Source organism: Isoptericola cucumis (assembly GCF_014635665.1).
In the GTDB taxonomy this organism is placed as follows: domain Bacteria; phylum Actinomycetota; class Actinomycetes; order Actinomycetales; family Cellulomonadaceae; genus Isoptericola; species Isoptericola cucumis.
The window spans coordinates 226555-284225 of the sequence record NZ_BMDG01000005.1 but is presented as its reverse complement, the minus strand read 5'-3'; the positions used below and the strand labels follow the sequence as shown (position 1 = coordinate 284225).

General features: G+C 74.7%; 51 protein-coding genes (2 of these 51 only partly in view). 9 read left to right on the top strand and 42 right to left on the bottom strand.

Annotated features, from left to right (window positions below; genetic code table 11):
- Positions 1 to 1636 carry the beginning of a DEAD/DEAH box helicase gene (locus IEW03_RS09490; RefSeq protein ID WP_188523414.1) on the bottom strand. It extends 1700 nt beyond the left edge of the window, so 1636 of the gene's 3336 nt are visible here — the first part of the coding sequence; its start codon is at positions 1634 to 1636; its stop codon lies beyond the left edge, outside the window.
- Positions 1637 to 1748: 112 nt separating this feature from the next.
- Positions 1749 to 3074: a histidinol dehydrogenase gene (gene hisD, locus IEW03_RS09485; protein WP_188523413.1), complete on the bottom strand. Its 1326-nt coding sequence runs from the start codon at positions 3072 to 3074 to the stop codon at positions 1749 to 1751.
- Positions 3075 to 3184: 110 nt separating this feature from the next.
- On the opposite strand from hisD, the gene IEW03_RS09480 reads away from it, so the two are divergent.
- Positions 3185 to 3412, top strand: coding sequence for an RNA-binding S4 domain-containing protein (locus IEW03_RS09480; protein ID WP_188523412.1), 228 nt, complete (start codon positions 3185 to 3187; stop codon positions 3410 to 3412).
- 101 nt (positions 3413 to 3513) lie between these two features.
- Here the strand turns inward: IEW03_RS09480 and IEW03_RS09475 are convergent, their stop codons facing one another.
- From IEW03_RS09475 to mraZ, 23 genes are all read right to left on the bottom strand, one after another.
- On the bottom strand, positions 3514 to 3918 hold the full coding sequence (locus tag IEW03_RS09475) for a pyridoxamine 5'-phosphate oxidase family protein (protein WP_188523411.1): 405 nt from the start codon (positions 3916 to 3918) through the stop codon (positions 3514 to 3516).
- Positions 3919 to 4013: 95 nt separating this feature from the next.
- Complete coding sequence (locus IEW03_RS09470) at positions 4014 to 4541, bottom strand: NUDIX hydrolase (RefSeq protein ID WP_188523410.1); 528 nt, start codon at positions 4539 to 4541, stop codon at positions 4014 to 4016.
- The gene (dnaE, locus tag IEW03_RS09465) at positions 4538 to 8086 is read right to left on the bottom strand and encodes a DNA polymerase III subunit alpha (RefSeq protein ID WP_188523409.1); all 3549 of its coding nucleotides are present in this window, start codon (positions 8084 to 8086) and stop codon (positions 4538 to 4540) included. Before dnaE ends, IEW03_RS09470 begins: the two co-directional genes overlap by 4 nt.
- 64 nt (positions 8087 to 8150) lie before the next feature.
- Positions 8151 to 9080 (bottom strand): RluA family pseudouridine synthase, encoded by a 930-nt coding sequence (locus tag IEW03_RS09460; protein ID WP_188523408.1) that lies wholly within the window; start codon positions 9078 to 9080, stop codon positions 8151 to 8153.
- Between the two features lies 1 nt (position 9081).
- A complete protein-coding gene (gene lspA, locus IEW03_RS09455; RefSeq protein WP_188523407.1) occupies positions 9082 to 9798 on the bottom strand; it encodes a signal peptidase II in 717 nt (238 codons plus the stop codon).
- Between the two features lie 70 nt (positions 9799 to 9868).
- Positions 9869 to 10330: a TraR/DksA family transcriptional regulator gene (locus IEW03_RS09450; protein ID WP_188523406.1), complete on the bottom strand. Its 462-nt coding sequence runs from the start codon at positions 10328 to 10330 to the stop codon at positions 9869 to 9871.
- A gap of 147 nt (positions 10331 to 10477) precedes the next feature.
- On the bottom strand, positions 10478 to 11110 hold the full coding sequence (locus IEW03_RS09445; protein ID WP_188523405.1) for a DivIVA domain-containing protein: 633 nt from the start codon (positions 11108 to 11110) through the stop codon (positions 10478 to 10480).
- Between the two features lie 197 nt (positions 11111 to 11307).
- The gene (locus tag IEW03_RS09440) at positions 11308 to 11598 is read right to left on the bottom strand and encodes a YggT family protein (RefSeq protein WP_188523404.1); all 291 of its coding nucleotides are present in this window, start codon (positions 11596 to 11598) and stop codon (positions 11308 to 11310) included.
- A gap of 93 nt (positions 11599 to 11691) precedes the next feature.
- Positions 11692 to 12165: a cell division protein SepF gene (locus IEW03_RS09435; protein WP_188523403.1), complete on the bottom strand. Its 474-nt coding sequence runs from the start codon at positions 12163 to 12165 to the stop codon at positions 11692 to 11694.
- A 117-nt stretch (positions 12166 to 12282) separates the two neighbouring features.
- Positions 12283 to 13056: a peptidoglycan editing factor PgeF gene (gene pgeF / locus IEW03_RS09430; RefSeq protein ID WP_229737868.1), complete on the bottom strand. Its 774-nt coding sequence runs from the start codon at positions 13054 to 13056 to the stop codon at positions 12283 to 12285.
- Between the two features lie 43 nt (positions 13057 to 13099).
- The gene (gene ftsZ, locus IEW03_RS09425; RefSeq protein WP_188523402.1) at positions 13100 to 14440 is read right to left on the bottom strand and encodes a cell division protein FtsZ; all 1341 of its coding nucleotides are present in this window, start codon (positions 14438 to 14440) and stop codon (positions 13100 to 13102) included.
- A gap of 226 nt (positions 14441 to 14666) precedes the next feature.
- The gene (locus IEW03_RS09420) at positions 14667 to 15746 is read right to left on the bottom strand and encodes a cell division protein FtsQ/DivIB (protein WP_188523401.1); all 1080 of its coding nucleotides are present in this window, start codon (positions 15744 to 15746) and stop codon (positions 14667 to 14669) included.
- Positions 15746 to 17335, bottom strand: coding sequence for a UDP-N-acetylmuramate--L-alanine ligase (gene murC, locus IEW03_RS09415; protein ID WP_188523400.1), 1590 nt, complete (start codon positions 17333 to 17335; stop codon positions 15746 to 15748). The genes IEW03_RS09420 and murC overlap by 1 nt, the downstream gene beginning before the upstream one ends.
- Complete coding sequence (murG, locus tag IEW03_RS09410) at positions 17332 to 18504, bottom strand: undecaprenyldiphospho-muramoylpentapeptide beta-N-acetylglucosaminyltransferase (protein WP_188523399.1); 1173 nt, start codon at positions 18502 to 18504, stop codon at positions 17332 to 17334. The genes murC and murG overlap by 4 nt, the downstream gene beginning before the upstream one ends.
- Positions 18505 to 18514: 10 nt before the next feature.
- On the bottom strand, positions 18515 to 19714 hold the full coding sequence (gene ftsW / locus IEW03_RS09405) for a putative lipid II flippase FtsW (protein WP_308808204.1): 1200 nt from the start codon (positions 19712 to 19714) through the stop codon (positions 18515 to 18517).
- 191 nt (positions 19715 to 19905) lie between these two features.
- On the bottom strand, positions 19906 to 21453 hold the full coding sequence (locus tag IEW03_RS09400) for a Mur ligase family protein (protein WP_229737867.1): 1548 nt from the start codon (positions 21451 to 21453) through the stop codon (positions 19906 to 19908).
- Positions 21450 to 22532 (bottom strand): phospho-N-acetylmuramoyl-pentapeptide-transferase, encoded by a 1083-nt coding sequence (gene mraY / locus IEW03_RS09395; protein WP_188523396.1) that lies wholly within the window; start codon positions 22530 to 22532, stop codon positions 21450 to 21452. Before mraY ends, IEW03_RS09400 begins: the two co-directional genes overlap by 4 nt.
- On the bottom strand, positions 22529 to 24019 hold the full coding sequence (locus IEW03_RS09390; protein WP_188523395.1) for a UDP-N-acetylmuramoyl-tripeptide--D-alanyl-D-alanine ligase: 1491 nt from the start codon (positions 24017 to 24019) through the stop codon (positions 22529 to 22531). The genes mraY and IEW03_RS09390 overlap by 4 nt, the downstream gene beginning before the upstream one ends.
- Entirely contained in the window at positions 24016 to 25704 is a 1689-nt protein-coding gene (locus tag IEW03_RS09385; RefSeq protein ID WP_188523394.1) for a UDP-N-acetylmuramoyl-L-alanyl-D-glutamate--2,6-diaminopimelate ligase, read from the bottom strand. The genes IEW03_RS09390 and IEW03_RS09385 overlap by 4 nt, the downstream gene beginning before the upstream one ends.
- A gap of 63 nt (positions 25705 to 25767) precedes the next feature.
- Positions 25768 to 27681: a peptidoglycan D,D-transpeptidase FtsI family protein gene (locus IEW03_RS09380; protein WP_229737866.1), complete on the bottom strand. Its 1914-nt coding sequence runs from the start codon at positions 27679 to 27681 to the stop codon at positions 25768 to 25770.
- A gap of 194 nt (positions 27682 to 27875) precedes the next feature.
- On the bottom strand, positions 27876 to 28325 hold the full coding sequence (gene ftsL, locus IEW03_RS09375; RefSeq protein WP_188523392.1) for a cell division protein FtsL: 450 nt from the start codon (positions 28323 to 28325) through the stop codon (positions 27876 to 27878).
- A complete protein-coding gene (rsmH, locus tag IEW03_RS09370; protein WP_188523391.1) occupies positions 28322 to 29386 on the bottom strand; it encodes a 16S rRNA (cytosine(1402)-N(4))-methyltransferase RsmH in 1065 nt (354 codons plus the stop codon). The genes ftsL and rsmH overlap by 4 nt, the downstream gene beginning before the upstream one ends.
- A gap of 196 nt (positions 29387 to 29582) precedes the next feature.
- The gene (gene mraZ / locus IEW03_RS09365; RefSeq protein WP_188523491.1) at positions 29583 to 30017 is read right to left on the bottom strand and encodes a division/cell wall cluster transcriptional repressor MraZ; all 435 of its coding nucleotides are present in this window, start codon (positions 30015 to 30017) and stop codon (positions 29583 to 29585) included.
- A gap of 451 nt (positions 30018 to 30468) precedes the next feature.
- On the opposite strand from mraZ, the gene IEW03_RS09360 reads away from it, so the two are divergent.
- From IEW03_RS09360 to IEW03_RS09350, 3 genes are read left to right on the top strand one after another with little or no spacing between them, the layout of a single operon-like run.
- Positions 30469 to 31563: an AAA family ATPase gene (locus IEW03_RS09360; RefSeq protein ID WP_188523390.1), complete on the top strand. Its 1095-nt coding sequence runs from the start codon at positions 30469 to 30471 to the stop codon at positions 31561 to 31563.
- 11 nt (positions 31564 to 31574) lie between these two features.
- Positions 31575 to 32939 (top strand): DUF58 domain-containing protein, encoded by a 1365-nt coding sequence (locus IEW03_RS09355; protein WP_229737865.1) that lies wholly within the window; start codon positions 31575 to 31577, stop codon positions 32937 to 32939.
- The gene (locus IEW03_RS09350) at positions 32936 to 35158 is read left to right on the top strand and encodes a transglutaminase TgpA family protein (protein WP_188523389.1); all 2223 of its coding nucleotides are present in this window, start codon (positions 32936 to 32938) and stop codon (positions 35156 to 35158) included. The genes IEW03_RS09355 and IEW03_RS09350 overlap by 4 nt, the downstream gene beginning before the upstream one ends.
- A 6-nt stretch (positions 35159 to 35164) precedes the next feature.
- Here IEW03_RS09350 and IEW03_RS09345 read toward each other — a convergent pair whose 3' ends face one another.
- The 3 genes from IEW03_RS09345 to IEW03_RS09335 are packed head-to-tail and all read right to left on the bottom strand — an operon-like array spanning position 35165 to position 37321.
- Complete coding sequence (locus IEW03_RS09345; protein ID WP_188523388.1) at positions 35165 to 35614, bottom strand: SCO2097 family morphological protein; 450 nt, start codon at positions 35612 to 35614, stop codon at positions 35165 to 35167.
- Positions 35615 to 35651: 37 nt separating this feature from the next.
- Complete coding sequence (dinB, locus tag IEW03_RS09340; RefSeq protein ID WP_188523387.1) at positions 35652 to 36929, bottom strand: DNA polymerase IV; 1278 nt, start codon at positions 36927 to 36929, stop codon at positions 35652 to 35654.
- Positions 36926 to 37321 carry an SAV_6107 family HEPN domain-containing protein gene (locus IEW03_RS09335; protein WP_229737864.1) on the bottom strand — a complete coding sequence of 132 codons (396 nt, stop codon included), beginning with the start codon at positions 37319 to 37321 and terminating at the stop codon, positions 36926 to 36928. The genes dinB and IEW03_RS09335 overlap by 4 nt, the downstream gene beginning before the upstream one ends.
- A gap of 223 nt (positions 37322 to 37544) precedes the next feature.
- Between IEW03_RS09335 and IEW03_RS09330 the strand changes: the two genes are divergently transcribed.
- A complete protein-coding gene (locus IEW03_RS09330; RefSeq protein ID WP_188523385.1) occupies positions 37545 to 38522 on the top strand; it encodes a spermidine synthase in 978 nt (325 codons plus the stop codon).
- Positions 38523 to 38627: 105 nt separating this feature from the next.
- Here IEW03_RS09330 and IEW03_RS09325 read toward each other — a convergent pair whose 3' ends face one another.
- The 5 genes from IEW03_RS09325 to IEW03_RS09305 all read right to left on the bottom strand — a co-directional run bounded on the left by IEW03_RS09325 (position 38628) and on the right by IEW03_RS09305 (position 43418).
- Positions 38628 to 38831, bottom strand: a complete 204-nt coding sequence (locus tag IEW03_RS09325; protein ID WP_188523384.1) for a cold-shock protein — start codon at positions 38829 to 38831, stop codon at positions 38628 to 38630.
- A gap of 231 nt (positions 38832 to 39062) precedes the next feature.
- Positions 39063 to 40007, bottom strand: a complete 945-nt coding sequence (locus IEW03_RS09320; protein WP_188523489.1) for a PAC2 family protein — start codon at positions 40005 to 40007, stop codon at positions 39063 to 39065.
- A 179-nt stretch (positions 40008 to 40186) separates the two neighbouring features.
- On the bottom strand, positions 40187 to 40627 hold the full coding sequence (locus tag IEW03_RS09315) for a response regulator (protein WP_188523383.1): 441 nt from the start codon (positions 40625 to 40627) through the stop codon (positions 40187 to 40189).
- 101 nt (positions 40628 to 40728) lie between these two features.
- Complete coding sequence (locus tag IEW03_RS09310) at positions 40729 to 42036, bottom strand: sensor histidine kinase (protein WP_188523382.1); 1308 nt, start codon at positions 42034 to 42036, stop codon at positions 40729 to 40731.
- Positions 42033 to 43418: a PP2C family protein-serine/threonine phosphatase gene (locus IEW03_RS09305; RefSeq protein ID WP_188523381.1), complete on the bottom strand. Its 1386-nt coding sequence runs from the start codon at positions 43416 to 43418 to the stop codon at positions 42033 to 42035. Before IEW03_RS09305 ends, IEW03_RS09310 begins: the two co-directional genes overlap by 4 nt.
- 170 nt (positions 43419 to 43588) lie before the next feature.
- On the opposite strand from IEW03_RS09305, the gene IEW03_RS09300 reads away from it, so the two are divergent.
- Positions 43589 to 45910 (top strand): HelD family protein, encoded by a 2322-nt coding sequence (locus IEW03_RS09300; RefSeq protein ID WP_229737863.1) that lies wholly within the window; start codon positions 43589 to 43591, stop codon positions 45908 to 45910.
- A 42-nt stretch (positions 45911 to 45952) separates the two neighbouring features.
- Positions 45953 to 47191 (top strand): phosphoglycerate dehydrogenase, encoded by a 1239-nt coding sequence (gene serA / locus IEW03_RS09295; protein WP_188523380.1) that lies wholly within the window; start codon positions 45953 to 45955, stop codon positions 47189 to 47191.
- Positions 47192 to 47305: 114 nt separating this feature from the next.
- Here the strand turns inward: serA and IEW03_RS09290 are convergent, their stop codons facing one another.
- The 4 genes from IEW03_RS09290 to IEW03_RS09275 form a co-directional block, all read right to left on the bottom strand.
- A complete protein-coding gene (locus IEW03_RS09290; protein WP_188523487.1) occupies positions 47306 to 48265 on the bottom strand; it encodes an IS481 family transposase in 960 nt (319 codons plus the stop codon).
- A gap of 100 nt (positions 48266 to 48365) precedes the next feature.
- Complete coding sequence (locus tag IEW03_RS09285; protein ID WP_188523379.1) at positions 48366 to 48572, bottom strand: DUF5302 domain-containing protein; 207 nt, start codon at positions 48570 to 48572, stop codon at positions 48366 to 48368.
- A 136-nt stretch (positions 48573 to 48708) separates the two neighbouring features.
- On the bottom strand, positions 48709 to 49338 hold the full coding sequence (gene nrdR / locus IEW03_RS09280; RefSeq protein WP_229737862.1) for a transcriptional regulator NrdR: 630 nt from the start codon (positions 49336 to 49338) through the stop codon (positions 48709 to 48711).
- Positions 49339 to 49437: 99 nt separating this feature from the next.
- Positions 49438 to 49767, bottom strand: a complete 330-nt coding sequence (locus IEW03_RS09275; protein WP_188523378.1) for a LysM peptidoglycan-binding domain-containing protein — start codon at positions 49765 to 49767, stop codon at positions 49438 to 49440.
- Between the two features lie 230 nt (positions 49768 to 49997).
- On the opposite strand from IEW03_RS09275, the gene lexA reads away from it, so the two are divergent.
- Positions 49998 to 50750, top strand: a complete 753-nt coding sequence (gene lexA / locus IEW03_RS09270) for a transcriptional repressor LexA (RefSeq protein ID WP_188523377.1) — start codon at positions 49998 to 50000, stop codon at positions 50748 to 50750.
- Between the two features lie 52 nt (positions 50751 to 50802).
- Here lexA and IEW03_RS09265 read toward each other — a convergent pair whose 3' ends face one another.
- The 3 genes from IEW03_RS09265 to hflX form a co-directional block, all read right to left on the bottom strand.
- Positions 50803 to 51804: an L-lactate dehydrogenase gene (locus IEW03_RS09265; RefSeq protein ID WP_229737861.1), complete on the bottom strand. Its 1002-nt coding sequence runs from the start codon at positions 51802 to 51804 to the stop codon at positions 50803 to 50805.
- Between the two features lie 9 nt (positions 51805 to 51813).
- A complete protein-coding gene (locus tag IEW03_RS09260; RefSeq protein ID WP_188523376.1) occupies positions 51814 to 53916 on the bottom strand; it encodes an ATP-dependent DNA helicase in 2103 nt (700 codons plus the stop codon).
- Between the two features lie 89 nt (positions 53917 to 54005).
- Positions 54006 to 55538 carry a GTPase HflX gene (hflX, locus tag IEW03_RS09255; RefSeq protein ID WP_188523375.1) on the bottom strand — a complete coding sequence of 511 codons (1533 nt, stop codon included), beginning with the start codon at positions 55536 to 55538 and terminating at the stop codon, positions 54006 to 54008.
- A 190-nt stretch (positions 55539 to 55728) separates the two neighbouring features.
- Between hflX and IEW03_RS09250 the strand changes: the two genes are divergently transcribed.
- Positions 55729 to 56334: a class I SAM-dependent methyltransferase gene (locus IEW03_RS09250; RefSeq protein ID WP_188523374.1), complete on the top strand. Its 606-nt coding sequence runs from the start codon at positions 55729 to 55731 to the stop codon at positions 56332 to 56334.
- A 24-nt stretch (positions 56335 to 56358) separates the two neighbouring features.
- On the opposite strand, the gene IEW03_RS09245 is transcribed toward IEW03_RS09250, so the two are convergent.
- Both IEW03_RS09245 and dapF read right to left on the bottom strand, forming a co-directional pair.
- Positions 56359 to 57261 carry a TIGR03619 family F420-dependent LLM class oxidoreductase gene (locus IEW03_RS09245; RefSeq protein ID WP_229737860.1) on the bottom strand — a complete coding sequence of 301 codons (903 nt, stop codon included), beginning with the start codon at positions 57259 to 57261 and terminating at the stop codon, positions 56359 to 56361.
- Between the two features lie 74 nt (positions 57262 to 57335).
- Positions 57336 to 57671: the 3' end of a diaminopimelate epimerase gene (gene dapF / locus IEW03_RS09240; protein ID WP_188523373.1), read on the bottom strand. The gene runs 588 nt beyond the window's last position; only the last 336 of its 924 coding nucleotides appear in the window; its start codon lies off the right edge, out of view; it ends in the stop codon at positions 57336 to 57338.

Sequence of the window (57671 nt, the reverse complement as noted above, 5' to 3'; positions counted from 1 at the left end):
GGTCGCCGCGGGCCAGGGCGGTGAACAGGCGGGTGAACGGCAGCTCCTTGCCCGCGACCGTCACGGTGATCCCGAGGTCGAGCCAGTCGGAGTCCCCCGACGGCGCGCCGGAGACCACGACGCGAGGCGCGGCGTCGAGGTGCAGGTAGTCGGGCACGTCGTCCGCGTCGACCCGGACGTCGCCGGTGGCGGCGAGCGCAGGCAGCACCGCGTGAGCCAGGTCGAGCGCGTCCAGCCCGGTGTACCGGCCGGACGCACCGAGCTCGAAGCGCTCGAACCCGGGCACCCCGCGCACGGCGGCCTGCGCCTTCGCGCGGATCTCGGCCTCGGCACGCTCGTCACGCAGCAGGTCGCTCGCCGCTCCCTCGATCGCGACGACTCGTGCCTCGCCGCCGCCGGGGCGCGGGTACTCGAACGACCAGGCCAGCGTGGCGTCGTCGGGGGCGGCGAAGCCGGCGGTCGCGACCAGGACCGGGCGCGGCACCTCGGGCAGCTCGACGGTGCCGTCGGACACGACCCGCGTCACGGCACGCAGCGCCGGCAGGTGCTCGACGAACAGCTCGCCGACGTCCGTCGCCGGCACGTCCACCGGGCCCAGGGCCACCAGGTCGCGGATCCCGTCGCCCAGCCGTCTCGGCGCCGGCCCCAGGTACAGCACCGTGCGCCGCTCCCCCGTCCGCACGGCGTACAGGCCGCTGTCGCCGACGGCGCCGACCCGGTCGGCCGGGGTGGTGTCGGTGGCGTCGTGGTCTGGCCCGCCGAACGTGACGACGGGAGTCAGCCGGACGCCGTCACCCGACGCACCCACGTCGAGCCGGGGCTCTGCAGAACGTGCCAGGAGCACCTCGTCCCGCGGACCGTGACCCACGAGCGGCACCCCCAGCTCGCCGGCCTCGGCCAGCAGCGACCACACGCCGCGACCGCCGGCGCCGAGGGCGCGCCACACCTGGCGGCCCCGGCCGTAGCCTCCGCCCGAGCCGGCCAGGGCCGCCCCGAGGTCCGCGAACCACCGGCGGACGTCGGGCGCGGGCGTGGCGCGCACGTCCGCGAACGCGTAGAGCCCGGTCGCGAGGGCCTCCCAGCTGGCCTCGGGCGCGACCTTCCAGCCCCCGTTCCTCGCCGGCACCACGGGGCGCACCGAGAGCCCGGGCGATTGGTCACCGAGCGCGCCGTCGAGCCGGAACCTCAGCGCGACGGGCAGGACGCCGCCCGAGCTCCCGCGGCTCCCGTCGGGCACTCCACGGGTCACGGGCGCGAGCCGGCCACGCCACCCCTCGGCCTCGGAGGGGCCGCCTCCCGGGTGCGAACGCGGACCGCCCTCAGCTCCCTCGTCGTCCTGCGAACCGACGTGCAGGAGCACCGCGGCAACGTGCTTGCAGTCGGCGCGGACCGGGCAGGTGCAGGTCGACGTGTCGAACTCGTACCGGCCCGCCTCACCGATCGTCAGCCAGATGCGGCACGAGTACGGCAGCCGGCCGGTCCCCGCGACCTGCGCGGACAGGACCAGGCCGTCAGGGTCCCACCGCCACGAGCGGACCATGCCGCCGAGGACGTAGCCCTGGGCACGCCGGAAGGCCGCGCTCCCGACGACGTCGCCCACCGCGAGCGGGTCGAGGCGCGGGGGCGAGGCGGGCATGGGCCCATGCTCGCACGGGCCACGGACAGCACCCGCCCGGACCTCTCGCCGCTTGGCACACTATTATCGTGCCGATGGCACTCGGCGAGACCCGTCGTCGAGACGGCCGCGCCTACCGGAACCGGCCGCGCACGGCCTCGCCGTGCGCCGGAAGGTCCTCGTCCTGAGCCACCGCGACGATCCGGTCGGCGACGACCTCGAGCGCGTCGCGGGTGTACTCCACCACCTGCACGGACCGCAGGAAGGCGTGCACGCCGAGCCCGCTCGAGAAGTGCGCGGACCCGCCGGTGGGCAGGACGTGGTTGGACCCCGCCATGTAGTCCCCCAGGGACACCGGCGCCCAGGGGCCCACGAAGATCGCGCCGGCCGACCGCACCCGCTCGGCGAGCTCGGCCGCGCCCCGCGCCTGGATCTCCAGGTGCTCCGCGCCGTACGCGTCGACCACCGCGAGGCCGTGGTCGAGGTCGTCCACGAGCACCACCGCGGACTGCGGGCCGCCGAGGGCCTGGCTGACACGCTCGGAGTGCTTGGTCGAGCCCACGAAGTCGCTGAGCCGGGCCTCGACGGCACCCGCCAGCTCCACCGACGGGGTCACCAGCACCGAGGCCGCCATCGGGTCGTGCTCCGCCTGGCTGATGAGGTCGAGGGCCACGTGACCGGGGTCGGCGGTGTCGTCGGCGAGCACGGCGATCTCGGTGGGCCCGGCCTCCGCGTCGATGCCGACGACGCCGTGCACCAGGCGCTTGGCGGCCGCCACGTAGACGTTCCCCGGACCCGTCACGACGTCGACCGGCTCGCAGAGCACCGCCCCGTCCTGCGGCTCGGAGCCCTGCGCGCCGTAGGCGAACATCGCCACGGCCTGGGCGCCGCCCACGCCGTACACCTCGTCCACGCCCAGCAGCGCGCAGGCCGCGAGGATCGTGGGGTGCGGCAGGCCGCCGGAGTCCTTCTGCGGGGGCGACGCCACGGCGAGGCCCGGCACGCCGGCCTCCTGGGCCGCCACGACGTTCATGATCACCGACGACGGGTAGACGGCCCTGCCGCCGGGCACGTACAGGCCCACCCGCTGCACCGGGATCCACCGCTGGCGCACCACCGCACCCTCGGCCAGCGTGGTCGAGTGCCCGGCCGGGGCCTGCGCCGCGTGCACGGTGCGGACGCGGCGGATCGCCTCCTCCAGGCCGGCGCGGACCGCGGGGTCGAGCCCGTCGAGCGCCTCGGTGAGCGCGGCCGCGGGGACGCGCAGATGCTCCGGGCGCACGCCGTCCAGGCGCTCCGCGAGGTCGCGCAGCGCGGCGGCACCCCGGGCGCGGACGTCGGCGAGGATCGGGGTGACGGTGCTCAGGGCCTGGTCCACCCCGACCTCGGGGCGCGGCAGCACCCCGAGCAGCTCGGCGCGGGACAGCTGGCGCCCGCGAAGGTCGATGCGTCGGATCACCCCGCCAGTCTAGGCCGCCGCGCCGCGGCGACGTCCGGGGCTCCGGCTGCCGGACGCGGGCTCCCCGACGGACGGGCGCGCACCGCCACCGGTCGGTGACAATGGTGCCCATGAGCTCCCCGACCGAGGTCCCCATCAGCGACGACATCATCCGCCTGGGGCAGTTCCTCAAGCTCGCCGGCCTGGCCGAGTCGGGCACCCACGCCCGGGACCTCGTCGCCGACGGCGAGGTCGCGGTGAACGGCGAGACCGAGACCCGGCGCGGCCGCCAGCTCGTGCGCGGCGACCACGTCACCGTGTCCCTGCCCGACGGCGACGAGGCGGCCGTCGTCGCCTGACGGGCGCTTCGCCGGTCGGCGACAGGCCCCGCCAGCGGGTCAGACGGCCGGTCAGACGGCCGGTCAGGCGGCCGGGCCACGCAGCCGGATCAGGCGGCGGGTCACGCCATGTACGCCGACGCCATGACCCGGTCGACCCGCAGGCGCAGCACCACCCGGTCGGGGTCGTGCTCGAGCTGCCGGTAGCGCTTCCCGTACCGCGCCACCGCGTCGTCGATCTCCTGCGGGTCCTCGCTGACCTCGATGGTGCCCTCGAGCGTCATCCACCGCCCGCCGTCGACCTGGCACACCGCCGCCCGGGGCGCCGAGCCGTCGGCGGCCGTGCGGCGCGCGTTCGCGACCTTGACCGACGTCCGCCGGGCGGTGGTCCGTGCCACGCCCTCGTCGACGTCCCAGGTGAACGCCACCGGCACGACGTGCGGGCTGCCGTCCGCACGCAGGGTGGTCAGGGTGGCCAGGTGCCGCTCGGTGACGAAGACCAGCTGCTCGGGGTTGAGTCGGATCACGGCCGCGAGCCTACGCCGTGCGAGCCCCGGCGAGGCCGTGCCGCGGGCGCCGACGGGGGCGCGAGGCGGTCCGGAGCCCGCTCAGGGCATGAGGGTCAGAACCCGAAGGTCATGACCGGCGGCACGCGGGTGCCATGCCGGCCCGCGTCGTGCAGGGCGCGCAGGACGGCGAGCTCGTGCGGCACCACCGGCTCGGGCAGCGCGACGAAGGAGAACCACCGCAGATCGGCTGACTTCTCGGGCTCGAGGATCTGCAGCTCGCCGGTCCAGCGGGTCGTGGTGAAGAAGAAGTCGACCCGCTGCTCGAGCGCCGGGCCGCCCGGCTGCCCGCGGTGCAGCGTCGTCACCGGCACGAGGTCGGCGGGGTCGACCTCGACGCCGAGCTCCTCCGCGACCTCGCGGACCGCGGCCCCCGTGACGGACTCCCCCGCCTCGACGTGACCGGCCGCCGCGGCGGCCCAGTACCCGTCCATGTATCCCGTGCGCTGGCGCAGCTGCAGCAGCACCTGGCCCTCCCGCCGCAGGTAGACGTACGCGGCAGGCACCACCCGGAAGCGGTGGTCGGCCGAGCCGTCGTCCCACGAGGCCCGGCCCTGCCCTGCCGGCGGGACGTCGGCGCTCACGAGAGGCAGCTCGGGCCGAGGAGCGCCTTGAGGTCGCCGAACAGGGCGGGCGACTTCTCGACGCGCAGCGTGTCCGCGGCCCGCACGACGGTCCGCTTGCCGGGCTCGGAGACGTTCACGTGCACCTCGGCCGAGCCCGGGTGCGAGGTGAGCACCTCGCGCAGCCGCACCATGACGGGCTCCACGCAGCGTGTGTGCGGGACCGTCACCTGCACCGGCGCGTCGGCCACGGCGGAGGTGTCCGGCAGCGAGACCTCCATCGCCTGCAGCTGCATCTGGTCGTCGCGGCGGCGCACCCGACCGCGCAGCGTGACCACCTGGTCCTCGGCGAGGATCGTCGAGTAGGCCAGGTACGTCTCGCCGAAGAACATGACCTCCACGGCACCCTCGAGGTCCTCGACGGTCACCGCCGCCCACGGGTTGCCGTTCTTGCTCATCTTGCGCTGGACGCTGGTCAGCAGGCCCGCGACCGTCACCTGCGAGCCGTCGGCGCGCCCCTCGTCGGCCATGAGGGTGGCGATCGAGGTGTCCGCCGCGCGCGCGAGGACGTGCTCGAGCCCCGACAGCGGATGGTCGGACACGTACAGCCCGAGCATCTCGCGCTCGAAGGCCAGCCGCTGCTTCTTGTCCCAGTCCGGCAGGTCGGGCACGTCGACGCTGAAGCTCATCTTCTCGTCCGTCGCCCCCAGGTCGGCGAAGAGGTCGAACTGGCCCTTCGCCTCCTCGCGCTTCACCGAGATGACCGAGTCGACGGCCTGCTCGTGCACCACCAGCAGGGCGCGGCGGGGGTGGCCGAGGGAGTCGAACGCCCCGGCCTTGATGAGCGACTCGATGGTGCGCTTGTTGCACACCACGGCCGGCACCTTGTCGAGGAAGTCGGTGAACGAGGTGAAGGCCCCCTTCTCCTCGCGCGCCGCGATGATCGCGTCGACGACGTTCGCGCCGACGTTGCGCACGGCGGTGAGGCCGAAGCGGATGTCGTGGCCGACCGCGGTGAACTTCGCCGCGGAGTCGTTGACGTCCGGCGGCAGCACGGTGATGTGCATGCGACGGCACTCGCCCAGGTAGAGCGCCATCTTGTCCTTGTCGTCCCGCACGCTCTGCAGGAGACCGGCCATGTACTCGGTCGGGTAGTTCGCCTTGAGGTACGCCGTCCAGTAGGAGACGACGCCGTACCCGGCGGAGTGCGCCTTGTTGAACGCGTACCCGGCGAACGGGACGAGGGTGTCCCACACGGCCTTGATGGCGGCGTCGGAGTAGCCGCGCTCCTTGCAGCCGGCCTCGAAGCTCACGAACTCCTTCGCGAGGACCTCCGGCTTCTTCTTGCCCATCGCGCGTCGCAGCAGGTCGGCCTGGCCGAGGGAGTAGCCCGCGAGGATCTGAGCGGCGCGCTGCACCTGCTCCTGGTAGACGATGAGGCCGTAGGTCTCGTCGAGGATCTCGCTCAGCGGCTCCGCGAGCTCGGGGTGGATCGGCTCGATCTTCTGCTGCCCGTTCTTGCGCAGCGCGTAGTTGATGTGCGAGTTCATGCCCATCGGGCCCGGCCGGTACAGGGCGATGACAGCGGAGACGTCCTCGAAGTTGTCGGGCCGCATCTGGCGCAGGAGCGAACGCATCGCGCCGCCGTCGAGCTGGAAGACGCCGAGCGTGTCGCCGCGGGCCAACAGCTCGTAGGTGGCCTTGTCGTCGAGCTCCACCGTCTCGATCGCGACGGGCTCCTTGCCGTTCATCACGATGTTCTCGAGCGCGTCGTCGAGGATCGTCAGGTTGCGCAGCCCGAGGAAGTCCATCTTGATGAGGCCGAGGCCCTCGGACGTCGGGTAGTCGAACTGCGTGATGACGGCACCGTCCTGCGGGCGGCGCATGATCGGGATGATGTCGATCAGCGGGTCGCTCGACATGATGACGCCGGCGGCGTGCACGCCCCACTGCCGCTTGAGGCCCTCGATACCGCGCGCGGTCTCCACGACGCGCTGCGCCTCGGGGTCGGCGTCGTGCACCGCGCGGAACTCGGCGGCCTCCGCGTACCGCTCGTGCTTCGGGTCGAAGATGCCGGACAGCGGGATGTCCTTGCCCATCACGGCCGGCGGCATCGCCTTGGTGAGCTTCTCCCCCATGGCAAAGGGGAAGCCCAGGACGCGGGAGCCGTCCTTGAGGGCCTGCTTGGCCTTGATGGAGCCGTAGGTGACGATCATCGCGACCCGGTCGTCGCCGTACTTGTCGGTGACGTACCGGATCACCTCGGAGCGCCGGCGCTCGTCGAAGTCCACGTCGACGTCGGGCATGGAGACGCGCTCCGGGTTGAGGAAGCGCTCGAAGATCAGGCCGTGCTTGAGCGGGTCGAGCTCCGTGATGCCCATGACGTAGGACACCATCGAGCCCGCCGCGGAGCCGCGGCCCGGACCGACGCGGATGCCCTGCTCCTTGGCCCAGTTGATGAAGTCGGCCACCACGAGGAAGTACCCCGGGAAGCCCATCTGGATGATGACCTCGACCTCGTAGTTCGCCTGCTTGCGCACGTCGTCGGAGATGCCGTCCGGGTAGCGGCGGCGCAGCCCGGCCTCGACCTCCTTGACGAACCAGCTGACCTCGTCCTCGCCCTCGGGCACGGGGAACCGCGGCATGTAGTTCGCGCTCGTGTCGAACGAGACGTCGCAGCGCTCCGCGATGAGCAGCGAGTTGTCGACGGCCTCCGGCATCTCGGCGAAGAGCCGGCGCATCTCGGCGCCCGAGCGGACGTAGAAGCTGTCGCCGCTGAACGCGAACCGGCTGCCGCCCTGGTCGTAGGTCGGCTCGTCGAGCGTCGACCCGGAGTTCACCGCGAGCAGCACCTCGTGGGAGTGCGCGTCCTCCTGCTTGGTGTAGTGCAGGTCGTTGGTGGCCACGAGCGGCGCCCCGACGTGCTCGGCGAGCCGCAGCAGGTCCTTGCTCGTGCGGGACTCGATCTCGATCCCGTGGTCCATGAGCTCGACGAAGAAGTTCTCCTTGCCGAGGATGTCCTGCAGCTCGCCCGCCGCGCGCACCGCCTCGTCCCACTGCCCGAGCCGCAGCCGGGTCTGCACCTCGCCCGACGGGCAGCCCGACGTGCCCATGAGGCCCTTGCCGTAGGTCTGCAGCAGCTCGCGGTCCATGCGCGGCCACTTGCCCATCTGGCCGTCGAGGGACGCGAGCGACGAGGCGCGGAAGAGGTTGTGCATCCCCTCGTTGTCGCGCGCCCACAGCGTCATGTGCGTGTAGGCGCCACCGGCGGAGACGTCGTCGCGGCGCTGGTGCTGCTCGCCCCACAGCACCTTGGTGCGGTCGTGGCGGCTGGTGCCCGGCGTGACGTACGCCTCGACGCCGATGATCGGCTTGATCCCGAACTTCTTCGCCGTGCTCCAGAAGTCGAACGCCCCGAACAGGTAGCCGTGGTCGGTGATCGCGATGGCCTTCTGGCCGAGCCGTTGCACCTCGCTGAACAGGTCGTTCATCCGCGCCGCGCCGTCGAGCATCGAGTACTCGGTGTGCACGTGCAGGTGAACGAAGTCGTCAGTCTCAGCCGGCATGCGATGAGTCTAGGCAGCCCCCACCGACACTCCGGACCGCCTCGCCGAGGGGGATCTCACACGCCTACGCGTACGCGCCCCGGACGACCTCGAGGGCGTGCGCGAGATCCTCCGGGTAGTCGCTGGTCACCTCGACCCACCGGTCCGTCAGCGGGTGCGTGAACCCGAGCCGCACCGCGTGCAGCCACTGCCGCGAGAGGCCCACCCGGGAGGCCAGCACCGGGTCCGCGCCGTACGTGAGGTCGCCCACCAGCGGGTGCCGCACGGCGGTGAAGTGGACCCGGATCTGGTGCGTGCGTCCGGTCTCCAGGTGCACCTCCACCAGGGACGCGGCGGGCAGCATCTCCAGCACCTCGTAGTGCGTGATCGAGTGCTTGCCGTCCGCGACGACGGCGAACTTGTAGTCGGCGCCCGGGTGGCGCCCGATGGGTGCGTCGATGGTGCCGGTCGTCGGCTCGGGGTGCCCCTGGGCAAGGGCGTGGTACACCTTCTCGACCGTGCGCTCCTTGAAGGCCCGCTTCAGGCCGGTGTACGCCGCCTCGCTCTTGGCCACCGCCATGAGCCCCGACGTCCCCACGTCGAGTCGGTGCACGATGCCCTGGCGCTCGGCCGCCCCGGAGGTGGCCACCCGGTACCCCGCGGCGGCCAGCGCGCCGACGACGGTCGGCCCCGTCCAGCCCGGCGAGGGGTGCGCCGCGACGCCGACGGGCTTGTCCACGACCACGACGTCGTCGTCCTCGTAGGCGATGCCCATGCCGGGCACCGGCTCCGCGACGACCGCAGGCCCCGCCGTGGGCTCGGGGACGTCCACCTCGAGCCAGCCGCCCGCCGGGACCCGGTCGGACTTGCCGACCACGCGCCCGTCGAGGGCGACCGCCCCGGCAGCCGCCAGCTCCGCCGCCTGGGTGCGCGAGAACCCGAGCATCCTGGCCAGGGCGGCGTCGACCCGCTCGCCCGCCAGGCCGTCCGGGACGGGCAGCGTCCGCAGCGTCACGTCAGCTCGTCCTGTCCGCGCCGGTCCCGGCGTCGTCCTCCGTGGGGGCCCCGTCGGTCTTCCCGCGGGCCCCTGCGTCCCCGTCGACGTGGCGCTGGCCGTCCAGGCCGATGCCGCGGAACGTCAGGACGACGATGAGGACCGCGGCGACGACGACCGCGATGTCCGCGACGTTGCCCACGAAGAACCCGGCGTAGTCGATGAAGTCCACCACGTGGCCCTGCGCGAACCCCGGCTCGCGGAAGAGACGGTCGCCCAGGTTCCCCAGCGCCCCGCCCAGCAGGAGCCCCAGGGCGAGCGCCCAGCCGCGCGAGCCGATCCTGCCGATCGCGCGGACGATGACCACCACGACGCCGACGACGACGATCGTCAGCAACCACGTCATCCCGGTGCCGCTGAGGATCGACAGCGCCGCGCCGGGGTTGTAGATCAGTCGCAGCTGCAGCAGCTCGCCGACGAGCGGGACGGGGTCGCCGCCCACCGTGAGCGCCGACTCGGCCCACCACTTCGTCGCCTGGTCGGCCAGCAGCACGACGAGGGCCAGCACGACCGTCCACGCCACCAGCCGGCGGCGACGGGCCGGGGACACCGCGGGCGCCGCGTCGGGCTCCGGGGGTGCTTCCGCCGCGGCCGTCGGCGCGGGCTCGGGCGACTCGGGGGCGCCGTCGTGCGACGCGGGCTCAGGAGCCGGGACGGGGCCGGCGGGCGTGGTCGACATCGTGCGCCAGTCTAGGCGGAACGGCCGCCCGGCCGGACCGCGGCCCGTGCCCCGACGGGTCCGTCGCGCGTCAGCGCCGCTCCTCGCGGGCCTTCGCCTCGACGGACAGGGTGGCCCGGGGGAACGCCTGCAGCCGGGCCTTGCCGATCGGCAGGCCCGTGACCTCGCACGTCGCGTACGTCCCCTTGCGGATGCGGTCGATCGCGTGGTTGGTCTGCTCGAGCAGGTCGCGCATGTTGTTCACGAGCGTGAGCTCCTGCTCGCGCTCCAGCGCGCTCGAGCCGTAGTCGGCCTGGTCGTCGCCGGCCCCGTCACCGGAGTTGCGCAGCAGGTCGGACAGCTCGGCATCGGCGGCGGCGAGCTCGCGCCCGAGGCGCTCGGCGTCCTCCAGCAGGAAGGCCGCCAGCTCCTCCGCCTCGCGCAGGGTCCACGGCTCCTCGCCGTCGCGCACCGGGAACTTCTTGACGTCCCGGCTCAGGTGCGGGAAGTTCTCACGGAGCGCCGCGCGCGTCGTGGTCGAGAGCTTTGCCATCGGTGCCCTTCCGTCGGGTCCCTCGGTGGGTCACCAGAGCGTAAGTGTGCGGGCCGGTCCGCACAACAGCACGCGCCGTACGGCGACGCGCCGTTCGTGCGGACCGACCCGCAGCACTGGTCGGACCGTGCACCCGGCGGGGTGCCCTCAGAGCTTCGAGGACCGCCCGGCACCCGCGTTCTGGCTCGGCGGGAGCGCGGAGCCCCGGGCGTCCAGGTCGCCGAGCAGGTTCTGCAGGAAGCTCTTGAGGCGCGTGCGGTAGTCCCGCTCGAAGATGCGCAGCTCGTCGATCTTGCGCTCCAGGAGCGACCGCTCCTGCTCGAGCTGGGAGAGCGTGCGGTGGCTGGTCTCTTCCGCCTCCCGCACGATGCGGGCGCCCTCGGACTTCGCCTCGGTGATCAGGCGGTCGCCCTCCTCCTGGCCCGAACGCACGTAGTCGTCGTGCAGCTTCTGGGCCAGCTGGAGCATGCCGGTCGCCGACTCCGGCTCGGCCGGCTGGCCGGCCACGGCGGCGGCCACGGGGGCCGGCGCGGGGGTCGGTGCCGGGGTGGGGGCGGACGGCTGCGACTGCTGCGCAGCGTCGGACCGGCTCAGCTCGCCGACGCGCCGCTCGGCGGCCGCCAGCTTCGAGCGCAGGTCCTCGTTCTCCTCCTGGACCGAGGTGAGGGTCCTGACAACCTCGTCGAGGAAGTCGTCGACCTCTTCGACGTCGTAGCCCTCACGGAACTTTGTCGCGGAGAACTTCTTGTTCAGGATGTCCTCTGCCGTCAGCAGCGCCATCGTCTCACCTCATCGCGGTTTGCACAGTCGTTGTCCGGACGCCCGGACGGGCATCCGTCGTCCGGGTGACCACGGTAGCCCACGGTGCGGGGGGCGACATTCCAGGGCGCAGGCGCGGCGCGCCCCCACACGACGTCTTCACACGCGACGCAGGAGTCCCGCTCCTGCGGGCCCGGGCACCCGCTGCGCGGGCGGCCTCAGCGGCCGAACGACGCGAAGACCTGCGCGAGGATCGACGTCCCGATGAAGAGCACCAGGAACGCGAGGTCGAGCCGGATCTGCCCGAGCGTCAGCGGGGGGATCAGCCGCCGCAGGAATCTCAGGGGCGGGTCTGTGACCGTGTACACACCCTCGGCCACGACGAGCATGACACCGCGCGGGCGCCAGTCCCTCGCGAAGAACTGCACCCAGTCGAGCACGAGGCGCACGACCAGGACGAGGAGGAAGAGCCAGAGGAGAAAGCTGATGAAGACGAAGACGGCGCTCACGGGACGAACCTACCGGAGACACGACGCGGCCAGGGCCGGCGTGCCTCGGCCCTGGCCGTGTTCGTCGCGAACGGCGCGTCCGCGCCGACGCGCTCAGCTCTGGTTGTAGAACGCGCCGCCACGCCCGGCCGGCTTCTCCGCCGCGGGCGGCTCCTCCGCGGAGATCTCCACGTGCTCGGGCGAGAGCAGGAAGACCTTGTTGGTCACCCGCTCGATCGAGCCGCGCAGGCCGAAGATCAGCCCGGCCGAGAAGTCCACCAGCCGCTTGGCGTCGGCGTCGTCCATGTCGGAGAGGTTCATGATGACCGGGGTGCCGCCCCGGAAGGCCTCACCGATGCTGCGGGCGTCGTTGTACGACCGCGGGTGGATCGTCGTGATCCGTCGCAGGTCGGCACCGATGACGGCCTCCGCCGTCCCGCCGCGGTGCAGCGGCGTGACCTGCGCCTGGTAGTCGTCGCGCACCGGTGCCTCCAGCTCCTCGTCGTACTCGTCGAGGTACTCGTCCCGCTCACCCTGGTCGTCGGCGAGTCCCAGGTACAGCATCGTCTTGCGAAGCGCTCCGCCCATCGCCCTGCTCCGTTCGTCGGCACGTCCCGCCCTGCGTCCCGGACGGTGTCACGACGGTAACCACGACGACACGCTCGACCTCGGACGACACGCCGGTGTGTCGCCCGACGCCGCTGCTCAGGTCAGGACGACGACGCCTGCCTGCCGTCCCGTGGTCACGCCCGCCTCGGTGGCCCGGCGGTGGGAGAACAGGTCCGCGTCGGTGCGGGTGCACCGGTCCACGTGCACGGCGTCGACACCCCGCGCCGCGAGCTGGGCGAGCACGGCCCGGGGCAGGTCGAGCGCCGCCGTCCCCTGGTCCGTCGTCGCCCAGGCCTCGGGCGCCAGCGCCGCGACCTCGTCGCGCATCTCCTCCGGCACCTCGTAGCACCGGCCGCAGACGGCGGGGCCGACCGCCCCGCGCACGTCGCCCGGGCGCGCGCCGCGCGCCACCATCGCGTCCAGCGCGCGGTGCACGACGCCCAGCGCCACGCCCTTGCGGCCCGCGTGGGCGACCGCGACCACGCGGGCGACCGGGTCGGCCAGCACCACCGGGACGCAGTCGGCCACGAGCACGCCGAGGCCGAGGCCCTCGGTGCCGGTGACCAGGCCGTCGGCCTCCCCCGCGGCCGCGGGCGGCTCGCCGGCGGACCACTCGGCGAGGTCGTCCGGACCGAGCGGGAGGACCCGGTCGCCGTGGACCTGCGCGGCGAACGCGACCGGCGCGCCCACCCAGCCCTCCAGCCGGGCCCGGTTCTCCCGCACCCGGGTGGGGTCGTCGCCGGTCGACGTGCCCAGGTCGAGCGACGACCACGGCGCCGGGGAGACGCCCCCGTGCCGCGTCGTGAAGCCCGCGACGACCCCCGGGCCGAGGTCGACCCGCAGCAGCCCCGCGCCGAACTGCGCCGGCAACAACGCCTCCTGTGCCCAGCCGACCGCCCCGCTCACTCCGCGCTCACTTGAGGAAGTCGGGCACGTCGAGCTCCTCGGCGGGCCGACGCTGCTCCTCGAACAGCCGCGGGACCTCCACGGGCCGCTCGACGGTCACCCCCTCGCCCGCGCCGTCCTCGACGACCGTGAACGCCGGGCGCTGCTCGCCCGGCCGGCCGGCCGCGCGGGCGGCCGGGGCGTCCAGGCTCGCGGGGACGTCGTCGGGCTCGGCCGGGATCGGGCGCGGCTGCGTCCGGACCCCGGGCTGCCCGTCCGCGGCGGGCGCCGCCTGGGCGGCGGCCGGCTGCGGCACCGGGGCGGTCGGGGGCGCGGGCTGCTCCGAGCCGGCGGCCACGGCCGGGCGGGCCGGGGCGCCGGCGATCTGGCCGAGCCCCCGGCCGTCCTTGCGCGACTGCGGCACGCCACCGTCGAAGCCCGCGGCGATGACGGTGACCCGCACCTCGTCGCCGAGGGCGTCGTCGATCACGGTGCCGAAGATGATGTTGGCCTCGGGGTGCGCAGCCTCCTGGACCAGGCGCGCCGCCTCGTGGACCTCGAACAGGCCGATGTCGCTGCCGCCCTGGATCGACAGCAGGACGCCGTGGGCCCCGTCGATCGACGCCTCGAGGAGCGGCGAGGAGATGGCGAGCTCGGCCGCCTGCACGGCGCGGTCCTCTCCCCTGGCCGAGCCGATGCCCATGAGCGCGGACCCGGCCCCCTGCATCACCGACTTCACGTCGGCGAAGTCGAGGTTGATCAGGCCCGGGGTGGTGATGAGGTCGGTGATCCCCTGGACGCCGGAGTGCAGCACCTGGTCGGCCGAGTGGAACGCGGCGATCGCCGAGACGCTCTTGTCGGACATCGACAGCAGCCGGTCGTTGGGGATGACGATGAGGGTGTCGACCTCCTCGCGGAGCGCCTCGATCCCCTGTTCGGCCTGCACCGAGCGGCGCCGGCCCTCGAAGGTGAACGGGCGCGTCACGACGCCCACGGTGAGCGCGCCGAGCGAGCGCGCGATGCGGGCCACCACGGGCGCACCGCCCGTGCCCGTGCCGCCGCCCTCGCCCGCCGTCACGAAGACCATGTCGGCGCCCCGGAGGACGTCCTCGATCTCCTCGGCGTGGTCCTCGGCGGCCTTCTTGCCGACCTCCGGGTCGGCGCCGGCGCCCAGGCCGCGGGTGAGCTCACGGCCGACGTCGAGCTTGACGTCGGCGTCCGACATCAGCAGCGCCTGCGCGTCGGTGTTGATGGCGATGAACTCGACGCCCTTGAGGCCGACCTCGATCATGCGGTTCACGGCGTTCACGCCGCCACCGCCGATGCCGACCACCTTGATCACTGCCAGGTAGTTCTGCGGAGTTGCCACGTCGTTGCCTCTCGGGTCGTTCCTGTCCCGACGTCCCCCTCGCCGCGGTGGCTCCTGTCCCGGAAACCCGAACCTTAAGGTTCGAGTTGAGGGTTATAGTTATGTCAGGTTGCTGCTGCGTTCGACGGTATGCGTCGCGCCCGGCACCACGACGGACGTGGTGCGGCGTGTCGCGCGCGCCCGGTGCCGGACTTCTCGTCCCGCCCGTGCTCCGCGCCCGGGGGCGTCATCGGCTCACCGGCAGCTCGGGCGACGACACGTCGATCGTCGTCGCGTCGGGGTCCAGCTTGCGCACCGTGCGCATCGCCTCGACCTTGAGCGCCATCTGCTCGCTGCTCCCCCACCGCACCGTCGTGCCGTCGTCCAGCACGGTCTCGACGGCATCCTGCGTCCGGGCGCCGACCTGCTCGACGCTGCGCTCGACGCGCGGCGGCAGTGCGGCCAGCACGTGGAGCGCGGCCTGCAGGGCGAGCACGTCGTCGAGGGGCACCGCGACCTCCGCGAGACCGGACGGCGCCGACGGGCGGGTCCCGAGCCGCACCCCCTCGGAGTCGAGGACGACGTACCCGCCGTCGTCGGGGACCGCCGCCACCGGGACGCGCGCCGTGAGCGTGACCCGCAGGCCGTGCGGCCAGGCCCGGGCGAGGCTCACGTCCTTGACACCGTGCAGGTCGAGGATCTGCTCGCGCAGCGCCACGGTGTCCAGCCGCGGCAGCGGTGTGCCGGCCGCCGCCTCGACGACCTCGCGCACGGCGTCCGGGTCGACGGTCCTGCCCTCACCCGTCACGACGACGTCGTCGCGCTCCAGTGCCAGCACCGGCGACCAGAACGCGCCCACGGCGAGCCCCGCGAGGACCGCGAGGACCAGGACCCACGCGACGACCCGGCGCCACGTCCGGTGCCGCCGCATGGCCGACCGTTCCGCCAGCCGGTCGGCCATCGCCGTCGACACGCGCGCCGGCCTCTCCTCCGTCGCGGGGCCGACGGCCAGCTCCGTGGTGCGCGCGGACGCCCGACCGGACGCGGACGCGGCGCCCGTCTGCCGCTCGCCCGTCTTCCGCTCGTCGGTCTTGCGCGCGTCGGTCTTGCGCGCGTCGGTCGGTCGTGCTGCAGCAGCCGTCCGGGTGGCCGTGGCGGTGGCCGACCGCCCGCCGCCCGCCGTCGAAGGCCGGGCCGCCGCGCGCGGCGTCGCACCAGTGGCCGGCCGCGAGCCGGACCTCTCGACGCCGGACTTGCCAGTGCCGGACGATCCAGGGCCGGACGCCTCGGCACGAGACGTCTTGCGCGGACGTGGCGGGGGTCGCATCAGTCCATGGTCCCCGCAGCGGCCCCCTCGCCCGGCGCCGCCACGCCGGTCGTGCCGTCGGTCGAGCCCTCCGCCGCGGCCGCGCCCGGCACGTCGCCGGCGGCCGCCGCGAGGTCCGCGAGGACGACGGGCCCGAGCTCGGTCACGTCGCCGGCACCGACGGTGAGGACCAGGTCCCCGGGGCGCGCGAGCGCGGCGACCACGTGCGCGGCCTCCACCTTGTCCTCCACGGCGCGCAGCCGACCGCCGGAGGCCGTCCGGTCGCCGGCGTCGGTGATCGTGTGCGCCCCGACCTGCGGGTCGACCTCCTCCCGCGCCCGGTACACGCCCGTGACCACCACCTCGTCGGCGAGGGCGAGCGCGGCGGCGAACCGCCCGGCGAAGATCCGGGTGCGCGAGTACAGGTGGGGCTGGAAGAGCACCACGATCCGCCCCCCGGCCGCCACCGGGCGGGCCGCGCGCAGCAGCGCCTCCACCTCGGTCGGGTGGTGGTCGTAGCTGTCCACCACCCGCACCCCGCCGGCCTCGCCGCGGAGCTCGAAGCGACGCCCGGTACCGACGAACGTCGTGGCCCCGGCGACCGCCCGGGCCGGCTCCGCGCCGAGCAGCACGGCCGTGGTCACGGCGGCGGCCGCGTTGAGGGCGTTGTGCGCGCCGGGGACGTCGAGACGGAGCTCGTGCGGCACGTCGCCGAGCGGGCCGCCCACGAGCGTCGCGGTGACGGTGCCGGCGCCCGGCACGACGTCGCGCACGTGCACGTGGGTCTCCGGGTCCCCGCCCGGCTCGCACCCGTACGTCACGACCGCGCCGCCCGACGCGCGGTGCGCCTCCGCGAGCGCCGCCGAGCCGGCGTCGTCGCCGCAGGCCACCAGGACACCACCCGGCACGATCCTGCCGGCGAACCGGACGAACGCCTCCTCGAAGGCCTCCCGCGAGCCGTAGTGGTCGAGGTGGTCGGGCTCGACGTTGGTGACCACCGCGACCGTCGGGGCGTAGTTGAGGAACGAGCCGTCCGACTCGTCCGCCTCGGCGACCAGTACGTCGGAGTCCCCGAGGTGCCCGCCGGGCACGGCGGTCTCGGCGCCGTCGGCGTCACGCACCCGGACCGTGCCGCCGATCGCGAACGACGCGTCGACGCCGCAGGCCCGCAGCACCGTCGCGACCATGGCCGACGTCGTCGTCTTGCCGTGCGCGCCGGCCACCGCGACGGCGCGCCGGTCGAGCATCAGGGACGCGAGCGCCTGGGAGCGGTGCAGCACCCGCACCCCCGCCCCGCGCGCCGCGGCGAGCTCGGGGTTCGTCTCGCGCACCGCGGACGAGACCACGAGGGTGTCGACCAGCGGCGCGCCGTCGGCGCCGACCACGTGCGCGGCGTCGTGCCCCACCCACACCTGCACGCCGTCGGCGCGCAGCGCCTCCAGCGCGGGCGAGGCGACCGCGTCGGAGCCCTGCACGTCGACGCCACGCGCGGCGAGCAGACGTGCGACGACGGACATGCCGGCCCCGCCGACGCCCACCAGGTGCACCCGGCCGAGCTCGGCCACGCCGGCGACGCCCGGTGCGTCCTCGGGTCCCGCGGCGCCGGTCATGCCTGCTGGCCGGTCGACGTCCGGCCGGACTCGGCGACGGCCTCGCCCACGAGGTCCGCGACGCGTGCCGCGGCGTCGCGCACGCCCGCGGCCCGCGCCGCCGCGGCCATCCCCCCGAGACGGTCGCGGTCGGCGAGGAGCGCGGGCACCTGCTGGGCGACCCAGGCCGGGGTGAGGTCCGCGTCGTCGACCAGGAGCCCGCCGCCCGCCTCCACGAGCGGTGCCGCGTTGAGGCGCTGCTCGCCGTTGCCGATGGGCAGCGGGACGTAGACGGCCGGCACGCCCAGGGCGGCCAGCTCGCACACGGTGCCCGCACCGGACCGGGCGACGACGAGGTCCGCGACCGCGAGCGCCAGGTGCATCTCCGACAGGTACTCGCGCACCTGGTAGCGCGAGGCCTCGTGCGCCCCGGCCGCCGTGGCGGTCTCGACCGCCGTGCGCACCGGGCCGTCCTTGCCCTTGCCCGTGAGGTGCAGCACCTGGACACCGGCACCGAGCAGGGCGTCGACCGCGCCCGCGAGCGCGGCGTTCACCGACGCGGCCCCGGACGAGCCGCCCGTGACGACGAGCGTCGGCAGCGTGGCGTCCAGGCCGAGGGCGTCGGCGGCGCGCACGCGGGCCCCGGCGGCGTCGCGCTCCCGCTCGGCGACCAGCGCGGAGATCTCGGCGCGCAGCGGGAGGCCGACGACCTGCGCCCCGGGCAGGGTCGTGCCGGGGAAGGTCGCCCCGACGCGCGCGGCCCAGCGGGCGCCGAGCTTGTTGGCGAGCCCGGGCCGGGCGTTCTGCTCGTGGATCACCACCGGCACGCCCCGCCGCCGGGCGGCGAGGTAGGCGGGGGTGGAGACGTAGCCGCCGAAGCCGACCACGGCCTGCGCGTCGATCTCGTCGATCGCCGCCTCCGCGGCGCGCACCGCCGCCGTCAGGCGGCCGGGCAGGCGCAGGAGGTCGACGCTCGGACGGCGCGGCAGCGGCACCCGGGGCACCGGCCAGAGGCGGTAGCCGCGCGCGGGGACCAGCTCGGCCTCCAGCCCGCTGGTGGTGCCGAGGGCGAGCACGCGCGCCTCGGGCTCCCGGGAGCGCAGCTCGTCCGCGACGGCGAGTAGGGGGTTGACGTGGCCGGCCGTGCCGCCGCCGGCGAGCACGACGGAAGTGACTGCAGAACTCTTCACACCCGCGACCCTATCGGCCGGACGGACCCCCACCACGACGCTCCCGCCGGTGCCCACGGCGACGCGACAGCACGCCGACCGATCTCTTCACGACGCTCTGGCGGGCGGCGAGCGCCTCCGCCGCACCCGGCTCGGAGCGCGCGAAGCTGATGACGACGCCCAGGGCCGCCATCGTCGTGACCAGCGCCGACCCGCCGGCGGACACCAGCGGGAGGGGGACTCCGATGACCGGCAGGACGCCGATCACCACGCCGATGTTCACGAACGCCTGCCCGACGATCCAGCACGCGATCGCGGCCGTGGTGATCTTCACGAACGGGTCCGGGTGGCGGCGCACGACGCGCGCCATCGCCACCCCGAGCACGGCGAAGAGCGCCAGCACGAGCAGCGTGCCCAGGAGGCCGAGCTCCTCGCCGACGACGGCGTAGATGAAGTCGTTGTGGGCCTCGGGCAGGTAGTTCCACTTCTCCCGGCTGGCGCCCAGCCCGACGCCGAAGAGCCCGCCGGTGCCCAGCCCGTACAGGCCGTGGATCGACTGGTAGCACTCGGTGGCGGCGTCGCACGACGACCCGTAGGTCGCGAGGATGCGGGTGATCCGGTCGCTGCTGTCCTGATTGACGATGAACAGCCAGCCGACGAGGGCCGCAGCCGCGGCGCCGCCCCCGACGAGCAGCGAGGCCGGCGCCCCGGAGACCCAGTAGGCGCCGAGCCCGAGCATCGCGATCACCAGGGCCGTGCCCAGGTCGTGCCCGGCGAGGACCAGCCCGATGACGGCCGCCAGCCCCACGGCGGCGGGCATCAACGCCTGGCCCCAGCGCCCGAGCAGGTGCTGCTTGCGCCCCAGCACCGCCCCCAGCCACAGCGCCAGCGCCAGCTTCGCCAGCTCGGACGGCTGGAACTGGACGGGGCCGAGCACCAGCCAGTTGCGGTTGCCGTTGACGACCTTGCCGAGGAACGGCACGGCCGCCAGCAACCCGAGGGAGACCAGCAGCGCCGGCCACGCGAGCCGCTTGTACCAGCGCACCGGCAGCCGCGCCGCGAGGAGCATGAACGGCAGCCCGATGAGTGCGTACCGGCCCTGGACGATGAACGCCGCGTACGGGGACTTGCCCGCCGCGATCGACTCGATCGTCGAGCTGGACAGCACCATGACGAGCCCGACCACCAGCAGCAGGCCGGTGGCGCCGACGAGCAGGTAGTAGCTCGTCACGGTCGAGTTCCACTGCCCGAGCCACGGACGCTCGGAGCGACCGGTGCGCTCGGGACCGGTGCGTGCCGTGCGACCCGGTCGCTCGGAGCGACCCGTGCGCTCGGGACGGCCGGGGCGTCCGGCGGACCGCCGGGTGCTCGTCGTGACCGCCATCCGCTCTCCCGTGCCTCGTGCGGCGCGCCGGGCGCCGCCTACCGCTCCGCCCCGGGGTGCGACGGCAGGTCACGCACCGCGGCGGCGAAGGCCTCCCCGCGCCGGGCGTAGGAGGCGAACTGGTCCATCGACGCGCCGGCCGGGGCCAGCAGCACGGTGTCGCCCTCGTGGGCGAGGTCCCGCGCGGCGGCGACCGCCCGACGCATCACGGAACCAGTGTCGCCGGGATCGACCACGGCGACCGGGACCTCGGGCGCGTGTCGGGCGAGCGCGCCCCGCATCGGCTCCGGGTCGGCCCCGATGACGACGGCCGCCCGGAGGCGGTCGGCGCGGGCGGCGACGAGGTCGTCGAACGTCGCGCCCTTCGCCAGCCCGCCCGCGACCCACACCACCGTGCCGGGCGCGAAGCCGGCGAGCGACGCGGACGCCGCGTGCGGGTTGGTGGCCTTCGAGTCGTCCACGTAGGCCACGCCGTCGAGCACCCGGACGCGCTCGATGCGGTGCGCCCCCGTGCGGAACGCCCGCAGCCCGTCGCGTACGGCCACCGCCGGCACCCCGTGGGCACGCGCGAGGGCCGCCGCCGCCAGGGCGTCGGCGACCACGTGCCCGGGCACCTGCCCGCGCGCGTCGGCCGCCGCGCCCTCCGACCCGCTCTCGGCTCCCGGCTCGGACCCGTGGCCTGGTCCGGCCGCCGGCGCCAGGTGCGCCAGGTCGTCGAGCGTGCCGAGCTCGGCGGCGGACCCGTGCCGCGCAGGGTCGTCGGCCGGCGCGTGGAACGCCCGGTCCACCAGCACGTCCTCCACGAGGCCGAGCTGGCCCGGCCGCGGGGCGCCGAGGGTGAATCCGACGGCGCGGGCGCCCTCGACGACGTCGGCGTCGCGCACGAGCTGCTCGGTGCGCGGGTCGGCCACGTTGTAGACGCACGCGACCTGCGCGCGGGCGTACACGCGTCCCTTGTCGGCGGCGTACGCCTCGAGCGACCCGTGCCAGTCCAGGTGGTCCGGGGCGACGTTGAGCACGGCCGCCGCCTCGAACGAGGTGGTGAGCGTGTGGTGCAGCTGGAAGCTGGACAGCTCGACGGCCAGCACGTCGTACGACGGGTCCACGGCCACGGAGACCAGCGGCGTGCCGACGTTGCCCACGGCCGCGGTGCGCAGGCCCGCCGCCGTGAGGATGGAGGCGAGCATCTCCACGGTCGTCGTCTTGCCGTTGGTGCCGGTCACCGCGAGCCAGGGCGCCGGCCCGCGGCCGTCCGCGCCGTCGGCGGGAGCCCGGTCCACCCGCAGCCGCCACGCGAGCTCCACCTCGCTCCAGACCGGCACGCCCGCGGCCCGGGCCGCAGCCAGGAGCGGCGCGCTCGGCGGCCAGCCGGGCGAGGCGACGACCAGGTCGGCGGCGGCGACGAGCCGCTCGGCGGTCGGGGCGTCGTCGGCGCCCGCCACGTCGGCGTCGGACGCGCGCGCGTCCACCGTGACGACGGAGGCGACCCGCCCCGCCAGGGCGGCCACGACGGCGCGCCCGGTGACACCGAGGCCGGCGACGAGCACCCGCGCCCCGTCGAGCACGTCCGCGGGACGACCGGTCACGTCACGACCCACTCGGCGTAGAAGACGCCCATGCCGAGGGCGGCGAACAGCCCGGCGATGAGCCAGAACCGGATGACGATCGTGACCTCGCCCCAGCCGGACAGCTCGAAGTGGTGGTGCAGCGGTGCCATCTTGAACACGCGTTTGCCGGTCAGCTTGAAGAAGCCGATCTGGATGACGTCGGACATGACGATGATGACGAACAGGCCGCCGATGAGGGCCGCCAGGATCTCCGTGCGGCTCAGGATCGAGATGCCGGCGAGCGCGCCGCCGAGAGCGAGCGAGCCGGTGTCGCCCATGAAGATCTTCGCCGGGCTGGCGTTCCACCACAGGAAGCCGAAGCAGGCACCCACGATGGCGGCGGCGACGATCGCGAGGTCCTGCGGGTCGCGCACCTCGTAGCAGCGCGGGCCCGCCGCGGCGAGCCGCTGGCAGGACTGGTTGAGCTGCCAGATGCACACGAGCACGTAGGCGCCGAAGACCGCCAGCGACACCCCGGTGGCCAGGCCGTCCAGGCCGTCCGTGAGGTTCACCGCGTTCGACCACGCCGTGATGAGGAAGTTGGCCCACACCACGAACAGGATGAGGCCGACCGTCGCGCCGGCGAACGCCAGGTCCAGGTTGGTGTCGCGCAGGAAGGAGATGCGCATGGAGGCCGGGGTGCGCGCGTTCGCGTTGGGGAACTGCAGCGCGAGCACGGCGAAGCTGATCCCGACGAAGCCCTGCCCGACGATCTTCGCCTTCGCCGTCAGCCCCAGGGAGCGCTGCTTGCGGATCTTGGTGAAGTCGTCGAGGAAGCCGACGAGCCCCAGCCCCGTCATGAGGTAGAGGCACAGCAGCGCCGACGCGCTGGGCGGGCGGCCGGCGACGAGCATGGACGCCGCCACGCCGACGAGCGTCGCCCCGATGATGACGACCCCGCCCATCGTGGGGGTGCCGCGCTTGGTGAAGTGGGCGGTCGGGCCGTCCTGGCGCACGAACTGGCCGTAGTTGCGGTGCACGAGGAACCGGATGAACAGGGGCGTGCCGAAGAGCGCGACGAGCAGGGAGACGCCCGCCGCGGCGAGGATCGCGATCACGGGGCGACCTCCGTGCCGGGCTCCGTCGGGGTCGACGACAGGGTCGACGACGGGGTCGACGCCTCGGGCCCGCCGGCGGCGAGCTCGTCGCCGAGGCGCCACAGCCCGGACCCGAGCGACGACTTCACGAGGACGACGTCGCCGGGAGCGAGGGCGTCCGCGAGCACGGCGCGCGCGGAGTCGAGGTCAGGCACGAAGACCGACTCCTCTCCCCAGGAGCCCTCCTGCAGGGCGCCCTCGTGGATGTGGTACGCGCCCTCGCCCACGACGACGAGGAGCTTGATGTTCAATCGGACCACGAGCCGGCCGATCGCGTCGTGCGCGGCGCGCGAGCCGTCGCCCAGCTCGAGCATCTCCCCCAGCACCGCGACCGACCGGCGATCGCGCCCCGCCATCACGGCGAGCGCGCGCAGGGCGGCGCGCATCGAGTCCGGGTTCGCGTTGTAGGCGTCGTCGACGACGGTCACGCCGTCGGGCCGCTCGGTGACCGCCATGCGGTGCGGGCTGACGGGCGTCGCCTGCGACAGCCCCTCGGCCAGCACCGGTGCGGGGACGCCCAGCGCGGTCGCCACGGCGGCCGCGGCGAGCGCGTTGCTCACGTGGTGCGCCCCGACCAGGCGCAGGCGCACCGGCAGCGGCTCGCCGCCCGTGACCTGCAGGCCGAACCCGGCCCGTCCCGTCGCGTCGACCTCGACGTCCCGCGCGCGGACGTCGGCCGCGGGGATCGTGCCGAAGGTGACGACGCTCCGGTCCGCCGCGGCGCCGGACGCCATCGCGGCGACCCGCTGGTCGTCCGCGTTGAGCACGACCGTGCCCCCGGGGACGACACCCGTGACCATCTCGGCCTTCGTCGCGGCGATCGCCTCGACCGACCCGAACTTGCCCACGTGCGCGGTGCCCACGGCGAGGACGACGCCCACGTCGGGCGGCGCGATGCGCGTGAGGTAGGCGATGTTCCCCGGGCCGTCGGCGCCCATCTCGAGCACCAGGTAGCGCGTGTCCGCCTGGACCCGCAGGACCGTCAGCGGCAGGCCGACCTCGTTGTTGAACGAGCCTGCGGGCACGATGATCGACTCCGCGGACGTCTGCCCGGCGCCGGACCCGACGAGCAGCTGGCCCAGCAGGTCCTTGGTGGTCGTCTTGCCGACCGACCCGGTGACGGCCACGACCCGCAGGTCGCCGGCCGCGCGGGCGCGGGCCAGCACGGCGCGCGCCAGCTCGCCCAGGGCCGCCTGCACGTCGTCGACGACGACGGTGGGCACGCCCGCCAGCTCGCGGGCCGCGAGCACGAGGGTCGCCCCCGCCTCGAGCGCGGCGGACGCGAAGTCGTGCCCGTCGACGCGCTCCCCCGGCAGCGCGACGAACAGCGACCCGGGCCCTGCCCGGCGTGAGTCCACGACGACGGGCCCGGTCACGCGGGCGTCGGCGTCGGCGTGCAGCCGGCCCCCGGTCGCCGTGGCGACGTCGGCAGCGGTCAGCTCGATCATGCGGTGGTGGTCCTCTCCTGGTGCTCGCGGCCCTGGTCCTCGCCGCCGGCGAGACGCTGCTGCAGTGCTCGGCGCGCCTCGACGCGGTCGTCCAGCTCGAGGTCGACGCCCGCGACCTCCTGGACGGTCTCGTGGCCGCGGCCGGCCACGAGCACGGTGTCCGCGGCGCCGGCGCCTGCCACGGCGCGGGCGATCGCCTCGCCGCGCGGCGCCACCTCGAGCACGGTGACGTCGCGGCCCGCCTCGCGCGCGACCTGCTGGGCGGCGCGCGCCCCGTCGAGCACGGCGGCACGCACGGCGGCGGCGTCCTCGGAGTGCGGGTCGTCGTCGGTCACGACGACGACGTCCGCCCCCGCGACCGCCGCGGCCCCCATCGCGGGCCGCTTGCCCGGGTCCCGGTCGCCGGTGGCCCCGAACACGACCACGAGCCGCCCGGTCGTCGTCGGGCGCAGCGCGGCCAGCGCGAGCTCGAGCGCGTCGGTGTTGTGCGCGAAGTCGACGACGACGCGCGGCTGGCCGGGCTCACCGGCGTCGTCGCCGGCCCCCACGACCTCCATGCGGCCCGGCACGGTGGCGCTCAGCCCGCCGGCGGACTCGAGCGCCTCGACCACGTCCTCCAGGTGCGCGCCGCCCTCGAGCACCATCGCGACCGCGAGCGCCGCGTTCGCGACGTTGAAGCCGCCGGGCAGCGACGTGCTGGTACGCAGGGAACGCCCGTCGCGATGGGTCAGCGTGAACGCCGAGCCGGTGCCGTGCGGCGCGACGTCGGTGACGCTCCAGTCGGCGGCAGGCTCGTCGGCCCGCGCGGGCCGGGTGCGCAGCGTGGCGACCGGGACCTCGGCGGCGGCGGCCATCCGCTCGCCCCACACGTCGTCGACCACGACGACGCCGCGGCGGGCCCGGGCCGGCGTGAACAGCGACGCCTTGGCGTCGAAGTAGGCCTGCAGGTCGCCGTGGAAGTCGAGGTGGTCCTGGCTGAGGTTGGTGAAGCCGACGACGCCGAACTCGATCCCGTCCACGCGGTGCATGGACAGCGAGTGCGAGGAGACCTCCATCGCGAGGGTGTGCACGCCGGCCTCGCACATCGCGGCGAGCACGGCCTGCAGGTCCGCGGCCTCGGGCGTCGTGAGACGGCTCGGGAGCACCTGGTCGCCGGCGCGGGTCTCGACGGTGCCGACGAGGCCACCCGTCCAGCCCAGCGCCCGCAGGAGGTGGTCGACCTGGTACGTCGTGGTGGTCTTGCCGTTGGTGCCCGTGACGCCGAACGTCATCAGGTGCTCGGCGGGCTCGCCGTAGACCCACGCCGCGACCGGACCGAGGACCGCCCGCGGATCGGCCGCCACCAGCACCGGGACCCCCGGAGGCAGGTCGCCGGCCGCGAGGGCCGCGGCACCGTGGGCGTCCGTGAGCACGGCACGCGCGCCGCGGGCGACGGCGTCGGGGGCGAAGCGGGCGCCGTGCGCGTGCGCACCGGGCAGGGCCACGAACAGGTCGCCGTCGGCGGCCGCGCGGTTGTCCGACGCCACGGAGGTGACGACGACGTCGGCGGGGGCCTGCCGCCCGCCTGCGGAGGGGGTGTCCGGCGAGGTCACGGGCGCCTGCTCGAGCCCGAAGGTCAGCGCGAGGTCCCGCACCCGGCGGGGCGTGGTGCCCGTCGGCCGGATCCGGGGATACGGGGATGTCACGGAGTAGAACCTACCCTCTGAGCGACGCGTCGCCGGTGTCCCGGGCCCCCGCCATGACGACCGTCACCACTCGAGCTCGTACGGGTCGGCCGCCGAGGTGCTCGGCGGCACGTCCCGCTTCTGCAGCGTGTATCCCATCAGGTCGCTGAAGACCGGGGCCGCCACCACGCCGCCGTAGATCGACGACTGCGGGCTGCGCAGGAAGATCGACACGGTGTAGCGCGGGTCGTCCGCCGGGGCGACGCCGATGAAGGACGCCATGTAGGTGGTGCCGCCGCCCGGCAGCCACATCTGCGCCGTCCCGGTCTTGCCCGCGACGCGGTAGCCGGGCACCTGCGCGTTCTTCGCGGTGCCCTCCTCGCTCGTCACCGACTCGAGCATCCGCATCACGGAGTCGGCGGTCTTCTCCGAGACGACGCGCGTGGTCTCCGGCTCGGGGCCGGGCGTGAACGTCCCGTCGGAGTCGCGGGACCCGGCGTACAGGCTGGGCTCCACCCGTACCCCGCCGTTGGCGAGGGTGGAGAAGACCTGCGTCGCCTGCATCGCGTTCACGGCCACGCCCTGGCCGAACAGGATCGTGTACGGCGTCCGCGAGTCGCTGGCGAAGCTCGCCTCGTCGGGCAGGATCCCGGCCGACTCCCCCGGCAGCCCGAGGCCGCTCGGCGCGCCGAAGCCGAACTTCTTCAGGTAGTCGAGCCGCACCTGCTCGGGGATCTTCTCGCCGATCTGCACGGTGCCCGTGTTCGACGAGTGGGCCAGCACACCCGCGAGCGTGAGGCGCTGCTCCGCGTGCTCGTGCGAGTCCTTGAACGACTCCCCGTTCGGGGCCGTGTACCGGTAGGGCACCCGGAACTGGCTGTCCGGGGTCCAGTACCCGCCCTCGAGCGCCGCAGCCATCGTGATGACCTTGCCGGTCGAGCCGGGCTCGAAGACGTCCTTCACCGCGCGCGAGCCGTCCGCGACGGCGGACGTCGAGCGGTCGTTCGGGTCGACGTCGCCCGAGTCCGCCACCGCGAGCACCTCGCTGGTGCGGGTGTCCTGGACGATCGCCATCGCGTACTTCGCACCCGTGGCCGAGACCGCCCCGTCGAGGAGCTCCTCGGCCTTCCACTGGACGTCCTCGTCGATGGTGAGCTCGACGTCGCTGCCCGGGACGGCCGGGACGGACTCGACCTGCGCACCGGGGATCGGCACGCCGTCGAGGCCGCGCTCGAAGACGGTGCGGCCGTCCGTGCCGGAGAGCACGTCGTCGTAGGCGCGCTCCAGCCCGCCCTGGCCCGTCTGCTCGCGGTCCACGAACCCGACCAGCGGACCGGCGACCTCCGCGGCCGGGTACGTTCGCCTCGAGGTGAGGTCGGTGCGGACGTAGGCCTGCAGGCCGAGCTCGGCGATCGCCCGCTGCACCTCCGGCACGACGTTGCGCTTGAGGATCACGTACCGGTCGTCACCGTTCAGCTTGGCGGCGAGCTCGGCGGGCGGCTCGTCCAGGACCGGGCCGAGGAGCTGCGCGATGCCCAGCGCCCCGTCGTCGACCGGCTGCCCCGTGGCCTTGTCGACCTTGGTGTCGCCCCGGAACCCCTGGATGGCGAGCTGGTCGCCCACCACCGTGTACCGGTCGACGCTCGTGGCCAGCACCCGGCCGTTCGCGTCGAGGATGTCGCCGCGGTGCGCGAGCTGCACGTCGGTGCTCAGCCGCATGGCCTGGGCCTCCGCGGCCAGCGCCGGCCCGTTGACCACCTGGACCTGCACCAGCCGGCCCACGAAGACCGTCAGCACCAGCACGGCGACGACGACGAGCCAGCGCTGACGCCGCTCCGGCGACCCCGGCCCGCGCCCCGCCGTCCGTGGCGGGCGGGGCGACCGCGGGGGCGCGCCCCCGCCACGGGCCGGCGTCCGCCCGGCCGTGCGCGTCACCCCGGCCGACGCCGGCGCCCGCTTGCGCGGGGCGCTGCTGGTGCCGCTGGTCCGGGGTGCCACGCCTCGATTCTGCGGTGCGGCACCGCTCGCGGCGCGACCCGTGCGCGGGCGTGTCGCCCGCTCGCCGGTCGACCGGCCTCGGCCCTGCCGGGCGGCCCCTGACCGAGCGGCGCCCTGCCGAGGCGCCCCCTGCCGAGCCGTGCCCTGTCGTGGCGCCCCGCCGCGGCCGGGCGCGCGCCCCGACCCGGGAGCGCTCACGGCTCCTCCGTCGAGCCCTGCGCACCCTTCTTGCTGCCGATGCCCGCCTTCGTGCGGGTGTCGATGCTGATCATCGTCACCTCGTCCGCCGGCACCATGCCGAGCTGCTCGGCGCGCTCGGGCAGGGAGGCCTCGTGCGCGCGCAGCTCGGCCTGCTTGGTCTGGACGTCCTGGGCCACGCGGCCGACCTCGCGCTGCAGCTGCGCCGTCTCGTACGACCCGCGCGCCATCGTGATGTTCAGCAGCAGGGCCGCCAGGAGGGCCACCGTGAGCACGATGCCGCACAGCACGAGGAAGGGTACGCCCGACGTCGCCTGCAACGGCGCCCGGACCGCGTCGAGCCGCCGTCCGCGGGCCGCACCCCCCTCGACGGCCGACAGCGGCGCGCGGCCTGGTGCCGCGCCGGTCCGGGTCCCGGTGGTGGCCGGGGCGCGCAGTGCACTCATCGGCGGGCCTCCTTGTTCGGTCGGGAGCTCGGCAGCAGGTGGGACGGGGTGGGACGCAGGCGCTGGGCGGCACGCAGCCGCACCGACGCCGAGCGGGGGTTGCGTTCCAGCTCGGCGGCGTCCGCCTCCTCGGCGCCCCGGGTCAGGGGCTCCAGGTACGGGCGGTGCGTCTCGGGCTCGACGGGCAGCCCCTCGGGGGCGCTCGAGGTCGTGCCGCGGGCGAGCGCACGCTTGACGATGCGGTCCTCCAGCGAGTGGTACGACTCCACGACGATCCGGCCGCCCACGGCGAGCGCCTCGATCGCCGCCGGCACGGCCCGCTCGAGGACCTCGAGCTCGCCGTTCACCTCGATCCGCAGCGCCTGGAACGTGCGCTTGGACGGGTTGCCGCCCGTCTTGCGGGTGGCGGCCGGGATGGCTCCCCGCACGACGTCGGCCAGCTCCGCGGTCCGCGCCCACGGGCGCTCCTCGCGCCGGCGCACGATGGCCCGGGCGACGCGCAGCGCGAACCGCTCCTCGCCGTAGTCGCGCAGGATCCGCACCAGGTCGCGCTGGTCGTAGGTGTTGAGGACGTCGGCCGCCGTGAGGCCGCGCGACTGGTCCATGCGCATGTCGAGCGGCGCGTCCTGGGAGTACGCGAACCCGCGCTCGGCCTCGTCCAGCTGGAGGGACGAGACGCCGAGGTCCATGAGCACGCCCTGGACGCCGGGCAGGCCGAGGTCGGCGACCACGTCGCCCACCTCGTCGTACACCGCGTGCACGCCGGTGAACCGGTCGCCGAAGCGCGCGAGCCGGGCGCCCGCGAGCTCGAGGGCCTGCGGGTCGCGGTCGATGCCCACCACGCGGGCGGTCGGGACCTGCTCGAGGACGGCCTCGGTGTGGCCGCCCATGCCCAGCGTGCAGTCGACCAGGACGCTGCCCGGCGCCCGGAGCGCCGGGGCGAGGAGGTCGACGCAGCGCTGCAGCAGGACCGGCAGGTGGCGGTCGCTCGCGGGGGCGCCGGCCGCGGCTCGGTCGTCCGGCGTCCCGTCGGGTGTCGTGTCGGGTGTCGTGTCGGACACGGCGGCCTCCCTCCTTCCGGTGCTCTCGTCGGTGCTGGTGTCGGTGCGGCTGGTCAGGGCCGGCCCCGGCCGGTCAGGTCTCCCTCCGCGTTCTGGCGCCGGGGAAGTGCGTCAGACTCTCGCGGGAGGAGGCCTCACCGATCGGGGCCGGGTGCCGTGCCGCTGTGGTGCCGATGTGCTGTTGTGCTTGCGACCCTCAGAACTGCAGGTCCGGGAGGATCTGCTCCGCCGTCTCGGAGTACGCGGACTCCTGCTCGGCGAGGTAGGTCTCCCAGGTGGGGCGGTCCCAGATCTCCACGCGTGTCCCGGCCCCGATCACGGCGACGTCCCGGTCGAGACCGGCGTACGCACGCAGCGCCGGGGGAACCACCACCCGTCCTTGCTTGTCCGGCACCTCGTCGCTCGCCCCCGACAGGAACACGCGCAGGTAGTCGCGCGCCTGCCGGCTGGTGACCGGCGCCTGCCGGACCTGCTCGTACATGCGGCCGAACTCGTCCATCGGGAGCAGGAAGAGACACCGTTCCTGCCCTCGGGTCATGACGAGGCCGGGAGCGAGTCGGGCGCGGAACTTCGCCGGGAGGATGAGCCGGCCCTTCTCGTCGAGCTTGGGGGTGTACGTACCCAGCAGCAGGCCAGAGCCAGGAAACGCGTCCCCCAGACCACCTGCCACGGCTCGCACCTCCCCTCGCGCTCCCGCATGCTCCACGCTACTCCACTTTCCTCCACCGGGCGCGGGATTCACCCGGGTAGTTCTCCCCTTGACGGACGTGCAGGAACGTCTCCGCAGGTCAGCGACGTGACCGTCGGTGGAGGGAGATTCTGGCCCCGGCGCGCCCCGGCCAGGCGCCGCGGCGTCGCACCCCGTACGGACCGGACATCTCGGCCCCGGCGGGCGCGGTCGACCGGCCCGCTCGGCGAGAGCAGGGGGCCCGCCGCCGCCGGCGGGAGGGAAGTGGGGCACGACGACCGCCCGACGTCCCGCACGACGACCGGGTGGAAGTCGTGACGCAGATCACCTGTGCGGCATGCTCGTCCACTAGGCTTCGAGGAACCGTCACGAGTCAGTGAACCGGAGGTCACCCGTGCACCCAGATCCCGCCTCTCCCGCACTGACCGGAGTCCCGAACCAGCCGGGGGGAGCAGGCGGTCCCGACGGACACCACGGCGACGCGCTGCGGCACGGTCTGGGCGAGCTCGTCGACGCGACGGCCCGCGTGCGCGACGCCATCGACTCCGTCGTCGCCGGGCGCCCGGACCTCGCCGACATCACCGTCGCCGTCCTCCTGGCCGAGGGCCACCTCCTCATCGAGGACGTCCCCGGTGTCGGCAAGACGACGCTCGCCAAGGCGCTGGCGCGCAGCATCGACTGCCAGGTCGGCCGGATCCAGTTCACGCCCGACCTGCTGCCCAGCGACCTCACCGGCGTGAACATCTTCCGCACGGCGACCCACGACTTCGAGTTCCGGCCCGGGCCCGTGTTCAACAACATCGTCATCGGCGACGAGATCAACCGTGCGTCGCCCAAGACCCAGTCCGCGCTGCTCGAGTGCATGGAGGAGGGCCAGACCACCGTCGACGGGACCACCCACACGCTGCCGCGCCCCTTCCTCGTCGTGGCGACGCAGAACCCCGTGGAGATGGAAGGCACCTATCCGCTGCCCGAGGCGCAGCGGGACCGGTTCACCGCGCGCCTGACGGTCGGCTACCCGGACAACGACGCCGAGCTGCAGATGCTCGACCGGCAGGAGGCCGCCAGCCCGCTCGCCCACCTGTCGCCGGTCACCACCGGGGACGACATGGTGCGCTTCGCCGGCGCCGTGCGCGCCGTCCACGCGGCACCCGCCGTCAAGCAGTACGTGCTCGACCTCGTCGGTGCCACCCGCGAGCACCCCGGCCTGCGGCTCGGCGCCTCGCCGCGGGCCTCCCTCCAGCTCCTCAAGGTCGCGAAGGCGCTCGCCGCGATGTCCGGGCGCGAGCACGTGCTGCCGGACGACGTGCAGGGGCTGACCCTCCCGGTGCTCGCCCACCGCCTCATCCTCGGCACCGAGGCCCGGCTGAGCGGCACCACCGCGGAGGAGGTCGTGGAGGAGATCGTCCAGCGCACCCCGGTCCCGGGACCGCACGCCGCGCCCGCGCGCGCCGCGGCGTTCCGTCCCGTCTCCGGCCGCGGCCGGTAGAGGAGCCGGCCGTGGTGAGCGACACCGCGACCGCCGGGCCGACGGAACGCGAGAGCCCGTCGACCCCCGGCGCCCTGCAGCGCCTCGCCCGCGTCCGCCTCACCGGCCGCGGCACGGCGCTGCTGTGCGCCGGGCTCGCGCTCGCCGCCTGCGGCGTGCTCCTCGAGCTGCCGGACATCACCGGGCTCGGCAGCGCCGCGGTGCTCGCCGTCGCGTTCGCCTGGGCGGTCATGGGCCTCCAGCGCCTCGACGCCGGGCGCGGCGCGCTCGTCGTCACCCGCGCGCTGACCCCCCACCCCGTCGTCCGCGACCAGTCGACCGCCGTCCGGCTCGTCGTGGGGGCGCGAGCACGCACGGGGGCGGCGTACGAGCGGCTCGCCCGCCTGCGGCTCTCCGAGCAGGCGGCGCACGAGCTGGCCGGACCCCACGGCATCCGGGCGCGCGTCACCGCGCACCCCGACCGCATCGCCGTGGGCTACACGCTGACCCCCGCCCGCCGCGGCCGCTGGGCGCTCGGGCCCCTGCTCACCACCCGCACGGACGTCTTCGGCCTGGTGCGGACCACCCAGCCGCTCGGCGACGCGACGCACGTGGCCGTCCGGCCGCGCACCGTCGACCTGCCCACCCGCACCCGCGTCCGGGGCGACGTGGACCGTGCCGCGACGGGCGCCCGCCTGGCCGCCTCCGACGACTCGGTGCTGCGCGAGTACGTGGCCGGCGACGACCCGCGGCGCGTGCACTGGGCGGGCTCCGCCCGGCAGGGCCGCCTCATGGTCCGGGCCGACGAGAGCGCCGGGGTCCGGCCCGTCACCGTGCTCCTCGACCGGTCGCTGCTGGCCCCGCCGCCCGACACCCGCACCGGCGGATGGCCCTCCCAGCGCACGCTGCACCGGCAGGAGGACGGCGAGCGGGCCGTGGAGCTCGCCGCGTCGATCGCCGTGTCGTTCCTGGAGGCGGGGCACCCGGTACGCCTGGTGCCCACCGGGCGTACCGTCGTCGCCCCCGGCTTCGTCACCGGCTCCCTCACCGGCCGCGGCGCCGTGCTCGACGCCGCCGTGGACATCCAGGGGCACCGTGCGGCGAGCGAGGCCGACGACGCGATCACCGCCACGGTCCGGGCCCTGCGGGTGAGCCGCACCCAGGCCGAGATCACCGTGGGCGTCCTGGCGCCCGTGCCTGACGGCGCCCGTCACGACCTGGCCCGGATGGCGGCCGAGGGCACCTGCTGGGCGGTCGTGGTCCCGCCCCGGTCCGACGGCGACGACGGCGGGCGGACCGCCGCCGACCTGCGACAGGCCGGGTGGCGGGTCGCCGTCTGTGCCGCGGGCACGGAGCCGGACCGCGCCTGGGCCAGCCTCATGGAGCGTGCCGCATGATCCCCGCCCACGCGGGCCCCGTCGTCCGCACGGTGACCACCGGCGTGCTCGTCGCCGTCGCGGTCGCCGCCTCGATGCTCTCCCTCACGACCGTCGTGCTCGCGGGGCCGTGGGTCCGTGCCGGCCTGCTCGGGGTCGCACTCGTCTCGGCCACGACCATCACGACGCGGGTCATGATCGAACGGCGGGGCCGACGCCGCCGCACCGCGGGACGGGAGCCGGGGTCGGTGCTGCCGACGCTGGCCGGGGCCGTCGTGGCGGGGTGGTACGTGCTCGCGCGGTACGGCGGTCCGACGTCCGACCTGAGCCTCGTCGTCACCCCGCAGCACCTCGGCCGCGCCACCGCGCGTCTCGGAGACGCCGGTGAGATCGCCCGCTCCGAGGTGGCCCCCGTCGACGGCACCCTGCCGATCGCCCTGCTCGCCGTCGGCGGGACGCTGCTGGTGCTGCTGCTCGCCGACGTGCTCGCCGGCGGGCTGCGACGGCCCGCGGCGGTCGGCGTCCCGCTGCTCGCGCTGTGGGGCCCTCCCCTGGTCCTGACGGGCGAGGTCCCGTGGGGGGTCTTCGTCGTCACGGTCAGCGCGCTGCTCCTGCTGCTCACCATCGACGGTCCCGTCGGCGCCCGGGCGCGACGCCGCGCGGAACGGCCGCCGGCCCCGGTCCGCCGGGCCGAACGCTCCCGGGCGCTCGTCACCACGCTCGCAGCGATGAGCGTGGCGATCACCGCGGGCCTGGTGGGCAGCGCGTCGGGCGCGCTCCCCGGAGCGGCGGGCGGCTGGTACCGCGCCTTCACCACGACGGGCGACACCATCCGCCTGGCCGAGGACCTCGACATCCTCTCCAGCCTCACGGAACGGTCGGACGCCGTCGTCCTGCGCTACTCCGGGCCGGAGGCCGACGTCGGCCCCTTGCGCAGCTACACCGCGACCGCCTTCGACGGCCGGCGGTGGCAGCGCGGCGAGGAACGCGACGGCCAGCCGTTCGACGCCGACGACGTCCTGTGGCCCGAGGACCCTCCGACCACCGGCGACCCGCTGGAGGTGGCGGTGACCGTCGGCGAGCTCCGCGACGACAAGCTGCCCCTGCCGATCGACCCGCGGAGCGTCGAGGCGCCCGAGCCGTGGGGTTACGACACCTCCCGGGACGAGGTCGTCGGCGGTCTGACCGACAGCGGCGACGCCTACACGCTGGGCGTCCTGCCCCGAGACCTGTCGCCCGAGACCCTCCGGTCGGCGCCCACGACGGACGTGGACCCGGCGCTCACCGAGCTGCCGGACACCGCTCACTCCGAGGACATCGCCGAGACGGCGCGCGAGGTCACCGCCGACGCGCAGACCCCGTACGACCAGGCCGTCGCGATCCAGCGTTGGTTGCGCAACCCCGGCACGTTCACCTACTCGACGACCCTGCCGCGAGGCGGCACCGGCGACCCGGTGTGGGACTTCCTGCAGCACCGCACGGGCTACTGCATCCAGTTCGCCACCACCATGGTGGTGATGGCCCGGTCGCTGGGCATCCCCACGCGCATGGCCGTCGGCTACCTGCCCGGGGACCGCTCCGACGACGGGGTCTGGGAGATCACCGGGCAGGACTCGCACGCCTGGCCAGAGGTCTACTTCCCCGACACCGGGTGGGTGCGTTTCGAGCCGACGCCCGCACAGCAGACCGGCTCGGCACCCGATTACACCGTGCCGGAGTCCGGCGGTGGACCGGCCCCGGTTCCCACCGGGAACGACCTCGAGAACCGTCGGCCGGTGTCCGAGGCACCGCAGGAGCAGGAACCTCCGGCGTCAGCCCCCGCCGATGCCGTGACCCCCGTCGACGAGGGTGTGCCCGCGTGGGTGTGGATCACCACCAGCCTCCTGCTGGCAGGCCTGGTGGGCGCGGTCGTGGCGCTCGTCCTGCGCCGGCGCCGGGAAGCGCCACCTCTCGATCCGGAACGCGCCTGGCAGGAGGTGCTCGGGGCGCTCGACGCGGGCGGCGTGAGCCTGCCGCCCCCCACGACCCTGCGCCGAGCCCCTCGGGCGATCGCCGAGCGGGTGGCGGAGCGCACCGGCACGGCTCTCGACGACGACCTGGTCGCCGACCTCGGCACCCTCGCCGGCGCCACGGAAGCGGCGCGCTACGCACGGGACCCGGACCTGCCGACGCCCGGTGAGCTCACCGAGCTCACCTCGTCGGTCAGGGACGAGCTGACGCAGCTCCTCCGGTCGTCCTGAGGAGGGTCAGCTCCCCTGCTGCCGGCGGCGCTCCCACCGCTCCTCGAGCCGGGAGAGGAACCCGTCGTTCTTCGCGCCGCGCGCGGGCCGGCCGGTGTTGGCGGCGGGCCGGGGGTTGTTCGTCGCGGGACGGGCGTGGCCCGGCGTCGAGGAGGGGTCGACCGACCCGTCCTCGCGGACCACCCCTGTCGGTCCCGACTTGCGAGGGGAGGAGAACGCGTACGCCACCCCCGCGAACATGAGCACGAAGCCGACCACCCCGACCCATGTCTGCGACGTCGAGACTCCGACGACGAGCAACAGCAGGCCGGCGACGACGCCGACACCGGCAAGGACGTAACGCATCGGCGACTTGCGGCGCGCCTGTTGGAGGGTGCTGGCCAGACGCGGGTCATCGCTGCTCAGAGCGCGCTCCATCTGCTCCAGCACCCGCTGCTCGTACTCGGACAGAGGCATCGAGTCCCCCGGGTCTCGCGGTGGAACGTTTACCCCCTCAGGATAGGCCCGCAGCGGGCGGCACGGTAGTCGGCGTGGAGGAATCCCCCCGCCGGGGGTCGCCGGCGCCGAGACGGATCGCCGATCGGCCGAACTTCTCCCTGACCGCGTCGAGGGTCACCTCCACCTCGCGGCGCGCGTCATGACGCGCGTCCAGCGACTCCTCCAGGGTCTGCTGCTCAGCCAATCCCTCCCTGACCTGCAGGTTCTCTCCACGGACGCCGACCAGGCGCACGGGTAGCCCGCGCAGGTCGGCAGCCGCCAGCAGCTCACGCGCGACGAGGTAGACCTCACGCGCGACGTCGGTCGGGGTGCTGAGCGTCCGGGCCCTGGTCAGGGTGCGGAAGTCGCTCGTGCGAACCTTCACGGACACCGTCCGGGCGACGATGCCCTGGTGCCGCAGGCGCGCTGCCACCCGGTCGGCCAGCTCGAGCACCCGCTTCTCGACCGCACCGATGTCCCAGAGGTCATGGGCGAAGGTCGTCTCCGCACCGATGCTGCGCTCCTCGTGGCCCGGGACCACGGGGCGCGGGTCCCTTCCCCAGGCGAGGTCGTGCAGGTGCGCACCGGAGACGCTGCCGACGGCCGCCTGGAGCGTCGGCACGTCGGTGTCGGCCAGCTCCGCGACCGTGGTGATGCCCCACCGCGCGAGCGCCTGCTCCGTCTTGTCCCCCACGCCCCACAGGGCGCCGACCGGGAGCGTCCGCAGGAACGCGACGGTGGCGTCGGCCGGCACCAGCATCATGCCGTCGGGCTTGGCGTGCGTGGAGGCGAGCTTGGCCACGAACTTGTTGCGCGCGACACCCACCGAGCAGGTGATCCCGTGCCGCGCCTGGACCCGTTCGCGGAGCCGGGCCCCGATCTCCGTCGGGCTGCCGAGCCGGCGGCGCGCACCGCTCACGTCGAGGAACGCCTCGTCGACGGAGACGCGCTCGACCAGGGCGGTGATCTCCCCGAGCATCCCCATGACCGACTCGGACACCTGCTGGTACAGCCCGTGCTCCGGGGGGACGACGACGGCGTGGGGGCACAGGCGCAGCGCCGCGGCCATCGACATGGCGGAACGCACCCCGAAGGCCCGCGCCTCGTAGGTCGCCGCCAGGACGACCCCGCGCCCCTGGCCGCCCACGATCACCGGGCGCCCGCGCAGCTCCGGGCGGCGTGCCAGCTCGCACGACGCGAAGAAGGCGTCCATGTCGACGTGCAGCACCGAGGTCCCCGACTCGTCGGAGCCCCAGTCGCGAAACGCCCCCGGCGCCCGCGGGCCTCGGCTCACGACGCCGCCGGAGTCAGGTCGAGCGGACGGGCGAAGCCGGCGTCCGGGTCGACCAGGATGCCGACCTCGTCACGGAAGTCCTCCGCGCAGGCCACGAGCTCCGCGGCCCGCCGGGCATCCACCTGCTCGCCGTGGCCGGCGTCGACGGCCGCCCGAAGCCGCGCCCCCGACGCGAAGTACCCGGACCACGTCGCCAGGTCCGGCTCCACGCGCGCGAGCATGTCCCACACCGACCGGGCGCCCGACCGGGGCGAGGGTCGGCCCCGCAGCGCGACGACCGCGGCCGCCGCCCGCAGCGCCGCCAGGTGCGCGTGCACGAACCGCTCCGCCGGGTCGTCGGTGGCCGTGGCGGCCGCCAGCTCGAGGTCGGAACGGGCCAGGAGGCGGGCCACCTCCGGGTCGACCCCGTGCCACGGCCGGACCGTGGGTGTGCGGGAGCCGCGGGGCGCCGCCCCACCGTTCGACGCACGCGCCTGTGTCCGGACCTCGTGGGCCCTCGTCCGAGCCGCCATCGTGCACCTCCCGTGCTCCGCGGTCCCCCGCGCTCGTCCAGTGTCGAACACCTGTTCGAACCTGTCAATCCTTCGCCCGGCGCCGAGCAGGGAGACTGGTGCCATGCCCCGCACCTCCCGCTCCGGCGCCGCACGCGCGCAACGCCGTCCCGGCCGACGTCACCCAGGATCGCGCGAGGCACCGACACTTCCCGCCGGAGCCGTCGCCATCGACACCGGATCGGCAAGCGTCGAGCGCGACCCGGACCGGCCGCACCTGGTGACGCTGCACGTCAACGGCGTGCCCAGCTCGGCACTCGACCTCGACGACCCCGGCTTCCTCGCCTTCGAGTACATGCAGCAGATGGCCGCCGTCCTGGCCGCCATGCCGGGCGGGCCCCTGCGGGTGCTGCACCTCGGCGCCGCCGGGTGCGCCCTCGCCCGGCACGTCGAGCACGAACGCCCCGGCTCGCGCCAGCTCGGCGTGGACATCGACGCCCGGCTGCTGGCCCTGGTGCGCGAGTGGTTCGACCTGCCGCGCTCCCCGGCCCTGCGGCTGCGGGCCGACGACGCCGGCCGGGCGCTGGCCTCCGTGCGCCCGGCGTCGTTCGACGTCGTCGTGCGCGACGTGTTCGCCGGCGACCGCACACCCGACCACCTCGCCGACGCCGCGTTCGCGCACGCCGCGCACCGCGCCCTGCGGCCCGGCGGGGTGCTGCTGGCGAACTGCGCCGACCGGCCGCCGCTGAGCCTCGCCCGCCGCGAGGTCGCGACGCTCGCCGGCGTCTTCGGGGCCGACGCCGCCGACGCCGGCAGGCTCGCCGCCGTCGCCGAGCCGGGGGTGCTCAAGGGCCGGCGCTACGGCAACGTCGTGCTGGCCGCGGTACGTGCGCCCGCCGGCGACGCCGACCCCGGGCCGGAGGGCGACCCGGCCGACGCCACGGACGGTCGCGGCGCACCGGTGGACGCGGAGCCGGGGCTGGACCTCGCCGCACCAGCGGTCGTGCGCGCCCTGCGCTCCCTCGCCGTGCCGGCACAGCTCCTGGCCGGCGGCGACGTGACGCGCTTCGCGGGGCTCCCGGCGCCGTCCGCGGGCCACTGACAGCGGCGCACGGAGAACGGGGAACCGAGCGCGAGGCGCTCGGCCCGGGCACGACGAAGGGCCGCGACCCGGTCCGGGTCACGGCCCTTCGTCCTACCGGGGGCGTCAGAGCGGGACGACCTGCTCCGCCTGCGGCCCCTTCGGCCCCTGGGTGATATCGAACTCCACCCGCTGGGCCTCGTCGAGGGTGCGGTACCCCTGCGTCTGGATCGCCGAGTAGTGCACGAAGACGTCGGCGCCGCCGTCGTCCTGCGCGATGAAGCCGTAGCCCTTCTCGGAGTTGAACCACTTCACAGATCCCTGCGCCATGCTGATCCTTCGACCTTCCGTCCACCAGTCACGAGCACACCGGCCGGCAGCCCGTCGCTGCAAGTGGCTGCCGTCGCGCTGCGCGGTGATGCCGTTGCAACGCCGACAGTGTGGCACGGACCACACGGGTATGCCACAGATTGTCGGCATTCTCCTGTCGGTGCGGTCAGGTCGGTGCGTTCACGTCGGCGCTATCCGGCCGGCGAGTTCAGGAACCCGGGCAGACGACGTTCAGTCGTCGCCCTGCTGGGCGAGGAACCGCTCGAACTCCGCCCCCAGCTCGTCCGCCGTCGGCATGGGCGCCTGCTCGGCGAGCAGGCTCGGGCGGCCGACCGACCGGGTGAACGCGTCGTACTGCTCCTCGAGCGCCCGGACCACCGCCGCGACCTCGGACGACTCGCCGACCTGCTTCTCCACCTCGAGGGTGGTGTCGGCGGCCGCGGCCGCGAGGCCACCGGTCGCGAGGTCGAGGCCCGTGGCGCGCTCGACGTGCTGGAGCGCCACCACGGCCGCCGGGGCGTACCGCGACTGGGCGAGGTAGTGCGGGACGTGGACCGTGAACCCGAGCGCGTCGTGACCCGCCTCGCCGAGGCGCAGCTCGAGCAGCGCCGGCAACGAGCCCGGCACGCGGACGGTGCCCAGGAACGACGTGTAGTCCTCCACCAGCCCCGGCCGGGTGCCGTGCGCCGTCAGCGTCAGGGGCCGGGTGTGCGGCACGCCCATCGGGATGCCGTGGAACCCGACCGTGAGCGAGACGCCGAACCGCTCCACGAGCGAGCGCACCGCGGCGACCACCCGCTCCCACTGCAGGTCCGGCTCGGCGCCGTGGAGCAGCAGGAAGGCCGTGCCCTCGGGGTCGACCAGGTGGTCGACCGCCAGGAACGGCTCGTCGTACGCGGACCAACGGTCGGCGTCGAACGTCATCACGGCGCGCTTCGAGCGGTAGTCGAGCAGCTGGTCGACGTCGAAGGTCGCGATGCGCGTCACCTCCAGCTCGGACACCAGGTGCTCGACCGCCGTCTCACCGGCGGCACCGGCGTCCACGAAACCGCCCACGGCGTGCAGCAGCACCGGGCCGGCGGCGCCCTGGTCTCCCCGGGCCTCTCCCCGGGCGTCGAGCCCCGTGCGCGCGACCGCGTCCTCGTCGATCTCGTAGATCCCCCGCGGGTCCAGCAACGCCCCGTCCTCCTCGCGTCGAGCTCCTGCGTCGGCCCCGGCGGCCGCGCCTCGCGCGGCCGGCTCCGTGCCGGCGGGCTTCGTGCCCACTCAGGCGACAACCGCACGGGCGGCCGGATCCTTCCCGACCGCCCGCCCGGACCTGTCCCGACGCCCGCCCGGACGTTTCCCGACCGGCGTCAGTGGCGCGGGAGCCGGACCACCGTCACGAAGAAGTCGTCGATCTGGCGGACCACCTGGATGAACCGCTCGAAGTCCACCGGCTTGGTCACGTAGGCGTTGGCGTGCAGCGAGTACGACCGCAGCACGTCCTCCTCCGCCTCCGACGTCGTGAGGACGACGACGGGGATGTGCTTGAGCCGCTCGTCGGCCTTGACCGCCGCCAGCACCTCGCGCCCGTCCATCCGCGGCAGGTTGAGGTCGAGCAGGATGAGGTCCGGCGTCGGGGCTCCGGCGTGCTCGCCCTCCTGGCGCAGGAACTCCATCGCGCTCACCCCGTCGGCGACCACCGACAGGCGGTTGACGACCTTGTGCTCGTCGAACGCCTCCCGGGTCATGAGCACGTCGCCCGGGTCGTCCTCCACGAGGAGGACCTCGATCCCCGCCTGCTCGTCCGTCATGCGCGCTCCTGCCCTTCGTCGTCCGCCCGGTCGGCGGTGCCGCCGTCCCCCGTCCGCGGTGTACCGGACGCATCTTCCCAGGTCAGCGACGTGTGACGACCCTACCCGACCCGGGCCCCGGTCGCCTCGTCTGGCCCCGCGCCCGCCGGCGGTAGGGTCCACCGCACGGTCGTCCCTCCTTCGGGTGCCGGCTCCAGCCAGACCCGTCCGCCGTGGTGCTCGACCACCCGCTTGACCAGCGCGAGGCCGATGCCCGTGCCCGAGTACACCTCCTTCGGGTGCAGCCGCTGGAAGATGACGAAGACCCGCTCCGCGTACTGGGGGTCGATCCCGATCCCGTTGTCCGTGCACGAGATCTCCCAGGCGCCGGGTCCCTCCGGTCCGTCGAGGTTGCCGAGCTTGTCGTGGCCGCCCGCCGCCCGGTCCGCCTCGGCATCGCCCACCCACCGGGCCGAGAGGTGCAGGTGCGGCTCGCGCTGCGGGTCACGGAACTTCAGCCCGTTGCCGACGACGTTGGTGACCAGCATGGCGATCAGCGCCGGCTCACCGCGCACCACGGGCAGCGGGTCGTGCGTGACGCGGGCGCCCGCCTCGAGCACCCGCTCCTCGAGGTCGTGCAGCACCTGTGCCAGCACCCGCTCGAGGTCGACGTCCTGCGGCGGTGCGCCCGAGCGCCCCACGCGCGAGAAGCTCAGCAGGTCCTGGATGAGGCGCTGCATCCGGCGGGCGCCGTCCGCGGCGAACTCGATGTACTGGTCGGCCCGCTCGTCCAGGCGGTCGCCGTAGCGCTTCTGCAGCAGCTGGGTGAAGGACGCGACCTTGCGCAGCGGCTCCTGGAGGTCGTGCGACGCCACGTACGCGAACTGCTCCAGGTCCCGGTTGGACCGCTCCAGCTCGGTGTTGGACCTCGCGAGCTCGCGGGCCTGGGCGGCCACCTGGGCTCGCGCGCTCTCCGTCTCGGCGTGCGACTGCCGCACCTCGGCGACCTGCTGCACCAGCTCGCGGCGCATGTGCTCGACGTCGGCCGCGAGCGCGACGATCTCGCCCGCCACCTCCCCCGTCGTCCCGTCGGGCACCTCGACGCGGATCTCGTGGTCGTGCGCACCGGTGCTCGCCTCCCGCACCGACGCCGCGAGCCGGGCGACCGGGTCCGCGACGCGCCGCTGCACGCCGCGCCACGTGACCCAGCCCATGAGCGCGACGAGCAGGACGAGGACCAGCACCACGACCAGGAGGGTCTGGTTCCACGCGCGCGCGGCGTCGATCGCGACGTCCGCGGCGTCGTCGTGCAGGAGCGCGAGCGACCGCTGGACCGCGACCAGCGCGACCGCCAGGGCGAGCAGGAGCACCGTGCCGGCGAACAGCAGCAGGCGGCCGACGACGTCGCGCAGCGCGCGCGGGCGGCTCATGCCCTGGCCCACTCGGCCGAGTCGGCGAGCATCGACGAGCGCTCGCCGACGATGTCGTTGTCGCGCCCCGTCCACCCGACGACGAGGACGGCCGCGTCGTCGGTGAGCGGCCCGCCGTGCAGCACGCGCACCTGGCGCAGCACCCGCTCCACGACCCCGACGATGCCGTGGCGCTGCAGGTCGTCGCTGACGAGCGCGTGCAGGCCCGACTGCCCCAGCCGGGGCACCCGCTCGCGCAGCGGCCCGATGGCGCCCGGCTCGGCGGCGCGCATGGTGGCGAGGCCGACCGCGTCCTTGCCGAGCCCGTCCACCTCGGCCGCCGCGACCTCGGCCTCCACGAGCCCGTCGGTGTAGACCATGAGGGCGAAGGGCCCGTCCAGCCGGACCCGGTCGGGCTCCCACCCGCCGTCCACCGGCACCCCGAGCGCCCGGCCACGACGGGTCGGCGGCAACGCGTCGCACCGCACCTGCCCGACCGGTCCCGTGATCAGCAGCGGCGGCAGGTGCCCCGCGAGGTAGACGTCGACGGACCCGCGGTCGGGCGCCACCACGACCTGGCACAGGGTGACGAAGACCTCGGGCCGGGCGCGCTCCGTGACCAGCACCCGCTCGAGGTGCCCGAGGATGTCCTGCGGCGACGTGCCCGTGAGCACGAGCGTGCGCCACGCCGTGCGCAGGGTCGCGCCCAGCGCGGCCTCGTCCGGCCCGTGGCCCGCGACGTCGCCCACCACGGACAGCACCGTGCCGTCGGCGCGCTCGACCGTGTCGAAGAAGTCCCCGCCGAGGAGGCCGCCGCCACCCGGCAGGTAGCCGACCATCACCGACACCTTGTCGTCGGTCACCAGCGGCGTGGGGAGCAGCGCGCGCTCCAGCCGCGCCGTCTCCTCGGCCCGCACCTCGCTGCGGTACAGGGCTCGCTGCTGGGCCGCCGAGCGCCGCCGCTGGAGCGCGTAGCGCAGGGAGCGGCCCAGCAGGCCCGAGTCCGTCTCCCCCTTGACCAGGTAGTCGTCCGCCCCCGCGGCGACCGCCGCCAACCCTTGGTCGACGCCGGCGTGACCGGTGAGCACCACGAGCGCCGGCAGGTCCCACGCGCGCTCGGCGACGGCCCGCAGGCGCTGCACGGTCGTGAGCCCCACGGCGTCCGGCAGACCCAGGTCGAGCAGCACGCAGTCCACGGAGCCGACGGGGCCCGGCATGTCCAGCGCTTCCTCCGCCTCGGCGACGGTGCGCGCCCGGCGCAGCTCCACCTCGACGCCCGCGTCGTCGAGCAGCTCGGTGACCAGCAGGGCGTCCGCGTCGTCGTCCTCGACGAGAAGGACGACCGCCACCACGTCCTCGGCCGGGTCCTCGGACCCGGTCTGCAGGACGTCGCCGCTGCTCATGGCGGCGATCCTAGCCCGGCACGGCCTCGCGGGGGCAGGGGCAGGCCCGGCGCGTCGCCCGCGACGGTCCCACGGGCACCCCGGCGTCTGCAATGATGGTCGGCCGCACCGGCGCGCCGCGCGCGCCGCGGCACCACCGGGCACGACCACCAGGGACGCAGGGAGGATGCGTGGCGGGCAGGCAGGACGAGCTGGTACGCGAGCAGGCGGTGGTCGACCGCCTCTACGACCGGCTGGACGAGCTGCGGGCCTCGACCCGGGCACGCCTCGCCGCGGTCCGGCGGGAGGGCTCGGTCGGGACGCCGCAGAACCGCAGCGAGCGGGACGCCTTCGCGACCCTGTACGAGGACCGTGCGGCCCAGCTCGACGCGGTCGAGGACCGCCTCGTCTTCGGCCGCCTCGACCTCTCCGACGCCACCACCCGGTACGTGGGCCGGATCGGCCTCGCCGACGACGAGCACCGCTCGCTGCTGACCGACTGGCGCGCCCCCGCCGCCACCGCGTTCTACCGCGCCACGGCGCTGCACCCGGGCGACGTCCGCCGGCGGCGGCACCTCGTGACCCAGCGGCGGTCCGTCACCGGCGTCGAGGACGAGGTCCTCGACCTCGACGCCCTCGCGGACGACGGCGGGGGCGTCCCGGACGGCGACGGCGTCCTCGCCGCGTCCTCCCTGTCGGGCGAGGGCGCGCTCCTGGCCTCCCTGGCGAGCCGGCGCACCGGCCGCATGACCGACATCGTCGCGACCATCCAGGCGGAGCAGGACCGCATCATCCGGGCCGACCTCGCCGGCGCGCTCGTCGTGCAGGGCGGGCCGGGCACGGGCAAGACCGCCGTCGCGCTGCACCGCGCGGCCTACCTCCTGTACGCCCACCGCCGCCTGCTGGAGCGCAGCGGCGTGCTCCTCGTCGGACCCAGCCGCGCGTTCCTGCGCTACATCGACCAGGTGCTCCCGTCGCTCGGTGAGACGGGCGTCGTGGCCACGACCATCGGCGAGCTCGTGCCCGGGGTGCGGGCCACCGCGACGGAGCGTCCGGCGGTCGCCGAGATCAAGGGGCGGCTGCTCTGGCGGGACGTCGTCCGCCGGGCCGTGCGCGCCCGCGAGCGGGTTCCCGCCGCGGACCTGCCGGTGCGCGTCGAGGGCCACGACTACGTGATCCGCCGGCGCGACGTGCGCGACGCGATCGCCCGCGCGCGCCGCAGCCACAAGCCGCACAACGAGGCGCGGCCGGTCTTCGTGCGCGAGATGCTGTCGAAGCTGGTGGACCAGTACCGCGCGGACGTCGACAGCGAGCTGACGCCCGAGGACGTCTCGATGGTGACCGAGGACCTGCGCGCCCACCGCGAGGTGCGCGTCGCCCTCAACCTCGCCTGGTTCCCGCTCACCCCCCAGCGGCTCGTCTCGGACCTGTTCGCCAAGCCCCACCGCCTCGCGGAGGCGGCGCCGGAGCTGACCGCGGCCGAGCGCGAGCTGCTGCGCAGGCCGGCCGACTCCCCCTGGACCGACGACGACGTGCCGCTGCTCGACGAGGCGGCGGAGCTGCTCGGCGAGGACGACTCGCTCGCCCGGGCCGAGGCCCGCGCCCGCGAGGCCGAGCGGGCGGCCGAGCTGGAGTACGCACGGTCCGTCCTGCAGTCCACCGGCGCCGGCGGCGGGCTCGTCGACGCCGAGACCCTCGCCGCCCGCTTCGAGACCACGGGGCCGCGGCTGACCACGGCGGAACGGGCCGCCACGGACCGGTCCTGGACGTACGGGCACGTCGTGGTCGACGAGGCACAGGAGCTGTCCCCCATGGCCTGGCGCGCCCTCGTGCGCCGGGTCCCGACCCGCTCGATGACCGTCGTGGGCGACGTCGCGCAGACGTCGTCGGCCGCCGGGGCGCGGTCGTGGGCCGAGGCGCTCGACCCCGTGCTGCGCGGGTCGTGGCGGCTGGAGGAGCTCACCGTGAGCTACCGCACCCCGGCGGAGGTCGCGGACGCCGCGCAGCGCATGGCCGCGGCGGCCGGCCTGCCGACGTCGCCGCTGACGGCGGCCCGTCAGGTGGACGGCTCGCTGGAGCTGACGCGTGTGGCGCCGGCCGCCGGTTCCGGGCATCCCGGGCTCGCCGGGGAGGCCGTCGCCCAGGCGACCGCGGTGGCGCGCACCTTCGTCGCGGCCGACGGCTCCGGCCGGGTCGCCGTGATCGCCGCGGCGGACCGCGTCACCGGGCTGAGCGACGCCCTGGCGGCGGCCCTGCCCGAGGCGCTCGGTCAGCCCGAGGCCGAGCGCCTGCTCGCGCAGCGCCCGGAGGACGCGCAGCTGCTCGTGCTGGACCCGCGCTCCGCGAAGGGTCTCGAGTTCGACGCCGTCGTCCTGGTGGAGCCGGCGGCCGTCGTCGACGGGGACGGCGGGGCGTCCGACCTCTACGTCGCCATGACCCGTCCGACCCAGCGGCTCGTCGTCGTCCACTCCCGGTCGCTGCCCGAGGGGATCGTCGAGCGGGTCGCCGCGTGAGACAGGTTTGTCCCCGGCGGGCGGACGGCGCACCATAGGCGGGTGCTGCGAGCCCTTCTCCTCGAGAACGTCCACCCTGTTGCCGCCCAGAATCTCCGCGACGCGGGGATCGAGGTCGTCGAGCGCTCCGGGGCGCTCGACGAGAACGAGCTGATCGAGTCCCTCGCGGACGTCCAGATCCTCGGCATCCGGTCCAAGACCCAGGTCACCCGCAAGGTGGTCGAGAACGCGCCCGGGCTGCTGGCGGTCGGCACCTTCAGCATCGGCACCAACCAGATCGACCTCGCCGCGGCCGCCGCGCACGGCGTCGCCGTCTTCAACGCCCCGTACTCCAACACCCGGTCGGTCGTGGAGCTCGCGCTCGCCGAGATCATCGCCCTCACCCGCCGCCTCACCGTGCGGGACAAGGCCCTGCACGACGGCGTGTGGGACAAGACCGCGGAGGGCGCCCACGAGGTCCGCGGGCGCACGCTCGGCATCATCGGGTACGGCAACATCGGGTCCCAGCTGTCCGTGCTCGCCGAGAACCTCGGGATGCGCGTGGTCTTCTACGACGCCGCCGAGAAGCTGGCCCTGGGCAACGCCCACCGGGTGGAGACGCTCGACGAGCTGCTGGCGGTCGCCGACGCGGTGACGATCCACGTCGACGGGCGACCGGGCAACGCGGGCCTGTTCGGGGCCGACCTCTTCGACCGCATGAAGCCCGGCGCCATCTTCCTCAACCTGTCGCGCGGGTTCGTGGTGGACGTCGCCGCCCTCCGGGAGCACATCCTGTCCGGGCACCTCTCGGGCGCCGCGGTCGACGTCTTCCCGACCGAGCCCAAGAAGCGCGGCGACGGCTTCGCCTCCGAGCTGCGCGGGCTGGACAACGTCATCCTCACGCCGCACGTCGGCGGGTCGACCGAGGAGGCCCAGGAGGCCATCGGCGAGTTCGTCTCCAAGAAGGTGCGCGACTACGTGCAGACCGGCTCGACGACGCTCTCCGTCAACCTGCCGAACCTCCAGCTCGAGCACACCGGCGTGGGCCGCATCATGCTCCTGCACCGCAACGTGCCGGGCGTGCTGGCCGCCGTCAACCAGGTCTTCGCCGACCACGGAGCCAACATCGAGGCGCAGATGCTCGCCACCCGCGGCGACCTCGGGTACGTGGTCACCGACATCTCGGACGTCACCCAGCGCGGCGCCTCCGTGAAGCTCCAGGAGATGGCCTCCACGGTCCGGCTGCGGATCCGCGACGCCTTCGAGCGGCCCGAGTTCCCGCCCGGGCCCGCCGCGGGCTGAGCGGCACCTGCCGAGACACGTCGAGGGCGCCCCGCGCTTGCGGGGCGCCCTCGCGCGTCGTCGCGGCCCGTGCGACAGGCCGGACGACCTAGCTGTACCCGGCCACGAGGTTGGTTACAGCCGGCTGAGCGGGGGTAGTCCGCCGAGGGCTTGGTGGCGACGTCGGGTGTTGTAGTACTCGATCCAGGGTGCCAGGGCGGCGGCGCGTTCGTCGTTGGAGGTGAAGACCTGCCGGTAGGCCCACTCGGTGGCCAGGGTCCGGTTGAGGCGCTCGACCTTGCCGTTCTGCCAGGGGCAGTGCGGCTTGATGAACTTCTGCCGGATGCCGTGGGCGGCGCAGATTTCGCGCAGCGACCAACGGTAGGCCCAGGCGTTGTCGGTCATGAGGCGTTCGATCCGGGTGATGCCGTGGTGGGCGAAGTGGGCGATCGCGCGGTTCAGGAAGGCCGCGCAGGTGGTGCCCTTCTCGTCGGCCAGGGTCTCGGAGTAGGCCAGTCGGGAGTGATCATCCACGAGCGAGTGGACGTAGTCGTAGCCGATCGGGGACTTGTCGGTGCGGGACTGGTGGTTCGACGTGCTCCCGCCTCGGCCTCGCCAGCCGCCGCCGTCGGGGATACGGCCGAGCTTCTTGACGTCCATGTGGACCAGCTCGCCGGGCCGGTCGCGCTCGTAGCGCACGGTAGTCGTCTTCGAAGCCCGCAGCCGTTCGCCGGTCATCGGGTCCAGGAGCGCCAGGTGCGGCATGTCGTGACGGGCCAGGATCCGCGAGACCGTCCGGGCCGGCACACCGGCCTCGGCCGCGATCCAGTCCCGTCCGCGCCGCTCGACCCGGCGCATCGCCACCACCTTCGCCTCGACCTTGGCCGGTGTCTTGGTCGCGCACCGGTGCGGGCGTGAGGACCTGTCGGCCAGTCCGGCTTCGCCCTCGGTGGCGAACCGGGCCAACCAGTGCCGGACGCACTTGCGTGAGACTCCCATCGCGGCAGCGATGTGGGCTTGCTTCCAACCCTGCCGGCGACGTTCGACGATCAGCATCCTGCCGCGAACGGTCAGGCGGGCATTAGCGTGGGACACGAGGACCTCCGGACTGGTGAAGGCGTCAGACATCTCCACTAAGCCCGGAGGTCCTCCCTTCGACAACCGGAACTGGCACCAACCTCGTGGCCGGGTACACCTAGCCGGACTTGCGCCGGAACATCTTCTGCACGGGCCCTGCGGTCTCGGAGCCGTGGACCGAGCCCGTGTTCCGGTCGGACCCTGCCGACGGGTGCCGGGCGGCGTTCTTCTTCTCGAGCGCCTCGCGGAACTTCGCCTTCGTGTCCTCGCTGGGCGTCGTGTCCTGGCTGTCCTTCGCGGGCTCCGGGTTACTCTCTGCCGTCATCGCGACCACCTCGTCCGTCTCGTCGGGGTGTGCGTGCTGACGTCGACCGTCCGCAGCACCTGATCCCGCCCAGCATGGTGCACCCGATCCGGGTGCGCCACAGTTTTCCGTCCCTCGTCAGCCCCGATGTCCGTCGTCAGCCCCGCACCGGGGTCTCGTCGTCGGTGGACCCCTCCTCGCCGGTGGAGGCGCCGGCCGCGCCCTGCCCGTCCGTGCGCACCCCGTCGGGGGCCTCGGGGTCGGCCCCGTCCCGGACGCCCGTCCCGTCCGCGTCGCGCTGCGCCGCCCGCGCCGCACGCTCGGCCCGCTCGGCCCGCTCGGCCCGCTCGGCCCGCAAGGACGTGATGGCGCTCTCGAAGTCCTCCAGGGAGTCGAAGTCCTGGTAGACGCTCGCGAAGCGCAGGTAGGCCACCTCGTCGAGCTCGCGCAGCGGGCCGAGGATCGCCAGTCCCACCTCGTAGGCGTCGATCTCGGGGCTGCCAGTGCCCCGCAGCGTCTCCTCGACCTTCTGCGCGAGGAGAGCCAGGTCGTCCGCGCTCACCGGCCTGCCCTGGCACGCCTTGCGGACCCCGGAGACGATCTTGTCCCGGCTGAACGGCTCGGTCGCCCCGGAGCGCTTGACGACGGAGAGGCTGGCTGTCTCGATCGTGGTGAAACGCCGCTGGCATGCCGGGCACTGGCGACGCCGACGGATGGTGGTGCCGTCGTCGGACGTCCTGGAGTCGACGACGCGGGAGTCCGCGTGGCGACAGAACGGGCAGTGCATCGGATTCTCCTGCGCTCGGTGCCGGACCGGCGCCCGGCTGCCGACAACGTAGGCGGGGACCCGTACCCCGCGCAACACGCCGGCCGCCCGACGAGGCCGTCACTCGAGCGGGAGGAGAACCACCTGCCCGACCTGCAGGTCGGCCGAGTCGAGCTCGTTGAGGTCCCGCAGGTCCGCCACGACCTCCCGCACGTCCTGCTGCCCCCCGGCGATCACGCGCGCGTACTCCCACAGCGACTCCCCCGGCGCCACGGTGTGCAGGCGGACCTCGAGCGGTCCGCCCGGGGACCCGGCCACCGCCTGCTGCCCCACCAGCCCGGCCGCCGCGACGACGAGGACCGTGAGCAGGACGACCACGAGGCGCCCGCGGCGGGTCAGGCGGAGGCCGCCGAGCCCGAGGAACCCGGGAGCGTGGGGGGTGCTGGCCATGATGGTGGTCCTCTCGTCCTGGCGGGGCCGGTCGTCGCGGGCCGCCGGGCCCGCCCTGACCGATCGAACATCCGTTCGTCGAACACCTGTACCAAGGTGTAGCACACGACGGCGACACGGTCGAGCATTTCTCGAACAGATGTTTGATGCCGGGGACGATCTGACCTAGAGTGACAGCAGCACGATGGAGGGTTTGTCGGATTTCAGGCGTCGATCGACGGGAGAACGTCATGACGAGCGGACGGGACGAGGCAGTCGGGACGGCCGGCCCGGCGCTGGCGTCCGTGAGCGAGCTCACGCCGGGCGCCGACCGGCTGACGCCGCGACAGCGGCGCGTGCTGGACACCATCCGTGAGTCCGTGGAGTCCCGCGGGTACCCCCCGACCATGCGCGAGATCGGCGTGGCCGTCGGCCTCGCGAGCCCGTCGTCGGTCAAGCACCAGCTCACCACCCTGGAGCGCAAGGGCTACCTTCGCCGCGACCCCAACCGGCCGCGCGCGATCGAGGTGGTCGACCCGGAGGCGGAGGCCACGGTCGACGCCCTGACGCCGGGCGCCAGGCCCGCGCTCCAGTCCGTCCTCGCCGAGTCGCCGGACGACGAGACCCCGGCGCCGTCGTACGTGCCCCTGGTGGGACGCATCGCGGCGGGCGGCCCGATCCTTGCCGAGCAGGTCGTGGAGGACGTCTTCCCGCTCCCGCGACAGGTGGTCGGTGACGGCGAGCTGTTCCTGCTCAAGGTCGCGGGCGACTCGATGATCGACGCCGCCATCTGCGACGGCGACTGGGTCGTCGTGCGACGCCAGCCCGTGGCCGAGAACGGCGAGGTGGTCGCGGCCATGATCGACGGCGAGGCCACGGTCAAGACCTTCAAGCAGTCGGACGGTCACGTCTGGTTGCTGCCCCAGAACACGGCCTACGCGCCGATCCCCGGCGACGCCGCCCAGGTGCTCGGCCGCGTGGTGGCGGTCCTGCGCAGCCTCTGACCTGCGGGCTGCGACCCGACGGCTCCGACGCGCGGAGCGGACGGGCAGTGGGTCAGAGTCCGAGCCGCGCCTGGACCTCGCGCATGCTTCGGGCGGAGGCGCGCAGCCCTGCGACCTCGTCGTCCGACAACGGCGTGTCGATCGTCTCGGCGACGCCGCGCCGGTCCACGAGCGACGGCACGGACAGGCAGACGTCGCTGATGCCGTAGAAGTCGTCGAGCCGCGACGACACGGACATCACCCGGTGCTCGTCGTTGAGGATCGCCTCGATGATGCGCGTCGCGGCGAGCCCGACGGCGTAGTTCGTCGCCCCCTTGCCGGCGATGACCCGGTACGCGGACGACACGACGTCCTCCGCGATGCGCTGTCTCGCGGCGGCGTCGAGGGGCTCGTGGTCGCTGAACGGGCGCCAGTCCAGCAGCGGCACTCCCGCGATCGTCGCCGAGCTCCACAGCACGATCTCGGTGTCGCCGTGCTCCCCCGCGATGTTGGCGTGCACGTTACCGACCGCGACGCCGCAGTGGCGGGCGACGGCGTCGCGCAGCCGGGAGGAGTCCAGCACCGTGCCGCTGCCGAGCACCCGCTCGTGCGGAAGGCCGCTGATCTGCTGCGCCGCGTAGGTCACGACGTCGACCGGGTTCGTCACCATGAGGAAGACCGCGTCGGGAGCGACCTCGACCAGCCGGGGCAGGAGCGTGCGCGTCAGGCTCACGGTGGCCTCCGCCAGGTCCAGCCGTGACTGCCCGGGCTGCTGCTTCGCTCCCGCCGTGACCGCCACCACGTCGGCGCCGCGGCAGATCTCCAGGTCGTCGGAGCCGTCGATCTCCGCCTGCGGGATGAACATGCTCCCGTGCCGGAGGTCGAGCACCTCCGCCTCCACCTTGGACCGGTTGATGTCCGTGAGGACGACCGAGCGGGCGGCGCCGCGCGCGAGAGCCGCGTACGCGAGCGTCGCGCCCACCGCCCCGGCGCCGACGATCGCCAGCTTGGTCGTGCCGCGCGTCTCCGGGCGGGCTGCGGCCGGGGTCAGGGGCGAGGACGAGGCTTCGGGCACGCCTTCAGGCTAGGTGTCGAGCCGGCGGAGCGCAGCACGGGCGAGGTCGCCGTCGGTGGTCGGCCAGAAGTCGGGCATCGACCGGGTGAGGAACGTGCAGTACCGGGCCGTGGCCAGCCGGGGGTCGAGCACCGCGACCACGCCCCGGTCCGCCGACGTCCGCACCAGGCGGCCGGCGCCCTGCGCCAGGAGCAGTGCCGCGTGCGTCGCCGACACCTGCATGAAGCCGTTCCCGCCCGACTCCTCGACCGCGCGCGCCCGGGCCGCCTTGACCGGGTCGTCGGGCCGCGGGAACGGGATCCGGTCGATCAGCACCAGCTGGCAGGCGGGGCCGGGCACGTCCACCCCCTGCCACAGCGAGAGGGTGCCGAAGAGGCAGGTCGCCGGGTCCTCGGCGAACTGGCGGACGAGCGTCGGCAGCTGGTCGTCGCCCTGGCACAGGACCGGCACGTCGAGCCGCTCGCGCATCGCCTCCGCTGCCGCCACGGCCGCGCGGCGGGACGAGAACAGGCCCAGCGTGCGCCCGCCGGCGGCCTCGACGAGACCGGCGATCTCGTCGAGCTGCGCGTCGGTCGTCGGCTCCCGTCCGGGCGCCGGCAGGTGACGCGCCACGTACAGGATGCCCTGGCGGGGGTAGTCGAACGGGCTGCCGACGTCGAGTCCGGACCAGTCGGGGGTCCGGTCCGTGCCGTTCGACCCCGCGAGCCCCAGCGACCGGGCCAGCGGGTCGAACGACCCGCCGAGGGTCAGCGTCGCCGACGTGAACACCCCCGTGGCCTCACCGAGGAGGTGCGTGCGGATGAGGCCCGCGACCGCCAGCGGCGCCGCGTGCAGCCGGGTGACACCGTCCCCCGACCAGGGCGCGTGCTCGGAGGGGCGCGAGCACCACAGGACGTCCGCGGTGGTGTCCTCGGCGGCCATCCGTTCGGCGACCTCGAACAGCTGCAGCACGGCGGACTGGGCCAGCTTCAGCCCCGCGTCGGCCGCACCGGCCTCGGAGCCCGCCTTGCCGCCCGGCGCCGAGCCGCCCGCCGGCTTGAGCCTCGTCAGCAGCTCGCGGGAGGCGTCTCGCACGGCCGCGACCGCGAGGCGCAGGTCGTCGGGCAGGCCGGCGGGGAACCGCTCGGCGGGCGCGGTGGCCAGCAACGAGCCGAGCCGCTGGGACGCCTGGTCCAGCTGCTCCGTCTCCGTGCCGCCGTGGCGCCGGGCGAGGCGGGCCGCGTGCTCCACCACCGTGAGCGACAGGTCCACCGTGGCCGAGGCGGTGACCCGCTCGGCGAGCTCGTGCGCCTCGTCCACCACGACCGTGTCGTGCTCCGGCAGCACCCCGGTGTTGCCGGACGCGGCGATGCCGAGCATCGCGTGGTTGGTCACGACGACGTCGGCCTCCCGCGCCGCGGCCCTGGCCTGCTCGGGGAAGCACTCCGCCAGCAGCGGGCACCGGTTGCCCAGGCACTCCATCGCGGTCACGGACACCTGACGCCACGCCCGGTCGGGCACGCCGGGCACGAGGTCGTCGCGGTCCCCGGTGTCCGTCTCGTCCGCCCACGCGTGCAGCCGGCGCACGTGGTCGGCGAGGCGTGCGGGCTCGTCGGCCCGCCCGCCCCGCGGCCCGGCGCCCGCGGCCGTCCCGCCCGGTGCCGGGTGCTGCTCGGCGGCCGCTCCCTCGCCCGGCCCCGGGTCGGCCGGCAGGTCGAAGAGGGTCGCACCCTCGCTCGGGTAGCCGCCGGTGACCTTGTGCTTGCACAGGTAGTTGTGCCACCCCTTGAGCAGCGCCACCTTGGGCGCGCGGGGCAGCCGTGGGCCCACCGTCTCGGCGACCAGCGGAAGGTCGCGCGTGACGACCTGCCGCTGCAGCGCCAGCGTGGCCGTCGAGACCAGCACGCGGCGACCGTCCACGACGGCGTGCCGGACGGCGGGCACGAGGTACCCGAGCGACTTGCCGGTGCCCGTCCCGGCCTGGACGAGCAGGTGGCGGCCGTCCTCGACGGACTCGGCGACGGCGGCCGCCATGCGGTGCTGCCCCTCGCGCCTGCCACCGCCCAGGCCCTCGACCGCCAGGTCGAGCAGGTCGTCGGCTCGGGGCACGGTCGAGGCGTCCGGAGGAGTCACCCGACGATCCTAGGCGCGACCGCCCACGGTCGTGACGACTCCTCCACCGTCCCGCGGCACGACAGGCGGCGAGACCGCCGGCCGACCCGTCAGACCGACGCCGCCCGCAGGTCGGCCGCCAGCCCCTCGTCCACGCGGCCGTGCACCCGCGTGCCCTCGGGCAGGTGCTCGGTGCGCACCCCGCCGCCCAGCTCGTGCGCGCGGTGCACCAGGTCGCCGCGGGAGTACGGCACCACGAGGTCGACCTCGACGTGCGGGCGCGGCAGCTCGGCGGCGACGAGGGCCCGCAGCTCGGCGACGCCCTCCCCGGTGTGCGCGGAGACGACGACCGTGCGCCGCTCGCGCCGCTGGATCCGTCCCACGACCTCCGGGTCGGCGACGTCCGCCTTGTTGAGCACGACGACCTCGGGGACGTCGGCGATGCCGGGGATCTCGGAGAGGACCTCGCGCACCGCGGTGATCTGACCCTCGGGGTCAGGGTGCGAGGCGTCCACCACGTGCAGCAGCAGGGTGGCGTCGCCCACCTCCTCCAGCGTGGAGCGGAAGGCCTCGACGAGCTGGTGCGGCAGGTGCCGCACGAACCCGACCGTGTCGGTCAGCGTGTACGGCCGGCCGTCGTCGGTCCGCGCCCGGCGGACGGTCGGGTCCAGCGTGGCGAACAGGGCGTTCTCCACGAGCACGCCGGCGTCGGTCATGGCGTTGAGCAGCGACGACTTGCCGGCGTTGGTGTACCCGGCGATCGCCACGTTCGGCACGGCGTGGCGCCTGCGCTCGAGCCGCTTCGTCTCGCGAGCGGGCTTCATCGCGGCGATCTCGCGGCGCAGCTTGGACATGCGCCCCCGGATGCGCCGGCGGTCGAGCTCGATCTTGGTCTCACCGGGCCCGCGGGAACCCATGCCGGCCCCCTGCCCGCCGACCTGCCCGCCGGCCTGCCGCGACATCGAGTCGCCCCAGCCGCGCAGGCGGGGCAGCAGGTACTCGAGCTGCGCCAGCTCGACCTGGGCCTTGCCCTCCCGCGACTTGGCGTGCTGGGCGAAGATGTCGAGGATCAGGGCGGTGCGGTCGACCACCTTGACCTTGACGATGTCCTCCAGCGCGCGCCGCTGCGAGGGCGCGAGCTCGGTGTCCGCGACCACGGTGTCCGCGCCGACGGCGGCCACGATCTCGGCGAGCGACGCCGCCTTCCCGGAGCCGAGGTACGTGCCCGGGTCGGGCTTCTGGCGCCGCTGCAGCAGGCCGTCGAGCACCTCGGAGCCGGCGGTCTCGGCGAGCGCGGCCAGCTCGCGCAGCGAGACCTCGGCCTCGCGCGCCGCGGCCTCGCCGCCGTAGTAGAGCCCCACGAGCACGACCTTCTCGAGCCGCAGCTGGCGGTACTCGACCTCGGTGACGTCCTCGAGCTCCGTGGACAGCCCGGCCACCCGGCGCAGCGCGGCGCGCTCGGCCAGGTCGAGCTGGTCGCCGTCGTGGGCGGTGTGGACCGTGGTGCCCTCGGAGCGCGCCGTCCCGGCCCGGGCCAGCACCCGTGCCACCACGTCGTCCGCGATCGCCTGGGCGTCGGTCGCGTCCTCCGGGACGCCCTCGGACGTGTGCGGGGTGTCGGGGTCGGTCGGGAAACGGGTCAAGGTGCGCCTTTCGGACGGAACGGGGAGGTTCGCGAGCGGGTGCGGGGGCGGCAGGAAGCAGCCGCGTCCCGCGGTCCCTCGTACAACAAGGGTCGCACGCCGGATCGTCCCGGCACAGCGAAAATCACCGCGGGCGAACGGCCCGGGCGCCGCGTCGTCGCCCGTAGGAGTCGCCCGTAGGATCGGGCACGTGAGCGAGCAGCCGGACCACTACTTCACCGCCCGCCCCGCCTCGGACGCCGAGCGCCGGACCCTCGCGGTGCAGCTCGCGGGCCGCGAGGTCGAGGTCGACGTCGCCGCCGGGATCTTCTCCCCCGGCGGGCTGGACAAGGGCACCCGGGTCCTGCTCGACGAGGTCCCCGACCCCCCGGCGGAGGGCGACCTGCTCGACCTCGGGTGCGGGTGGGGGCCGATCGCGCTGACCATGGCGCTGCGCTCCCCCGGCGCCACCGTCTGGGCGGTGGACGTCAACGAGCGCGCGCTCGACCTGCTCCGCTCCACGGCCGACCGGCTCGGGCTGCGCAACCTGCACGCGGTGACGGCCGACCAGGTCCCGGCCGACGTCCGCTTCGCCGCCGTGTGGTCGAACCCGCCGATCCGGGTGGGCAAGGCGGCGCTGCACGACCTGCTGGGCACCTGGCTGCCCCGCCTCGCCGACGGCGGCGACGCGCGGCTGGTCGTGGCCAAGAACCTCGGCGCGGACTCCCTGTCCCGGTGGATCGAGGCCGAGCTGGGCCTGCCGACCCGCCGGGAGGCGTCGTCGAAGGGGTTCCGGGTGCTGCGCGTGACCCGCTGAGCGAGCGGCCCGCCGCGCCCGTCCTCAGCGCGCCAGCAGCGGGGCGACGGCCGCGACCGCCTCGGTGGGTTCCTCGGGCATCGCCCAGAACACGTGCGCGACGCCCAGGGCGTCGAGCCGCGGCAGGTCCTCCGCGACCTGCTCCGCCGAGCCGGTCAGCGGGGTCCGCTCGTCCAGCGGTGCCGCCGTCACGGCGCCGTTCACCTGCACGACGACGGGGCCGGCGTCGGTGCCCGCCTCCCGCGCCGCCGCGCGGTAGGTCTCGATCATGCCGGTCAGCGAGACCCAGTCGAAGACGACGAGCGTCAGCCCGGCGCCGAGCCGCGCCGCGCGACCGAGCGAGGCGGGCGCGCCCGCGCCGAGCAGGAGCGTGGGACCGCCCGGGCGCACCGGCTTGGGCCCGATCTCGCACTCGGGCACGTGGTGGAACCGCCCGTCGAACCTCACGGGGTCCGGGCCCCAGACGGCCCGCATCGCCCGCAGGTGCTCCTCGAAGCCCGCGCCGCGACGCGACATCGGCACCCCGGCCGCCTCGAACTCCTCGGCCATCCAGCCCTGCCCGACGCCCGCGAGCAGCCGCCCGCCCGACAGCCGGTCGAGGGTCGCGAGGCGGCGGGCCAGGACCACCGGCGCGTGGAAGAGCCCGTCGAGCACGCTGGTGCCCAGCGCGACCCGGTCGGTCCGCGCCGCGGCGTAGGAGAGCACCTCCAGCGGGTCGTACACGCACGCGAAGCCCTCGGGCGGGTCCATCACCGGTCCGCCAGGCCCGCCCATCGCGATCGGCCGGGTCGGCCGCAGCAGTCGCTCGTTCGTCCAGACCGAGCCGAGCCCGGCCCGCTCGGCGTCCTGCGCCACCCGGAGCATCAGCTCCGGTGACGCCTGCGGTCCGCTGGTCGGCAGGCTCACCCCGAGCTGCACGCCGCTCATCCCGCTGCCCTCCCGTGGTCGGTGACGCAGGCTGTCGACGTCCTTCCGGTCGAGAGCAGTCCCGGCCGCGAGCGCTAGTGGAGGTCGACCTCACCAGTGAAGACGAGCTCGGCAGGACCCGCCAGCTCGACGTGGCCGTCGGGCAGGACCGTGACCCGGACCCGTCCGCCGGGCACCTCGACCTCCCACACGTCGGGCACCTGGGCCGACCCGTGCCCCGCCCACGTGCGCACCGCGAGCGCCGCCGCGCAGGCGCCCGTGCCGCACGAGAGGGTCTCGCCGACGCCCCGTTCGTGCACGCGCATCCGCACCCGGCCCACCGGGCGCCCGGCGGCGTCGGTGCCCTCGGCGAGCGGTACGACGAGCTCCACGTTCGTGCCCTCGACGGGCCGCGGGTCCACCTGCGGCAC

Excerpts from the sequence above, each read along its gene's own strand:
- IEW03_RS09315 (WP_188523383.1), bottom strand. The coding sequence starts at position 40,627 with ATGACGGACGAGCAGGCGGGGATCGAGGTCCTCCTCGTGGAGGACGAC.
- IEW03_RS09420 (WP_188523401.1), bottom strand. The coding sequence starts at position 15,746 with ATGCGACCCCCGCCACGTCCGCGCAAGACGTCTCGTGCCGAGGCGTCC.
- IEW03_RS09305 (WP_188523381.1), bottom strand. The coding sequence starts at position 43,418 with ATGAGCAGCGGCGACGTCCTGCAGACCGGGTCCGAGGACCCGGCCGAG.
- IEW03_RS09310 (WP_188523382.1), bottom strand. The coding sequence starts at position 42,036 with ATGAGCCGCCCGCGCGCGCTGCGCGACGTCGTCGGCCGCCTGCTGCTG.
- IEW03_RS09350 (WP_188523389.1), top strand. The coding sequence starts at position 32,936 with ATGATCCCCGCCCACGCGGGCCCCGTCGTCCGCACGGTGACCACCGGC.
- IEW03_RS09390 (WP_188523395.1), bottom strand. The coding sequence starts at position 24,019 with ATGATCGAGCTGACCGCTGCCGACGTCGCCACGGCGACCGGGGGCCGG.
- IEW03_RS09245 (WP_229737860.1), bottom strand. The coding sequence starts at position 57,261 with ATGAGCGGCGTGCAGCTCGGGGTGAGCCTGCCGACCAGCGGACCGCAG.
- IEW03_RS09330 (WP_188523385.1), top strand. The coding sequence starts at position 37,545 with ATGCCCCGCACCTCCCGCTCCGGCGCCGCACGCGCGCAACGCCGTCCC.
- IEW03_RS09345 (WP_188523388.1), bottom strand. The coding sequence starts at position 35,614 with ATGCCTCTGTCCGAGTACGAGCAGCGGGTGCTGGAGCAGATGGAGCGC.
- IEW03_RS09275 (WP_188523378.1), bottom strand. The coding sequence starts at position 49,767 with ATGGCCAGCACCCCCCACGCTCCCGGGTTCCTCGGGCTCGGCGGCCTC.
- IEW03_RS09325 (WP_188523384.1), bottom strand. The coding sequence starts at position 38,831 with ATGGCGCAGGGATCTGTGAAGTGGTTCAACTCCGAGAAGGGCTACGGC.
- IEW03_RS09480 (WP_188523412.1), top strand. The coding sequence starts at position 3,185 with ATGAGCTCCCCGACCGAGGTCCCCATCAGCGACGACATCATCCGCCTG.
- nrdR (WP_229737862.1), bottom strand. The coding sequence starts at position 49,338 with ATGCACTGCCCGTTCTGTCGCCACGCGGACTCCCGCGTCGTCGACTCC.
- IEW03_RS09285 (WP_188523379.1), bottom strand. The coding sequence starts at position 48,572 with ATGACGGCAGAGAGTAACCCGGAGCCCGCGAAGGACAGCCAGGACACG.
- IEW03_RS09445 (WP_188523405.1), bottom strand. The coding sequence starts at position 11,110 with ATGGCGCTGCTGACGGCAGAGGACATCCTGAACAAGAAGTTCTCCGCG.
- murC (WP_188523400.1), bottom strand. The coding sequence starts at position 17,335 with ATGACCGGCGCCGCGGGACCCGAGGACGCACCGGGCGTCGCCGGCGTG.
- lexA (WP_188523377.1), top strand. The coding sequence starts at position 49,998 with ATGACGAGCGGACGGGACGAGGCAGTCGGGACGGCCGGCCCGGCGCTG.
- dnaE (WP_188523409.1), bottom strand. The coding sequence starts at position 8,086 with ATGCCGGCTGAGACTGACGACTTCGTTCACCTGCACGTGCACACCGAG.
- IEW03_RS09450 (WP_188523406.1), bottom strand. The coding sequence starts at position 10,330 with ATGGCAAAGCTCTCGACCACGACGCGCGCGGCGCTCCGTGAGAACTTC.
- IEW03_RS09435 (WP_188523403.1), bottom strand. The coding sequence starts at position 12,165 with ATGGGCGGAGCGCTTCGCAAGACGATGCTGTACCTGGGACTCGCCGAC.
- lspA (WP_188523407.1), bottom strand. The coding sequence starts at position 9,798 with ATGTCGACCACGCCCGCCGGCCCCGTCCCGGCTCCTGAGCCCGCGTCG.
- ftsL (WP_188523392.1), bottom strand. The coding sequence starts at position 28,325 with ATGAGTGCACTGCGCGCCCCGGCCACCACCGGGACCCGGACCGGCGCG.